This window comes from Nocardioides marmoraquaticus, from assembly GCF_054777915.1.
In genome coordinates this window covers 112,546-169,076 of sequence record NZ_BAAHAA010000002.1, presented here as the reverse complement: position 1 = coordinate 169,076, position 56,531 = coordinate 112,546, and the positions used below count along the sequence as shown (strand labels likewise).

The 56,531-nt window shown below is 72.9% G+C and carries 52 protein-coding genes and 1 tRNA gene (2 of these 53 only partly in view); 33 read left to right on the top strand and 20 right to left on the bottom strand.

The annotated features are described in order from the left end of the window. From ACYU8I_RS02400 to ACYU8I_RS02330, 15 genes are all read left to right on the top strand, one after another. Positions 1 to 932, top strand: partial view of an NADH-quinone oxidoreductase subunit D gene (locus ACYU8I_RS02400; RefSeq protein WP_460837033.1) — the 3' portion only. 409 nt of this gene lie to the left of the window's left edge; 932 of the gene's 1,341 nt are visible here — the last part of the coding sequence; its start codon lies off the left edge, out of view; the stop codon is at positions 930 to 932. A 20-nt stretch (positions 933 to 952) separates the two neighbouring features. After that, positions 953 to 1,822 (top strand): NADH-quinone oxidoreductase subunit NuoE, encoded by an 870-nt coding sequence (gene nuoE / locus ACYU8I_RS02395; RefSeq protein WP_460837229.1) that lies wholly within the window; start codon positions 953 to 955, stop codon positions 1,820 to 1,822. Positions 1,823 to 1,874: 52 nt separating this feature from the next. Beyond that, on the top strand, positions 1,875 to 3,194 hold the full coding sequence (nuoF, locus tag ACYU8I_RS02390; RefSeq protein ID WP_460837031.1) for an NADH-quinone oxidoreductase subunit NuoF: 1,320 nt from the start codon (positions 1,875 to 1,877) through the stop codon (positions 3,192 to 3,194). Next, positions 3,191 to 5,686 carry an NADH-quinone oxidoreductase subunit G gene (locus tag ACYU8I_RS02385; protein WP_460837029.1) on the top strand — a complete coding sequence of 832 codons (2,496 nt, stop codon included), beginning with the start codon at positions 3,191 to 3,193 and terminating at the stop codon, positions 5,684 to 5,686. Before nuoF ends, ACYU8I_RS02385 begins: the two co-directional genes overlap by 4 nt. Beyond that, complete coding sequence (gene nuoH, locus ACYU8I_RS02380; RefSeq protein WP_460837027.1) at positions 5,686 to 6,972, top strand: NADH-quinone oxidoreductase subunit NuoH; 1,287 nt, start codon at positions 5,686 to 5,688, stop codon at positions 6,970 to 6,972. The genes ACYU8I_RS02385 and nuoH overlap by 1 nt, the downstream gene beginning before the upstream one ends. Next, positions 6,972 to 7,544: an NADH-quinone oxidoreductase subunit NuoI gene (gene nuoI / locus ACYU8I_RS02375; RefSeq protein ID WP_460837025.1), complete on the top strand. Its 573-nt coding sequence runs from the start codon at positions 6,972 to 6,974 to the stop codon at positions 7,542 to 7,544. Before nuoH ends, nuoI begins: the two co-directional genes overlap by 1 nt. Continuing rightward, positions 7,541 to 8,338: an NADH-quinone oxidoreductase subunit J gene (locus tag ACYU8I_RS02370; protein WP_460837023.1), complete on the top strand. Its 798-nt coding sequence runs from the start codon at positions 7,541 to 7,543 to the stop codon at positions 8,336 to 8,338. Before nuoI ends, ACYU8I_RS02370 begins: the two co-directional genes overlap by 4 nt. After that, entirely contained in the window at positions 8,338 to 8,637 is a 300-nt protein-coding gene (gene nuoK / locus ACYU8I_RS02365; RefSeq protein ID WP_460837226.1) for an NADH-quinone oxidoreductase subunit NuoK, read from the top strand. Before ACYU8I_RS02370 ends, nuoK begins: the two co-directional genes overlap by 1 nt. Positions 8,638 to 8,748: 111 nt before the next feature. After that, positions 8,749 to 10,605: an NADH-quinone oxidoreductase subunit L gene (nuoL, locus tag ACYU8I_RS02360; protein ID WP_460837223.1), complete on the top strand. Its 1,857-nt coding sequence runs from the start codon at positions 8,749 to 8,751 to the stop codon at positions 10,603 to 10,605. Next, positions 10,602 to 12,131, top strand: coding sequence for an NADH-quinone oxidoreductase subunit M (locus tag ACYU8I_RS02355; protein ID WP_460837021.1), 1,530 nt, complete (start codon positions 10,602 to 10,604; stop codon positions 12,129 to 12,131). Before nuoL ends, ACYU8I_RS02355 begins: the two co-directional genes overlap by 4 nt. Beyond that, positions 12,128 to 13,720 carry an NADH-quinone oxidoreductase subunit NuoN gene (gene nuoN, locus ACYU8I_RS02350; RefSeq protein WP_460837019.1) on the top strand — a complete coding sequence of 531 codons (1,593 nt, stop codon included), beginning with the start codon at positions 12,128 to 12,130 and terminating at the stop codon, positions 13,718 to 13,720. Before ACYU8I_RS02355 ends, nuoN begins: the two co-directional genes overlap by 4 nt. Then, positions 13,717 to 14,715 (top strand): polyprenyl synthetase family protein, encoded by a 999-nt coding sequence (locus ACYU8I_RS02345; RefSeq protein WP_460837017.1) that lies wholly within the window; start codon positions 13,717 to 13,719, stop codon positions 14,713 to 14,715. The genes nuoN and ACYU8I_RS02345 overlap by 4 nt, the downstream gene beginning before the upstream one ends. A gap of 72 nt (positions 14,716 to 14,787) precedes the next feature. Then, the gene (locus ACYU8I_RS02340) at positions 14,788 to 15,339 is read left to right on the top strand and encodes a CD225/dispanin family protein (RefSeq protein ID WP_460837015.1); all 552 of its coding nucleotides are present in this window, start codon (positions 14,788 to 14,790) and stop codon (positions 15,337 to 15,339) included. 1 nt (position 15,340) lies between these two features. Beyond that, on the top strand, positions 15,341 to 15,781 hold the full coding sequence (locus ACYU8I_RS02335) for a DUF2752 domain-containing protein (RefSeq protein WP_460837013.1): 441 nt from the start codon (positions 15,341 to 15,343) through the stop codon (positions 15,779 to 15,781). A gap of 73 nt (positions 15,782 to 15,854) precedes the next feature. Beyond that, on the top strand, positions 15,855 to 16,223 hold the full coding sequence (locus ACYU8I_RS02330; protein ID WP_460837011.1) for a CD225/dispanin family protein: 369 nt from the start codon (positions 15,855 to 15,857) through the stop codon (positions 16,221 to 16,223). Between the two features lie 155 nt (positions 16,224 to 16,378). Here ACYU8I_RS02330 and ACYU8I_RS02325 read toward each other — a convergent pair whose 3' ends face one another. The 5 genes from ACYU8I_RS02325 to rarD form a co-directional block, all read right to left on the bottom strand. Continuing rightward, complete coding sequence (locus ACYU8I_RS02325; RefSeq protein WP_460837010.1) at positions 16,379 to 17,332, bottom strand: hypothetical protein; 954 nt, start codon at positions 17,330 to 17,332, stop codon at positions 16,379 to 16,381. Between the two features lie 228 nt (positions 17,333 to 17,560). After that, entirely contained in the window at positions 17,561 to 17,857 is a 297-nt protein-coding gene (locus ACYU8I_RS02320; protein WP_460837008.1) for a hypothetical protein, read from the bottom strand. Positions 17,858 to 17,955: 98 nt separating this feature from the next. Next, entirely contained in the window at positions 17,956 to 20,028 is a 2,073-nt protein-coding gene (locus ACYU8I_RS02315) for a PhoX family protein (protein ID WP_460837005.1), read from the bottom strand. A 111-nt stretch (positions 20,029 to 20,139) separates the two neighbouring features. Next, the gene (locus ACYU8I_RS02310; RefSeq protein ID WP_460837003.1) at positions 20,140 to 22,473 is read right to left on the bottom strand and encodes an arylsulfatase; all 2,334 of its coding nucleotides are present in this window, start codon (positions 22,471 to 22,473) and stop codon (positions 20,140 to 20,142) included. A gap of 48 nt (positions 22,474 to 22,521) precedes the next feature. Then, positions 22,522 to 23,442, bottom strand: coding sequence for an EamA family transporter RarD (gene rarD / locus ACYU8I_RS02305; protein ID WP_460837001.1), 921 nt, complete (start codon positions 23,440 to 23,442; stop codon positions 22,522 to 22,524). 177 nt (positions 23,443 to 23,619) lie between these two features. Between rarD and ACYU8I_RS02300 the strand changes: the two genes are divergently transcribed. Further along, complete coding sequence (locus ACYU8I_RS02300) at positions 23,620 to 24,081, top strand: SRPBCC family protein (RefSeq protein WP_460837000.1); 462 nt, start codon at positions 23,620 to 23,622, stop codon at positions 24,079 to 24,081. An 84-nt stretch (positions 24,082 to 24,165) separates the two neighbouring features. Here the strand turns inward: ACYU8I_RS02300 and ACYU8I_RS02295 are convergent, their stop codons facing one another. The 3 genes from ACYU8I_RS02295 to ACYU8I_RS02285 are packed head-to-tail and all read right to left on the bottom strand — an operon-like array spanning position 24,166 to position 27,755. After that, entirely contained in the window at positions 24,166 to 24,705 is a 540-nt protein-coding gene (locus ACYU8I_RS02295) for a DUF4334 domain-containing protein (protein ID WP_460836999.1), read from the bottom strand. 18 nt (positions 24,706 to 24,723) lie between these two features. Further along, a complete protein-coding gene (locus tag ACYU8I_RS02290; RefSeq protein WP_460836995.1) occupies positions 24,724 to 25,794 on the bottom strand; it encodes a 2-oxoacid:ferredoxin oxidoreductase subunit beta in 1,071 nt (356 codons plus the stop codon). After that, positions 25,791 to 27,755 carry a 2-oxoacid:acceptor oxidoreductase subunit alpha gene (locus tag ACYU8I_RS02285; RefSeq protein ID WP_460836993.1) on the bottom strand — a complete coding sequence of 655 codons (1,965 nt, stop codon included), beginning with the start codon at positions 27,753 to 27,755 and terminating at the stop codon, positions 25,791 to 25,793. Before ACYU8I_RS02285 ends, ACYU8I_RS02290 begins: the two co-directional genes overlap by 4 nt. A 300-nt stretch (positions 27,756 to 28,055) precedes the next feature. On the opposite strand from ACYU8I_RS02285, the gene ACYU8I_RS02280 reads away from it, so the two are divergent. Together ACYU8I_RS02280 and ACYU8I_RS02275 are read left to right on the top strand one after the other, a co-directional pair. After that, positions 28,056 to 28,973: a sulfite exporter TauE/SafE family protein gene (locus ACYU8I_RS02280; RefSeq protein ID WP_460836988.1), complete on the top strand. Its 918-nt coding sequence runs from the start codon at positions 28,056 to 28,058 to the stop codon at positions 28,971 to 28,973. A gap of 203 nt (positions 28,974 to 29,176) precedes the next feature. Further along, positions 29,177 to 29,977, top strand: a complete 801-nt coding sequence (locus tag ACYU8I_RS02275) for an isocitrate lyase/PEP mutase family protein (protein ID WP_460836985.1) — start codon at positions 29,177 to 29,179, stop codon at positions 29,975 to 29,977. A gap of 6 nt (positions 29,978 to 29,983) precedes the next feature. On the opposite strand, the gene ACYU8I_RS02270 is transcribed toward ACYU8I_RS02275, so the two are convergent. The 3 genes from ACYU8I_RS02270 to ACYU8I_RS02260 all read right to left on the bottom strand — a co-directional run bounded on the left by ACYU8I_RS02270 (position 29,984) and on the right by ACYU8I_RS02260 (position 33,858). Next, complete coding sequence (locus ACYU8I_RS02270) at positions 29,984 to 32,794, bottom strand: DEAD/DEAH box helicase family protein (protein ID WP_460836982.1); 2,811 nt, start codon at positions 32,792 to 32,794, stop codon at positions 29,984 to 29,986. 67 nt (positions 32,795 to 32,861) lie between these two features. Continuing rightward, the gene (locus tag ACYU8I_RS02265; RefSeq protein WP_460836977.1) at positions 32,862 to 33,323 is read right to left on the bottom strand and encodes an SRPBCC family protein; all 462 of its coding nucleotides are present in this window, start codon (positions 33,321 to 33,323) and stop codon (positions 32,862 to 32,864) included. A gap of 43 nt (positions 33,324 to 33,366) precedes the next feature. Beyond that, positions 33,367 to 33,858, bottom strand: a complete 492-nt coding sequence (locus ACYU8I_RS02260; RefSeq protein WP_460836974.1) for a YajQ family cyclic di-GMP-binding protein — start codon at positions 33,856 to 33,858, stop codon at positions 33,367 to 33,369. Between the two features lie 112 nt (positions 33,859 to 33,970). On the opposite strand from ACYU8I_RS02260, the gene ACYU8I_RS02255 reads away from it, so the two are divergent. After that, a tRNA-Tyr gene (locus ACYU8I_RS02255) sits at positions 33,971 to 34,053 on the top strand. Between the two features lie 153 nt (positions 34,054 to 34,206). Next, positions 34,207 to 34,662 carry a hypothetical protein gene (locus tag ACYU8I_RS02250; protein WP_460836970.1) on the top strand — a complete coding sequence of 152 codons (456 nt, stop codon included), beginning with the start codon at positions 34,207 to 34,209 and terminating at the stop codon, positions 34,660 to 34,662. 4 nt (positions 34,663 to 34,666) lie between these two features. On the opposite strand, the gene ACYU8I_RS02245 is transcribed toward ACYU8I_RS02250, so the two are convergent. Further along, positions 34,667 to 36,079: a serine/threonine-protein kinase gene (locus tag ACYU8I_RS02245; RefSeq protein ID WP_460836967.1), complete on the bottom strand. Its 1,413-nt coding sequence runs from the start codon at positions 36,077 to 36,079 to the stop codon at positions 34,667 to 34,669. An 18-nt stretch (positions 36,080 to 36,097) separates the two neighbouring features. Then, positions 36,098 to 36,964, bottom strand: a complete 867-nt coding sequence (locus ACYU8I_RS02240) for an SGNH/GDSL hydrolase family protein (protein ID WP_460836964.1) — start codon at positions 36,962 to 36,964, stop codon at positions 36,098 to 36,100. A gap of 133 nt (positions 36,965 to 37,097) precedes the next feature. On the opposite strand from ACYU8I_RS02240, the gene ACYU8I_RS02235 reads away from it, so the two are divergent. The 4 genes from ACYU8I_RS02235 (at position 37,098) to ACYU8I_RS02220 (ending at position 40,818) form a co-directional block, all read left to right on the top strand. Then, positions 37,098 to 38,147 carry an NAD(P)-dependent alcohol dehydrogenase gene (locus ACYU8I_RS02235; RefSeq protein WP_460836961.1) on the top strand — a complete coding sequence of 350 codons (1,050 nt, stop codon included), beginning with the start codon at positions 37,098 to 37,100 and terminating at the stop codon, positions 38,145 to 38,147. Between the two features lie 42 nt (positions 38,148 to 38,189). Continuing rightward, a complete protein-coding gene (locus ACYU8I_RS02230) occupies positions 38,190 to 38,990 on the top strand; it encodes a hypothetical protein (RefSeq protein ID WP_460836957.1) in 801 nt (266 codons plus the stop codon). A 215-nt stretch (positions 38,991 to 39,205) separates the two neighbouring features. Next, complete coding sequence (locus ACYU8I_RS02225; RefSeq protein WP_460836954.1) at positions 39,206 to 40,315, top strand: glycosyltransferase; 1,110 nt, start codon at positions 39,206 to 39,208, stop codon at positions 40,313 to 40,315. A gap of 197 nt (positions 40,316 to 40,512) precedes the next feature. Beyond that, a complete protein-coding gene (locus ACYU8I_RS02220) occupies positions 40,513 to 40,818 on the top strand; it encodes a hypothetical protein (protein ID WP_460836952.1) in 306 nt (101 codons plus the stop codon). Here ACYU8I_RS02220 and ACYU8I_RS02215 read toward each other — a convergent pair. Then, complete coding sequence (locus ACYU8I_RS02215) at positions 40,815 to 40,964, bottom strand: hypothetical protein (RefSeq protein WP_460836951.1); 150 nt, start codon at positions 40,962 to 40,964, stop codon at positions 40,815 to 40,817. The two genes, ACYU8I_RS02220 and ACYU8I_RS02215, sit on opposite strands and share 4 nt — an antisense overlap. A gap of 159 nt (positions 40,965 to 41,123) precedes the next feature. Here ACYU8I_RS02215 and ACYU8I_RS02210 point away from each other — a divergent pair, with 159 nt between their 5' ends. Together ACYU8I_RS02210 and ACYU8I_RS02205 are read left to right on the top strand one after the other, a co-directional pair. After that, on the top strand, positions 41,124 to 41,501 hold the full coding sequence (locus ACYU8I_RS02210; protein ID WP_460837221.1) for an ArsR/SmtB family transcription factor: 378 nt from the start codon (positions 41,124 to 41,126) through the stop codon (positions 41,499 to 41,501). Then, positions 41,501 to 42,181 (top strand): cation diffusion facilitator family transporter, encoded by a 681-nt coding sequence (locus ACYU8I_RS02205; protein WP_460836949.1) that lies wholly within the window; start codon positions 41,501 to 41,503, stop codon positions 42,179 to 42,181. The genes ACYU8I_RS02210 and ACYU8I_RS02205 overlap by 1 nt, the downstream gene beginning before the upstream one ends. Positions 42,182 to 42,228: 47 nt before the next feature. Here ACYU8I_RS02205 and ACYU8I_RS02200 read toward each other — a convergent pair whose 3' ends face one another. From ACYU8I_RS02200 to mptB, 3 genes are all read right to left on the bottom strand, one after another. Next, positions 42,229 to 43,881, bottom strand: a complete 1,653-nt coding sequence (locus ACYU8I_RS02200) for an exonuclease domain-containing protein (RefSeq protein WP_460836946.1) — start codon at positions 43,879 to 43,881, stop codon at positions 42,229 to 42,231. Between the two features lie 25 nt (positions 43,882 to 43,906). Further along, complete coding sequence (locus ACYU8I_RS02195; RefSeq protein ID WP_460836944.1) at positions 43,907 to 45,937, bottom strand: hypothetical protein; 2,031 nt, start codon at positions 45,935 to 45,937, stop codon at positions 43,907 to 43,909. Positions 45,938 to 46,015: 78 nt separating this feature from the next. After that, positions 46,016 to 47,350: a polyprenol phosphomannose-dependent alpha 1,6 mannosyltransferase MptB gene (gene mptB / locus ACYU8I_RS02190; RefSeq protein WP_460836940.1), complete on the bottom strand. Its 1,335-nt coding sequence runs from the start codon at positions 47,348 to 47,350 to the stop codon at positions 46,016 to 46,018. A gap of 108 nt (positions 47,351 to 47,458) precedes the next feature. Here mptB and ACYU8I_RS02185 point away from each other — a divergent pair, with 108 nt between their 5' ends. Beyond that, positions 47,459 to 47,830, top strand: a complete 372-nt coding sequence (locus ACYU8I_RS02185; RefSeq protein WP_460836937.1) for a TfoX/Sxy family protein — start codon at positions 47,459 to 47,461, stop codon at positions 47,828 to 47,830. A 9-nt stretch (positions 47,831 to 47,839) separates the two neighbouring features. Here ACYU8I_RS02185 and ACYU8I_RS02180 read toward each other — a convergent pair whose 3' ends face one another. Continuing rightward, a complete protein-coding gene (locus ACYU8I_RS02180) occupies positions 47,840 to 48,742 on the bottom strand; it encodes a LysR family transcriptional regulator (protein ID WP_460836935.1) in 903 nt (300 codons plus the stop codon). Positions 48,743 to 48,886: 144 nt separating this feature from the next. On the opposite strand from ACYU8I_RS02180, the gene sfnG reads away from it, so the two are divergent. From sfnG to ACYU8I_RS02155, 5 genes are all read left to right on the top strand, one after another. Further along, positions 48,887 to 50,011 (top strand): dimethylsulfone monooxygenase SfnG, encoded by a 1,125-nt coding sequence (sfnG, locus tag ACYU8I_RS02175; RefSeq protein ID WP_460836933.1) that lies wholly within the window; start codon positions 48,887 to 48,889, stop codon positions 50,009 to 50,011. After that, the gene (locus tag ACYU8I_RS02170) at positions 50,011 to 51,219 is read left to right on the top strand and encodes an LLM class flavin-dependent oxidoreductase (RefSeq protein ID WP_460836931.1); all 1,209 of its coding nucleotides are present in this window, start codon (positions 50,011 to 50,013) and stop codon (positions 51,217 to 51,219) included. Before sfnG ends, ACYU8I_RS02170 begins: the two co-directional genes overlap by 1 nt. Next, complete coding sequence (locus tag ACYU8I_RS02165; RefSeq protein WP_460836930.1) at positions 51,216 to 51,722, top strand: NADPH-dependent FMN reductase; 507 nt, start codon at positions 51,216 to 51,218, stop codon at positions 51,720 to 51,722. Before ACYU8I_RS02170 ends, ACYU8I_RS02165 begins: the two co-directional genes overlap by 4 nt. Beyond that, positions 51,719 to 52,237, top strand: a complete 519-nt coding sequence (locus ACYU8I_RS02160) for a flavin reductase family protein (protein WP_460836928.1) — start codon at positions 51,719 to 51,721, stop codon at positions 52,235 to 52,237. Before ACYU8I_RS02165 ends, ACYU8I_RS02160 begins: the two co-directional genes overlap by 4 nt. 130 nt (positions 52,238 to 52,367) lie before the next feature. After that, positions 52,368 to 54,272 (top strand): Xaa-Pro dipeptidyl-peptidase, encoded by a 1,905-nt coding sequence (locus ACYU8I_RS02155; RefSeq protein ID WP_460836926.1) that lies wholly within the window; start codon positions 52,368 to 52,370, stop codon positions 54,270 to 54,272. A gap of 649 nt (positions 54,273 to 54,921) precedes the next feature. Here the strand turns inward: ACYU8I_RS02155 and ACYU8I_RS02150 are convergent. Together ACYU8I_RS02150 and ACYU8I_RS02145 are read right to left on the bottom strand one after the other, a co-directional pair. Next, complete coding sequence (locus tag ACYU8I_RS02150; protein WP_460836924.1) at positions 54,922 to 55,680, bottom strand: sulfite exporter TauE/SafE family protein; 759 nt, start codon at positions 55,678 to 55,680, stop codon at positions 54,922 to 54,924. Next, complete coding sequence (locus ACYU8I_RS02145) at positions 55,677 to 56,387, bottom strand: FadR/GntR family transcriptional regulator (protein ID WP_460836922.1); 711 nt, start codon at positions 56,385 to 56,387, stop codon at positions 55,677 to 55,679. Before ACYU8I_RS02145 ends, ACYU8I_RS02150 begins: the two co-directional genes overlap by 4 nt. Positions 56,388 to 56,488: 101 nt before the next feature. On the opposite strand from ACYU8I_RS02145, the gene ACYU8I_RS02140 reads away from it, so the two are divergent. After that, a protein-coding gene (locus ACYU8I_RS02140) for an SLC13 family permease (RefSeq protein ID WP_460836919.1) crosses the window boundary here: on the top strand, positions 56,489 to 56,531 show its 5' end (the start). 1,277 nt of this gene lie beyond the right edge of the window; 43 of the gene's 1,320 nt are visible here — the first part of the coding sequence; it begins with the start codon at positions 56,489 to 56,491; its stop codon lies beyond the right edge, outside the window.

Here is a 56,531-nt window from a genome sequence, read left to right as displayed (position 1 = left end):
TCCTGATGGAGCTCAACCGGATGTCGTCGCACCTCGTGGCGATCGCCACCGGCGGCATGGAGATCGGCGCGCTGACCGTGATGACGGTCGGCTTCCGCGAGCGCGAGCTGGTGCTCGACCTGTTCGAGCTCATCACCGGCCTGCGCATGAACCACGCGTTCGTCCGACCCGGCGGCGTCGCTCAGGACCTCCCGGCCGGCGCCATCGACTCCATCCGTGACTTCGTCGCCCTGATGAAGAAGCGGCTGCCCGAGTACGCCGCCCTGTGCAACGCCAACCCGATCTTCAAGGCCCGCCTGACCGGCGTCGGCCACCTCGACCTCGCCGGCTGCCTGGCGCTGGGCATCACCGGCCCGGTGCTGCGCTCGACGGGCTACCCGTGGGACCTGCGCAAGACGCAGCCCTACTCCGGCTACGAGGACTACGAGTTCGACGTGCCGACCCGCGACACCATGGACGCCTACGGACGCTTCCGGATCCGGCTCGACGAGATGTGGGAGTCGCTGCGCATCGTCGAGCAGGCCACCGACCGCCTCGCCGGTCTCGAGGGCGCCCCCGTCATGGTCGCCGACAAGAAGATCGCCTGGCCCAGCCAGCTCTCCATCGGCAGCGACGGCATGGGCAACAGCACCGACCACATCAAGCACATCATGGGTGAGTCGATGGAGGCCCTGATCCACCACTTCAAGCTGGTGACCGAGGGCTTCCGGGTGCCCGCCGGCCAGGCCTACGTGCCGGTCGAGTCGCCCCGGGGCGAGCTGGGCGCCCACGTCGTCTCCGACGGCGGCACCCGCCCCTTCCGGGCGCACTTCCGCGACCCGTCCTTCGTCAACCTGCAGGGCACCTCGGTGATGAGCGAGGGCGGCCAGGTCGCCGACGTCATCGTCGCCATCGCCTCGATCGACCCCGTGATGGGAGGCGTCGACCGATGACGGAGTCCAGGATCCCGGGGATGGACGACGGCACCAACGCCGCCGCCGTGTCGACGACCGCCGTCGACGGTGCCGACCGGCTCCCGGAGAGCGTCGTCGCCGAGCTGCGCGAGATCGGCGCCCGCTACCCGCAGGCCCGCTCCGGCCTGCTGCCGATGCTGCACCTCGTGCAGAGCGTCGAGGGGCAGGTGACGCCACGCGGCATCGAGGCGTGCGCCGAGGTCCTCGGGATCTCCGCGGCCGAGGTCAGCGGCGTGGCGACCTTCTACACGATGTACAAGCGCCGGCCCGTCGGCGACTTCCACGTCGGCGTCTGCACCAACACCCTGTGCGCGGTGATGGGCGGCGACCTCATCTTCGAGCGGCTCAAGGAGCACCTCGACGTCGGCAACGACGAGACCACCGACGACGGCAAGATCACCCTCGAGCACGTCGAGTGCAACGCAGCGTGCGACTACGCCCCGGTGATGACCGTCAACTGGGAGTTCATGGACAACATGACCCCGCAGTCGGCCTGCGCGCTCGTCGACAGCCTGCGCGCCGGCGAGACCGTGAGCAGCACCCGCGGCCCGCGCCTGGTGACCTGGCGCGAGGCCGAGCGGGTGCTGGCCGGCTTCCCCGACGACCTGGCCGACGAGGGCCCCGCGGCGGGCCCGGCGTCGCTGCTGGGCCTCGGCATCGCCCGCGAGCAGGGCTGGCGGGCGCCGTCGACCGACGAGGCCGAGCAGGGCGAGCGCGAGGCGAGCGTCGCCGAGGGCTCGACCACCACCGACAAGGCGGGCGGCAGCCCGGAGTCCGCGGAGGTGGCCGACGACGCGGCCGTCGCCGAGTCCGGCGCCGACGTCAAGCACGAGGACAACCCCGACAAGCCCGGGGGCGACGAGAAGTGATCCTTCGAGACGGTCGCTGCGCGACCTCCTCAGGAACCGGAAAGGCCACCCCGTGACTGGACCCATCAGCACCCTGACCCCGGTCCTCACCGACAACTGGGACGCCGAGCGCTCGTGGACCCTCGCGTCCTACGAGGAGCACGACGGCTACGGCGCGCTGCGCACCGCGCTGGGCATGACGCCGTCCGAGGTCGTCGAGGCCGTCAAGGCCTCCAACCTGCGCGGCCGCGGCGGCGCGGGCTTCCCCACCGGCATGAAGTGGGGCTTCATCCCGCAGGACAACCCCAAGCCCAAGTACCTCGTGGTCAACGCCGACGAGTCCGAGCCGGGCACCTGCAAGGACACGCCGCTGATGATGGCCAGCCCGCACACGCTGGTCGAGGGCGTGATCATCGCGGCGTACGCCATCCGCGCCAACCACGCCTTCATCTACGTGCGTGGCGAGATCCTCCACGTCGTACGACGCCTCCAGCGCGCGGTGCAGGAGGCCTACCTCGCCGGCCACCTCGGCACCGACATCCACGGCTCCGGCTACGACCTCGAGCTCGTGGTGCACGCCGGGGCGGGGGCCTACATCTGCGGTGAGGAGACCGCGCTGCTCGACTCGCTCGAGGGCCGCCGCGGCCAGCCTCGGCTGCGGCCGCCGTTCCCCGCGGTCGCCGGCCTCTACGCCAGCCCCACCGTCATCAACAACGTCGAGTCGATCGCCTCGGTGCCGAGCATCATCCGCCACGGCGCCGAGTGGTTCGCCTCGATGGGCACCGAGAAGTCCAACGGCTACGGCATCTTCAGCGTCTCGGGCCACGTCACCAACCCCGGCCAGTTCGAGGCCCCGCTCGGCATCACGCTGCGCCAGCTGATCGACCTCGCCGGCGGCATCCGCGAGGGCCACGAGCTGAAGTTCTGGACCCCCGGCGGGTCCAGCACGCCGCTGCTCACCGCCGAGCACCTCGACGTGCCGCTCGACTTCGAGGGCGTGGCGGGGGTCGGCTCGATGCTCGGCACCCGCGCCCTGCAGCTCTTCGACGAGACCACGTGCGTGGTGCGCGCGGTGCTGCGGTGGACGGAGTTCTACAAGCACGAGTCGTGCGGCAAGTGCACGCCCTGCCGCGAGGGCACCTGGTGGCTGGTGCAGACCCTGGCCAACCTCGAGCAGGGCAAGGGCTCCGAGAGCGACCTCGACATGCTCGACGACGTCTGCGACAACATCCTGGGCCGATCCTTCTGCGCCCTCGGCGACGGCGCGACCAGCCCGATCACCTCGTCGGTGAAGTACTTCCGCGACGAGTACCTCGCCCACCTCGAGCACGGCGGCTGCCCCTTCGACCGCGAGGCCAGCACCACCTTCGCCCGCGAGGAGGCACTGGCATGACGACGGCTCCGGAGAAGGCCACCACCGGACAGGTGGAGAGGGTCGACGAGGTCACCGTCACCATCGACGGCGTCGAGGTGTCGGTGCCCAAGGACACCCTGGTGATCCGGGCCGCCGAGCAGGTCGGCGTGCAGATCCCGCGGTTCTGCGACCACCCGCTGCTCGCGCCCGTCGGCGCCTGCCGGCAGTGCCTGGTCGAGGTGCCCGACGCCGGCAACGGCCGCGGCATGCCCAAGCCGCAGGCCTCCTGCACCCTCACCGTCGCCGACGGCATGGTCGTCAACACCCAGGCCACCAGCCCGGTCGCCGACAAGGCGCAGCAGGGCGTGATGGAGCTGCTGCTGATCAACCACCCGCTCGACTGCCCCGTCTGCGACAAGGGCGGCGAGTGCCCGCTGCAGAACCAGGCGATGAGCAACGGGCGGGGGGAGACCCGGTTCGTCGAGCACAAGCGGCTCTACCCCAAGCCCATCAACATCTCCGCCTCGGTGCTGCTCGACCGTGAGCGTTGCGTGCTCTGCGCCCGCTGCACCCGCTTCTCCGAGCAGATCGCCGGCGACCCGTTCATCGCCCTGGTCGAGCGCGGGGCGCTGCAGCAGGTCGGCATCTACGAGAAGGAGCCCTTCGAGAGCTACTTCTCCGGCAACACCATCCAGATCTGCCCGGTCGGTGCGCTGACCTCGTCGTCGTACCGGTTCCGCTCGCGGCCCTTCGACCTCGTCTCGACGCCGTCGATCGGCGAGCACGACGCCTGCGGCTCGGCGATCCGCGTCGACCACCGTCGCGGCACCGTGATGCGTCGCCTGTCCGGCGAGGACGCCGACGTCAACGAGGAGTGGATCACCGACAAGGACCGCTTCGCCTTCCGCTGGAGCCGCCAGCCCGACCGCCTGACCCACCCCCGGGTGCGCGACGAGGCGACCGGCGAGCTGCGGCCCGCGAGCTGGCCGGAGGCCTTCGCGGTCGCCGCCCGCGGCCTGGCCGCGGCGCGCGAGGCCGGCGGGGTCGGCGTGCTGCCCGGCGGTCGGCTGACGGTCGAGGAGGCCTACGCCTACGCCAAGCTCGCCCGGGTGGCGCTCGGCACCAACGACGTCGACTTCCGCGCCCGCGCCCACTCGGCCGAGGAGGCCGACTTCCTCGCGGCCCACGTCGTCGGCACCTCGCCCGAGACCGGGGCCGTCACCTTCGGCGACCTCGAGTCGGCACGCGCCGTCGTGCTCGTCGGGCTCGAGCCCGAAGACGAGGCCGGCACGCTCTTCCTGCGGCTGCGCAAGGCCTCGCGGGGGTCCGTGCCCGGCTCGTCGTCGGTCCTCGGCGTCTGGTCGGTCGCCCCGTTCACCTCCCGTGGGCTGCACAAGATGGGCGGCACGCTCGTCCCTGCGCGCCCGGGCGAGGAGGCCGAGGTCGTCGCCGGCCTGGCCCACGACGGCGACGTCGCCCTCGACAGCGGCGGCATCATCCTCGTCGGTGAGCGCATGGCCGGCGTGCCCGGCGTGCTGAGCGCCGTCGCGCGCCTGGCCGCCACCACCGGTGCCCGCCTCGCCTGGGTGCCCCGCCGCGCCGGCGACCGCGGTGCCCTCGAGGTCGGCTGCCTGCCCACGCTGCTGCCCGGCGGCCGTCCGGTCACCGACGCGGCCGCCCGGGTCGACCTCGCGGCCGCCTGGGGCCTCGACGACCTGCCCGCCACCCCCGGTCGCGACGCCGACGCCATCGTGGCGGCGGCCGCCGCCGGCGAGCTCGGCGGCCTCGTGGTCGGCGGCGTCGACCCCGGCGACCTGCCCGACCCGGCGCTCGCGGCCGAGGCTCTCGCGAACGTCGGCTTCCTGGTCTCGCTCGAGGTCCGCGAGTCCGCCGTCACCCGCGTCGCCGACGTCGTGCTCCCGGTGGCCCCGCCGAGCGAGAAGTCCGGCACCTTCGTCAGCTGGGAGGGCCGCGTACGCCGCTTCGGCACCGCGCTGCACCACCCCGGCTCGCTGCCCGACGTCCGGGCGCTGGCCGGGATCGCCGAGGAGCTCGGCGTCTCGCTCGGCTTCCGCACCCCTGAGCAGGCCTGGGACGAGCTGGTCCAGCTCGGCGGTTGGGACGAGCTCCCGGCGATGGAGCACGTCGAGCCCGCGGCCGCGGGGGAGCACGCCGAGCTCGTGCTCGCCTCCTGGAAGCAGCTGGTCGACGACGGCCGGCTGCAGGACGGCGACGACGACTACCGCGCCACCGCCCGCAAGCCGCAGCTGCTCGTCGGCGCCTCCACCCTGGCGGCGCTCGGTGCCGCCCCGGGCGAGGCCGTGCAGCTCACCGGCCCGCTGGGCTCGGTGGTGCTCCCCGTGGGCGTGGCCGACCTGGCCGACGGCACGGTGTGGGCACCCGCGAGCGCGCCGGGCCTGTCCGTGCGCCACCTCGTGGGCCCGGCCGGCAGCCCGGTCTCGGTGACCTACCCGGTGCCCAGCGCACCCCCGGCCACGACCGGCACGACGAGCGCGGAGGAGGCGGGCTGATGGGCCCGACGCTGGAGAGCTTCGGCAGCGACCCCTGGTGGGTCATCATCCTCAAGGCCGTCGCCATCTTCGTGGTGCTGGTGCTGCTCACCCTGTTCAACATCTGGTGGGAGCGCCGGGTCGTCGCGCGGATGCAGCACCGCATCGGCCCCAACCGCCACGGTCCCTTCGGCCTGCTGCAGAGCCTCGCGGACGGCGTGAAGCTCGCGCTCAAGGAGGACATCGTCCCGAAGGCGGCCGACAAGGTCGTCTTCATCCTCGCGCCGGTCGTCGTCGTGGTGCCGGCCTTCGTCACCTTCTCGGTCATCCCGTTCGGGCCCGAGGTGCGGGTCCCGTTCAGCGACGTCACCACGCCGCTGCAGCTGACCGACATGCCGGTCGCCGTCATCTTCGTGATGGCGATCGCCTCGATCGGCATCTACGGCATCGTGCTCGGCGGCTGGTCCAGCGGGTCGACGTACTCGCTGCTCGGTGGGCTGCGCTCCAGCGCCCAGATGATCTCCTACGAGGTCGCGATGGGCCTCGCGCTCGTCGCGGTCTTCCTGCAGGCCGGCACGATGTCGACCTCCGAGATCGTCAACGCCCAGGCCGACGTGTGGTTCGTCTTCCCGCTGTTCCCGGCCTTCGTGATCTACGTGATCGCCATGGTCGGCGAGGTCAACCGTGCGCCGTTCGACCTCCCGGAGGCCGAGGGCGAGCTGGTGGGCGGCTTCCACACCGAGTACTCCTCGCTGAAGTTCGCCCTGTTCTTCCTGGCCGAGTACATCAACATGGCCACGGTCTCGGCCGTCGCCACCACGCTGTTCCTCGGCGGCTGGCGCGCGCCGTTCGGCATCGCCCAGGTCTGGGAGGGCGCCAACTCCGGCTACATGCCGGTCGTGTGGTTCTTCGGCAAGGTGCTGTTCTTCATCTTCGTGTTCATCTGGCTGCGGGGCTCGCTGCCGCGGCTGCGCTACGACCAGTTCATGGACTTCGGCTGGAAGATCCTGATCCCGGTCGCGCTGGTCTGGGTCGTGGCGGTGGCCGGCATCCGGCTCGTCCGCAACGAGTACCCCGACTTCTTCGACAGCCGGACGCTGCTGATCGTCGGCGTCGTGCTCGGCCTGCTCGTGCTCGCGCTGGTGTTCGTGCCCGAGAAGTCCGCCGGCGACGACGACGTCGAGGCCGAGCCGTTCGACGCCTTCGCCGGCGGCTACCCGGTGCCGCCGATGCCCGGGCAGGAGCTGCCGAGCAGCGAGATGGTCTCGACCACCACCACCCGTACCGACGAGGGAGGCCACGTCTGATGGCGTCGCTGAAGGAGCAGCTCTGGGACCCGGTCGCCGGGTTCGGGGTGACCTTCCGGACCATGTTCCGCAAGGTCGTCACCGAGCAGTACCCCGAGCAGAAGGAGCCGACGGCCCCGCGCTTCCACGGTCGCCACCAGCTCAACCGCTGGTCCGACGGCCTCGAGAAGTGCGTCGGCTGCGAGCTGTGCGCGTGGGCGTGCCCGGCTGACGCCATCTACGTCGAGGGTGCCTCCAACACCGACGACGAGCGCTTCAGCCCCGGCGAGCGCTACGGCCGCGTCTACCAGATCAACTACCTGCGCTGCATCCTGTGCGGGCTGTGCATCGAGGCGTGCCCCACGCGCGCGCTGACGATGACCAACGAGTACGAGCTGGCCGACAACAACCGCGAGGACCTCATCTACGAGAAGAGCGACCTCCTCGCGCCGCTGCTGCCCGACATGGTCGCCCCGCCCCACCCGATGCAGCCGGGCAAGGACGAGACCGACTACTACCGCGGCAACCTCCGCGCGACGGCCGACAGCGACCCCGTGCACGACGGCGCCCACCCGGGGGGTGCCCGCTCGTGATCGCCTTCTGGGTCCTCGCGCCCGTCATGGTCGTCGCCGCGCTCGGCATGGTCTTCACCCGCAAGGCCGTGCACTGCGCGCTGCTCCTGGCCGTCGTCATGATCAGCCTGGCGGTGCTGTACGCCGTGCAGGACGCGACGTTCTTGTTCGCGGTGCAGATCATCGTCTACACCGGCGCCATCTTGATGCTGTTCCTCTTCGTGCTGATGCTCGTGGGCGTCGACGCCTCCGACTCGCTCGTCGAGACCATCCGCGGCCAGCGGGCGCTGGCCGCCATCGTCGGGCTCGCCTTCGGCCTGCTGCTGGTCCTGGGCGTCGCCCAGGTCACCGTCGGCAGCGTGGTCGGCCTCGAGGCGGCCAACGACGGCGGCAACATCCAGGGCATCGCCGAGCTGCTGTTCTCGCGCTACCTGCTCGCCTTCGAGGTGACCGCGGCGCTGCTCATCACCGCGGCCCTGGGCGCGATGGTGCTGGCGCACCGCGAGCGCCTCACCCCCAAGCTCACCCAGGCCGACCTGGCCGCGCAGCGGATGCGCGACTACGCCGACCACGGCAAGCACCCCGGTCCGCTGCCGTCGCCCGGCGTGTTCGCCCGCCACAACGCGGTCGACACCCCCGCGCTGCTGCCCGACGGCTCGCCCGCCGCGAGCTCGATCTCGCGCGTGCTCACCGCCCGTGGGTCGAGCCTGACCCCGCCCGGCAGCGCGACCCAGGTCGAGCGCATCGGCGGCAGCGACGCCGACGTGGCCGTCCGGGACGACTCCGCTGGTGACGCGGGAGGTGCGGGCCGGTGATCGACGCGACCCCGTTCCTGGTCCTCTCCGCGATCCTGTTCACCATCGGCGCGGTCGGCGTGCTCGTGCGCCGCAACGCCATCGTGGTGTTCATGTGCGTCGAGCTGATGCTCAACGCGAGCAACCTCGCGCTGGTGACCTTCGCGCGCACCACCGGCACCCTCGACGGCCAGGTGGCGGCGTTCTTCGTCATGGTCGTCGCGGCCGCCGAGGTGGTCGTCGGCCTGGCCATCATCATGACCATCTTCCGCACCCGCCGCTCGGCCTCGGTCGACGACGCCAGCCTGCTGAAGTACTAGGAGTCCCAACTCGTGATCACGACTGCGATCGACGCCGTCGCGGCGGAGGCAGGCGGCGGGGCAGTCCCGCTCGTCGAGCCCGGCGCGGCCGGCTCCCTCGCGCTGCCCCTCGTGCTGGTCATCGCCCTGCCGGCGATCGGTGCCGCCGTGCTGCTGCTGGGCGGCCGCCTGACCGACGCCTGGGGGCACCTGCTCGGCACGGCGACCGTCGTGGGCTCCTTCGTGTGCTCGGTGGTGCTCTTCGCCGGGCTGCTCGGGCGTCCGGAGGAGGAGCGGCAGCTCGGCCTGACGCTCTGGACCTGGTTCAGCTCCGGTGACTGGAGCGTCGACCTCGGCCTGCTCTACGACCCGCTCTCGGCGCTGTTCCTGCTGCTGATCACCGGCGTGGGTGCGCTGATCCACGTCTACTCCATCGGATACATGGAGCACGACGAGCGGCGCCGACGCTTCTTCGCCTACCTCAACCTGTTCGTCGCCGCGATGCTGCTGCTCGTGCTCTCCGCCGACTACGTCGGGGTCTTCCTGGGCTGGGAGGGCGTCGGCCTCGCGTCGTACCTGCTGATCGGCTTCTGGCAGTACAAGCCGTCGGCCGCGGCGGCCGCCAAGAAGGCGTTCGTGGTCAACCGCGTCGGCGACATCGGGCTCTCGCTCGGCGTCGCGCTGATCTTCGCGACGTTCCACACCACCTCCTTCGAGGGCGTCAGCGCCCTCGCGGGCGAGGCCTCGGGCGCGACCATGACGGCGATCGGCCTGCTGCTGCTCCTGGCCGCGGCCGGCAAGTCGGCGCAGTTCCCGCTGCAGACCTGGCTGCTCGACGCCATGGAGGGCCCGACCCCCGTGTCGGCGCTGATCCACGCGGCGACGATGGTGACGGCCGGCGTCTACCTCATCGTCCGGTCGCAGTTCGTCTTCGAGTACACCGACGCCGCCCGCACGGCGGTGGCGGTCATCGGCACCATCACGCTGCTGATGGGCGCCTGGATCGGCTGCGCCAAGGACGACATCAAGAAGACCCTGGCCGGCTCCACCATGAGCCAGATCGGCTACATGGTGCTGGCGGCGGGGCTCGGGGTCTACGGCTACGCCTACGCGATCTTCCACCTGATCACCCACGGCTTCTTCAAGGCCAACATGTTCCTCGGGGCCGGGTCGGTGATGCACGGCACCGACGACGACGTCGACATGCGTCACTACGGCGCGCTGCGCGCGGCCATGCCGATCACGTTCGTCACCTTCGCGATGGGCTACCTCGCCATCATCGGCTTCCCGCTGTTCTCGGGCTTCTTCTCCAAGGACAAGATCATCGAGACGGCCCTGGTCGAGAACCCCGTGCTCGGTGTCTGCGCCCTCGTCGGCGCCGGCGTCACCGGCTTCTACATGACCCGGCTCATGCTCATGACGTTCCTCGGCGAGAAGCGCTGGGAGCCGGGCGTGGAGCCGCACGAGTCGCCGCGGACGATGACCTTCCCGCTCGTCGTGCTGGCCGCGCTGTCGGTCTTCGGCGGCGCGATGTACGCCGGCGGCTGGATCAAGCACTTCCTCGAGCCGGTCACCGGCGTCGCGGAGGAGCACGAGCTGCCGGTGCCCGCGATCCTGATCTCGGCGCTGGTCGTGCTCGTGGTGGCCGTCGGCGTCGCGCTCGCCTTCTGGCTCTTCGGTCGGCAGTCGATCCCGCGGGAGGCGCCGACGAAGGTCTCGCCCATCACCCGCGCCGGACGCGCCGAGCTCTACGGCAACGAGGCCAACGAGGTGCTGGTGATCGGCCCCGGGCGCGCCCTGACCCGCGGCCTGGCCGTGGTCGACCGCCAGGTCGTCGACGGTGGTGCGATGGGCACCGCCGGGGCGATCGGCGGGCTGTCGGGGGCCGCGCGCCGCCTGCAGAACGGCTTCGTGCGCTCCTACGCCCTGTCCCTCCTCGGTGGGGCCGCGCTGGTCCTGCTCGCTCTCGTGGTGGTGAACTTCGCATGAGCTCGCTCCCGCTGCTGACCATCCTGCTGCTGGTCCCGATCGTCGGCGCCGCCGTCGTCGCGCTGCTGCCCGCCCGGGCCGCCGCCGGCGCCCCGAAGGTCGTCGCCCTCGGCTTCTCGCTCGTCACCCTCGCCCTCGGCATCGGGCTCGCGGTCGCCTACGACCCGGGCGCCGGAGACCAGTTCGGCGAGGAGGTGGAGTGGATCGGCCTGTTCGGCGCCCACTACGCCCTCGCGCTCGACGGCGTCGGCCTGGCGCTCGTGCTGCTGACCCTGATCCTGACCCCGGTCGTCATGGCCGCGTCGTGGCACGACGGCGACGGGGGCCGCTGGGGCGCCAAGGGCATGTTCGCCTGGATCCTCGCGCTCGAGGGCCTCTCGCTCGGTGTCTTCCTCGCCGTCGACGTGTTCCTCTTCTACGTCTTCTTCGAGGCCACGCTGATCCCGGTCTACTTCCTCGTCGCCGGGTACGGCGGCCCCGACCGGGTCCGTGCCGCGGTGAAGTTCCTGCTCTACTCGCTGGCCGGCGGCCTCGTCATGCTGGCCTCGGTGGTCGGGCTGTACGCCGTCTCCTCCCGCGCGGGCGAGCCGACGTACCTCGTCGCCGAGCTCGCGCAGCTCGACATCGGCACCTGGGCCGGCCGCTGGATGTTCCTGGGGTTCTTCATCGCCTTCGCGATCAAGGCGCCGATGTTCCCGGTGCACACCTGGCTGCCCGACACCACCCAGAACGCCACCCCCGGCACCTCGGTGCTGCTGGTCAGCGTGCTCGACAAGGTCGGCACCTTCGGCATGATCCGGTTCTGCCTCGAGATCTTCCCGGAGGCCTCGCGGTGGGCGACGCCCGTCGTGGTCGGCCTGGCGATCTTCAGCATCCTCTACGGCGCGCTGATGGCGATCGGCTCCGACGACATCATGCGGCTGATCGCCTACACGAGCGTGTCGCACTTCGGCTTCATCGTGCTGGGCATCTTCGTGATGAACAGCCAGGGCCTGTCGGGCGCGAACCTCTACATGTTCAACCACGGCCTCTCGACGGCGATGCTCTTCCTCGTCGGCGGGTTCCTGGTCTCGCGCCGGGGCTCGCAGCGCATTGCCGACTTCGGCGGCGTCGAGAAGGTCGCGCCGGTGCTGGCCGGGTTGTTCCTCGTGGCCGGGCTGTCGTCGTTGGCGCTGCCGGGCCTCTCGCCCTTCGTCTCCGAGCTGCTCGTCATCGTCGGCGCCTTCGTGTGGTCGCCGTGGGCGGGCGCCCTGGCCGTGCTCGGCATCGTGCTGGCCGCGATCTACGTGCTCTGGCTCTACCAGCGCACCATGACCGGTCCGGTGCGCGAGGGGGTCACCGGCATGCGTGACCTCCGCCCGCGCGAGATCGCGGCCGTCGCCCCGCTCGTGGTGCTCATCCTCGTGCTCGGGTTCTACCCGCAGCCGCTGCTCGACGTCATCAACCCGGCGGTCGACGCCACCATGTCGCAGGTCGGCACCTCCGACCCGCAGCCCGCCGTGACCGAAGGGGAGGCCGGTCAGTGACCACCTTCGACGCCCCCACGATCCCGTGGCTGACGCTCTCGCCGCTGCTCCTCGTCTTCGGCGCGGCCGTCGTCGGCGTGCTGCTCGAGGCCTTCGTGCCCCGGGCCTGGCGCTACGCCATGCAGGCGACCCTGGCCGCCGCCGCGATGGTGGCCTCGCTGGTCGCCTCCGTGGTCGTGCTGTCGCGGCTGAGCCCGACCAGCGACGACGTCGAGGTCGGTCGCGTCGTGCTCGACGGCGCCCTGGCCGCCGACGGCCCGGCCGTCTTCAGCTGGGTGCTGCTCAGCGTGCTCGGCCTGCTCAGCGTGATGCTCTTCGCCGAGCGCAAGGTCGAGGCCGGCGTGCTGACCTTCGCCGGCCAGGCCGCAGCGCTGCCCGGCACCGAGGCCGAGCGCGAGGCGTCGACGCGGGGCCTGGCCCACACCGAGGTCTTCCCCCTGGCGCTGTTCGCCATCGGCGGCATGATGCTCTTCCCCGCCGCCAACGACCTGCTGACGATGTTCGTCGCGCTCGAGGTGCTCTCGCTCCCGCTCTACCTGCTGTGCGGGCTGGCGCGCCGTCGCCGCCTGCTCTCGCAGGAGGCCGCGATGAAGTACTTCCTGCTCGGCGCCTTCAGCTCCGGCTTCTTCGTCTACGGCCTGGCCCTCGTCTACGGCTACGCCGGGTCGATGAACTTCGCCCAGATCGCCGCCGCGGTCTCGGCCGACACCAGCAGCCGGCTGCTGCTGCTGGGCGGCATCGCGCTGATGGCGGTCGGGCTGCTGTTCAAGGTCGGCGCCGCCCCGTTCCACGCCTGGACCCCCGACGTCTACCAGGGCGCCCCGACCGCGGTCACCGCGTTCATGGCCGCCGCCACCAAGGTGGCCGCCTTCGGGGCGCTGCTGCGGCTGTTCTACGTCGCCTTTGGCGGCAACCGCACCGACTGGCTGCCCATGGTCTGGGCGGTCGCCATCCTCACCATGGTGGTCGGCTCGGTGCTGGCGGTCAGCCAGAACGACGTCAAGCGGATGCTGGCCTACAGCTCGATCGCCCACGCGGGCTTCATCCTCACCGGCTTCATCGGCATCCGCTCGCTCGGCGAGGTCGCCCCGGGCGGCCTGACCGGCGTCAGCGCGACGCTGTTCTACCTCACCACCTACGGCTTCACGACGATGGCGGCGTTCGCGATCGTCAGCATCGTGCGCGACTCGGGCGGCGAGACCACCCACCTCGCCCGCTGGCAGGGGCTCGGCAAGGAGTCGCCGCTGGTCGCCGGCACCTTCGCCTTCCTGCTGCTCGCCATGGCGGGGATCCCGCTCACCAGCGGCTTCACCGGCAAGTGGGCGGTCTTCGCGGCCGCCATGTCGGCGGGCGCCTGGCCGGTCGTGGTCGTGGCCGTGCTGATGTCGGCCGTGGCGGCGTACTTCTACGTGCGGGTGATCGTGCTGATGTTCTTCTCCGACCCCGTGGCGGAGGGCCCGAGCGTGACCACGCCCAGCCCGCTGACGGCCGGGGTGATCGCCGTCGGCACGATCGTGACGCTGCTGCTCGGCATCGTCCCGGGCGCGCTGATCGACCTGCTGGGCAACGTGGGAGTATTCATCAGGTGAAGCCATCGGCCCTCGCCCTCCCGGTGCTCGACGCCGACCTCGAGGGCCGGTTGCGTCAGCGGTTGGTCCGCGTCGAGGAGGCGCTGCACCACCACGTCGTCTCCGAGGCCGACTTCGTCACGCGCGCGGCCCGACACCTGCTCGAGGCCGGCGGCAAGCGGTTCCGGCCGCTGCTCGTGCTGCTGGCCGCGGAGGCCGGCAAGCACCCCGACGCCGACGAGGTGGTGCTGTCGGCCTGCGTGGTCGAGCTGACCCACCTGGCCTCGCTCTACCACGACGACGTCATGGACGAGGCCGACCTGCGCCGCGGCGCCGAGTCGGCCAACGCCCGCTGGGACAACCACGTCGCGATCCTCACCGGCGACTTCCTGTTCTCCAAGTCCTCCGAGCTGACCGCCGAGCTCGGCGCCGACGCCGTGCGGATCCAGGCTCAGACCTTCACTCGGCTCGTCGAGGGCCAGATCCTCGAGACGCTCGGCCCGGTCGACGGCGCCGACCCCCTCGAGCACCACCTCCGCACGGTCGCGGGCAAGACCGGCTCGCTGATCGCGACCTCCGCCCGCTACGGCGCCCGCTTCGGCGGCGCCACGGTCGAGGTGGAGGGGGCGCTGGCGGCGTACGGCGAGAAGGTCGGGCTGGCCTTCCAGCTCTCCGACGACATCCTCGACATCGCCTCCGAGTCCGAGGAGTCCGGCAAGACCCCCGGCACCGACCTGCGCGAGGGCGTGCCGACGCTGCCGGTGCTGCTCGCCCAGCGCTCCACGGACCCCGACGACGCCCGGCTCCAGGAGCTGCTCGACGGCGACCTCACCGACAGCGGCCCGCACGCCGAGGCGCTCTCGCTGCTGCGCGACCACGCGGCGCTGCGCGAGGCGCGTGACTACGTCGCCGGGCTCGCGGCCGAGGCCAAGCAGCTGCTCGAGGCGCTCGACGAGGGGCCCGTCCGCGAGGCGCTCGAGGCCTTCGCCGACGTGGTCGCCCACCGCACCGCCTGAGACGCCGGACCGCCCGGCCGATCCAGGCTAGGGTCGCTCCCGACCTGCCGCACCCGTCCCGAGAGGCCCGTGATGTCGTCGCAGAACCCGCCGCCGGGCGAGCAGCCGGAGGAGCCCACCTCCGGCTCGTCGGGCGAGCAGCCCTCCCCGCCGCCGCAGGACCCCTACGGTCAGCAGCCGCCGTCGTACGGCCAGGACCCCTACGGCCAGCAGCCGCCGGCGTACGGCCAGGACCCGTACGGCCAGCAGGGGTACGGCCAGCAGCAGGGCTACGGCTACGCGCAGCAGGGCTACGGCCAGCCGGGATACGGCCAGCAGGGGTACGGGCAGCCGGCGTACGGCGCCCCGGGCTACGGCCCGCCGATGGGCGCGCCGCCGGAGAACTACCTGGTCTGGGCGATCCTGTCGACGGTGCTGTGCTGCCTGCCGCTCGGCATCGTCTCGATCGTCTACTCCTCGCAGGTCAACTCGAAGTGGGCGATGGGTGACGTGGCCGGCGCGCACGAGTCCGCCCGCAAGGCCAAGCTGTGGGCGATCTGGTCGGCCGCGGTGCTCGGCGTCCTCGTCGTCCTCTACATCGTGTTCGTGGTCGTGGCGATCGGCATCGGCGCGAGCTCGGCCTGACGTGACGACCCTGCAGCACAGCAGCGCCGGCGCCGGGACGACGGGGCCCCGCCGCTGGGCGCTGCCCGCTGCCGTGCTGGGCGCGGTGGGGTCCGCCGCGACGGTGCTCCACACGGTCGATCCCTACGAGGCCGGGCACTACCCGACCTGCCCCTTGCTGATGCTGACCGGCTGGTGGTGCCCCGGTTGCGGCGCGCTGCGCGGCACCCACGACCTGCTGCACGGCGACGTCGCCGGCACCGCCGCCCGCAACCCGCTGCTGCTGCTCGCCGTGCCCTACCTGGTGCTCGCCCTCGGCGCCTGGCTGCTGCGACGTACCGGCCGTCGCGTGCCGAGCACCACCAGCGCCCCGCCCTGGGTGATCTGGGGGGTGCTCGCGGTCGTCGTCGTCTTCGGGGTGCTGCGCAACGTGCCGGGGTTCACCTGGTTGTCCCCCGCCTGAGGCCCTCTTCCCGCTAGCCTGCGACTTCCGCGCGACCCGTCCGGGTGGAGCGCGTCGAAGAAGGGGGATCACCATGTCCGACACCAACCCGCCGCAGCCTCCGGGCGGCGGCTACGGTTCCGCCCCGCCTCCCGGCGGCGGCTACGGCGGCTACGGCGGTCCGCCGGCCGGCGGCCAGCCCCCGCCCAACCACCTCGTCTGGGCGATCCTGTCCACGATCTTCTGCTGCCTGCCGCTCGGCGTGGCCTCGATCGTCTTCGCCGCCCAGGTCAACGGCAAGTACGCCAGCGGTGACGTCGCCGGCGCCCAGCAGTCCTCGGAGAAGGCCCGCAAGTTCGCCCTCTGGTCGACCATCGCCGGCGTCGTCGTCCTGGTCATCTACATCATCCTGATCGCGGTCGGTGCCGCGTCGTTCCAGGTCAACACCTCCACGTCGCCCTGACCCCGCACCCGCCTCACCGAACGCCTCCCCGGCCCCGCCGGGGAGGCGTTCGTGCGTCTGGGGCAGGGGGGGCAAAGTCACTGGTGAACCAGTGACTTTGTCGCTGAGCCAGGATTGCTTGCCGCGTTCAGCGTCAGACTTCGTGGCTCAGCAGCTCAGGATGCGCGGGGCGCGTGGATCTGTAGCATCCGTTGGGTGCGGGCGCCGATCTTCCCCGGAACGTAGAGCTCGCCGTAGTCGTAGCGGATCATCCCGTAGCCCGTGGCCTCGCGCAGCATGTCCTCGCGCAGCTTTTCCGACACCATGGCGGCGCTGACCTGCTCGGGTGTGGGGTTGGGCCCGAGGAGGCGGCCGTACTTCCATCGCCCGTCGGCCTCGCCGAGCAGGCGGTGCTCGGGCCAGGCGAAGTCGACGATCGCGACGAGCTCACCGTCGATCCACACCTCCCACTGCAGCTCCGGCTCGGGGAGGTGCGAGCGCCACATGGCGTAGCGGCACCGCGTCTCGAAGACCGTGGTCCCACCCGCACGCGCCAGCCGTACGACGAGCTGCAGCCGGCGGGCGAACGGGTTGCCCGCCACTGCGCGGTAGCCGTCCCACAGCCGACCGACGGCGTCGGGGTTCCTGGACAGGAAGGAGTCGGCGACCACGAGGCCGCCCTCCACGCCGAACTGCGTCGCCGCGCCCAGCGTGGCCGTCAGCTCGTCGGCCACCAGGAACTCGCCTCTGCGCTCGACCTGGGACGGTCCCCATGCGGGCACGTGGTGCTGCACCCCCGCCTCGATGCGTCCGGTCCTGCCGTCGAGCCTGGTCACGTGCACGGTCGAGTAGTCAGGATCCAGGACGGACAACCCGGCGGCCACGGCTGCTGAGGTGTGACTGAGCATCACGCGATCGCCGTGCTGGAGCATCACGACGGCACAGACCATGAGGTAGCGCTCGCGGGCGTCGGCCGCCTCCCACGCCTCCCGCGACACGTAGCCGCCGTACCGCGGTCGGACGATGGACCCGGCCCGCAAGGCACGCAGGTCGCGGTCGGCGTACCCCGCTGCGATCGCCTCGCGGCGCAGGAAGACGGTGTCGCGGTGGAGGTGGAAGAGGTCGTCCATGGCCCGATCGTCGGCCGGCGTACGGCTCCTTGGCGTCGCCGCGCGAGATCTGTGGACGAAGGCGCTCCGGGAGCAGCCTGTGGACGCTCATGGGGCTGCCCAGCGCGTCACTGAGCCACGAAGTCTGACGCTGAGCCACGGTTGTTTGCCGCGTCCAGTGGCAAAGTCACTGGTGAGCCAGTGACTTTGCCCGTGCTGAGCCCAAGCCACCAGCGCCCGACAGCGGCGTCAGGCGCGGAAGTGGTGGGTGCGGCCGGCGAGGGTGAGGAAGCTGCGGGTGCCGCCGCGGGTGGGGGCGTGCCAGAAGCAGCGGGGGGAGTCGCGGCGGGGACACGGGCGCAGCGAGCGCTCGAACCCGTCGGGGCACTCCAACCGCGCGCGGACGGCGGCGTCGGACTTGCTGACGTGGCACCGGCCGTGGTCGTGCACGCGCACGGTGGCGGTGAAGGAGTCGTGGGTGTCGGCCGCGAGCGCCGGGGCGGGGAGCAGCAGCAGGACGAGCAGGAGCAGCAGGCGGGAGGTCATGGGGACGACCGTGGCCGCTCGCCCCGTCGTACGACGGGACGAGCGGCCAGGCTGTGGAGAACGTGTTCCCGGACCGCCCTGTGGACGGCCGCGGTGCGTCAGGCGCGGTAGGTGACCACGACCGAGGGGCGTGGGAAGCCGCCGGTGGGCCAGGTGGAGGCCGGCGTCTCGAAGGTGGCGCCGTCCTTCTCGCCGGGGTGCTGCACGGCGACCCACACCGAGCGCTGGTCGTCGGAGATCAGCGGCCCGCAGGTCTCGGCGCCCACGGGCACCGTGAGGAACTGCTCGACGTGGCCGCGCTGCGAGCCCCGCGTCGGCACCCGGAAGAGGCCGTCGTTGGAGCCGAGCTGGTTGCCGTCGGTCGAGACCCAGACGTTGCCCCGCTTGTCGAAGGCCAGGTTGTCGGGGCAGCTGATCGGGCTGACGAGCTGCTTGGGGTAGCCCGAGAAGTAGGTCTCCGGCGCGTTCGGGTCGCCGCAGACGAGCAGCAGCGTCCAGGTGAAGGTCTCCGAGGCGTGGTCGCCTCGGGTGGGCGTCCACTCCAGGACGTAGCCGTTGCGGTTGCCCGCCTTGGGTGCCAGGCCGGCGTCGAGGCTGGCGCGGGTGCGGCTGCTGCCGACCGGGTTGGCCTCGTCGACCGGGTACTTCACGCCACGGTCGGAGTTGTTGGTCAGCGCGGCGTACACCTTGCCCGTGACCGGGTTGGGCTCGACGTCCTCGGGCCGGTCCATCTTGGTCGGGCCCATCGTGTCGGCCGCGAGCCGGGTGTCGATCAGCACGTCGGCGAGGCTCATGCCGGGCACGAACGACCGCTTGTCGGTGGCGAGCTTGATCCACCGGCCGGTGCCGTCGTACGGCGCCGCGTCCGGGCTGTCGCCGGTGAACTTCGCGACGTACAGCGTGCCGGTCTGGAGCAGCGTCAGGTTGTGGCGGCGGGCCGCGCGCGAGCTGCCGCGCTTCATCTTCTTGGCCGAGACGAACTTGTAGATGTAGTCGCCGCGCTCGTCGTCACCCATGTACGCCACCGCGCGGCCGTCCCGGGTGAGGGCGACGTTGGCGCCCTCGTGCTTGAAGCGGCCCAGCATCGTGTGCTTCTGCGGGGTCGAGCCCGGGTCGTAGGGGTCGACCTCGACGATCCAGCCGAAGCGGAACGGCTCGTGCGGCTCCTTCGACAGGTCGAAGCGCTCGTCGACGGTGCCCCAGCCGCGGGTGCCCGTGCCGGTGATGCCGTAGCGCGCGTACGACGCGGCGTAGCGGCTGTCGAGCCCGCTGCCCACGTCGAAGTACTGGTTGAAGTTCTCCTCGCCCGACAGCACCGTGCCCCACGGGGTGGTACCGCCGGCGCAGTTGTTGAGGGTGCCGTAGACGGTGCGGCCCTTCGGGTCGGCCGAGGTGGTGACCCGCTCGGTGCCGGCGACCGGGCCGGTGAGGCGGAAGGCGGTGCGGGTGGTCAGCCGGCGGTTGCGGGTCGTGCGCCGCACCGGCACCTGCACCCAGGAGCCCGCGCGACGACCGCGCTGGACCTCGACGACCGACATGCCGTGCGAGACCATCGCGACCTGCTTGACGGTCTCGGCGTCGTACTTCCCGGTGGGGAACATGATGTTCTCGTTGGTGTACTCGTGGTTGCACACCAGCAGCGCGCGGTTGCGGCTGAGCGGCAGCACGCCGACGTAGTCGTTGTTGTAGCCGAACTGCTCGGCCGCGGTGTCGGCCGTCTGGGCGTTCACGTCGAACGCCTTGGCCCTGCGCGTCACCGGGTCGCCCCAGCTGATGACGACGTCGCTGCGGTAGCCGCGCGGCGAGGTGACGGCGTCGATGTTGTTGGGCGGTACGACGGCGAACGAGTCACGGCCGACGTCGGAGCTGCGGCCGCGGCCCGGCTTCGGCCTGCGGGCCTCGACGGGGGCCACGGGCGCCGCGGCCGCCGGGGCGCCGGACGCGAGACCGGTGACGGCGAGCGCACCGAGGCCGACGCCGCCGGCCTTGAGCAGCGAGCGGCGCTGCAGCGCGTGCTCGACCACCTCGTGGAAGTCCTGGTTGCCGGACTCGTTCGGCATCGGCTGGAAGCAGGCGTCGGCGCAGCGGAATTTGCAGGTCATCGCGCTGCGCGAGCCGTGGGGGCCCTGGGCGTGCGCGGGGAGGAGCGGGAGCAGGGTGGGCTGGGTCATCACGTCTCCGGGTCGGGCGGCTGGTCGACAGGAGCCAACCCAGTCCGGCCTACGACGTGGTGGAGCCTGCGTGAACGGCAGGCGAACGCGCGCGGAGCGCCCGACCCCGCCTCAGTCGGCCTGCCTGGCGCGCACGTGGGCGGCGTCGCCGGGGGACAGCGGCGTACCCGGGGCGAGGTCGACGGTGACGCGGAGGATCTCGGCGGTGAAGGCGTTGCGCAGCGGGAGGTAGTCGTCGACGACGGGGCTGCCGCGGTCGATGCCGACGTTGAAGGTCTCGTCGAAGGCGAAGTAGTAGGCCGTGGTGGCCTCGACGCGGCCGGAGGCGACCTGGGTGCCGTCGAGCAGGATCCGGGCGAGCCCACCGCTGCCGGGCGGCCCGCCGTCGTAGGTGAAGTCGAGCACCACCTCGTGCTCGCCGGGCCACATCACCGGCTCGGCGTTGATGACGGTGAGGTCCTTGCCGTAGCGGTTGTAGGCGTAGCGGAGGTGCCCGTCGACGGCGTACAGCGACCACCCACCGAAGCGCCCGCCCTGGGCCACGAGCACGCCGTTGAGCGACTGCGGCGGGACGCTGGACGGCTGGTCGACGTCGACGGTGAGCCGGAAGGAGCGGTTCTTGACGTTGGGCGCGGCCTCTTCGCTGAGCCGCGCGGTGTGGGGGCCGAGCACCATCCGGGTGCGGCCGTGGTGCAGGTCGTAGCGGCCGGCGAGCTCGGGGTTCTCGCGCTCGGTGACGCGGTCGTCGAGCGGGAAGACGTGGTACCTCGTCGCCTCGACCTGGAACAGCGAGCGCAGCACCTCGAGACGCGACGGGTCGTCGGCGCTGAGGTCGCGCGACTGCGCCCAGTCGTGCCGGGTGTCGTAGAGCTCCCAGGTGTCGTCGTCGAAGGGCCGCGGCTCCTCGGTCATCTTCCAGGGCACGCCGTGACGGGTCGAGGCGGTCCAGCCGTCGTGGTAGATGCCGCGGTTGCCGACCATCTCGAAGTACTGCGTGCGGCGCCGCTCATCGGCCTCGGGGTCGTCGAAGCTGTACTGCATCGAGGTGCCCTCGAACGGCTGCTGGCGCCAGCCGTCGACGGTGACCGGCAGCGGGACCCCCACGGCCTCGCAGATGGTGGGCAGCACGTCGATGACGTGGTGGAACTGGTGGCGCACCTCGCCACGCGCCTCGATCCCGCGCGGCCAGTGCACGACCAGCCCGTCGCGGGTGCCGCCGAAGTGCGAGGCGACCTGCTTGGTCCACTGGTACGGCGTGTTCATCGCCACCGCCCAGCCCACGGGATACATGGCGTACGTCGTCGGGCCGCCGATCTCGTCGAGCCGGGCGGCCATGTCGTCCACGTCGTCGGCGATGCCGTGACCGACGAGGTGCTCCCGCAGGGTGCCCTCCGTGCCGCCCTCGCCGGAGGCGCCGTTGTCGCCGAGGAGGTAGTAGACGATCGTGTCGTCGAGCACGCCGAGCTCGTCGAGGGTGTCGACGAGGCGACCGACCTGACGGTCGGCGTGCTCGGCGAAGCCGGCGTACGTCTCCATCAGGCGGATCGCGACCCGGCGCCCGGCGTCGTCGAGCTCGTCCCAGTGCGGCACGCCGTCGGCCCACGGGCCGAGCACGGTCTCCGGGGGTACGACGCCCAGCTCCTTCTGGCGGGTCAGGATCTCCTCGCGCATGGCGTCCCAGCCGGCGTCGAAGCGGCCCTCGTAGCGCTCGATCCACTCGGGCGCGACGTGGAAGGGCGCGTGGGTCGCGCCGAGCGCGAGGTAGGTGAAGAACGGCCGGTCGGGGGTCAGCGACTGCTGGCTGCGCACCCAGGCGACGGCGTGGTCGACGAGGTCCTCGGTGAGGTGGTAGCCCTCCTCGGGCGTGCGGGTGGGCTCGACCGGCGTCGTGCCGGAGTAGAGCTGGGGGTACCAGTGGTTCATCTCGGCACCCATGAAGCCGTAGAAGGTGTCGAAGCCCTCGCCGGTCGGCCAGCGGGTGAAGGGTCCCGCCGAGGTCACCTCGACCGGGGGCGTCTGGTGCCACTTGCCGAAGGCGGCCGTGCTCCAGCCGTTGCCCTTGAGCACCTGCGCCAGCGTCGCGGCGGTGAGCGGCCGGAAGCCGTGGTAGCCGGGGTGGCTGGTGGCCATCTCGGACGTCACGCCCATGCCGACGGAGTGGTGGTTGCGCCCGGTCATCAGCGCCTGGCGCGTCGGCGAGCAGAGCGCGGTCACGTGGAAGCGGCTGTAGCGCAGGCCGTCGGCGGCGAGCCGCTCGGCGGTCGGCATCTGGCACGGGCCGCCGTAGACGCTGGAGGCGCCGAAGCCCATGTCGTCGACCACGACCACCACGACGTTGGGTGCGCCCTCGGGGGGCTGCACGGGCAGCACGGGGAGGCCGGCCGCGTCGAGGGGCAGGTGGCGGCGGTCGGGGGCCCCCTCGGTGCGGGTCATGCGCTCGGTCACCGCTGCATGGTGGACCCCACCGGCCTCACGACCCAAGCAGGCACGCGGCTAGCGGGGGGTCGCGTCGGCCATCAGCCGCAGCTGTCGGCGACGGTGGCGCAGCGCCTCGCCGGTGAAGACGGCCAGTGCCACCCACACCATGACGAAGCCGACCCACTTGACGGCCGTCATCTCCTCGTCGAAGACCACGAGGCCGAGGACGAACTGGATCGTCGGGGCGAGGTACTGCAGCAGCCCGATCGCGACCAGCGAGATCCGGATGGCGGCTGCGCCGAAGCAGATCAGCGGCACCGCGGTCACCAGCCCGGTGCCGGCGAGCAGCACGGCGTGGCCGGCGCCCTCGGTGGCGAAGGTGCCGTCGCCGACCGCGGCGAGGTGGACGAGGTATCCGACGGCGATCGGCGCCAGCACCGCGGTCTCGTAGGTCAGGCTCTCGACCGCCCCCACCCCGGCCTGCTTCTTCAGCAGGCCGTACGTCGCGAACGAGCCGGCCAGCAGCAGCGCCACCCACGGCGGGTGGCCGTAGTCGACGGTCAGCACGAGCACGGCCGCGACGGCCAGCCCCAGCGCCGCCCACTGCGGGGCGCGCAGCCGCTCCTTGAGCACCACGACGCCGAGCAGCACGGTGACGAGCGGGTTGATGAAGTAGCCGAGCGACACCTCCACCACCCGGCCGGCGTTGACGCCGTAGATGAAGCCGCCCCAGTTGAAGGAGATGACGACTGCTGCGACCCCCAGCAGCAGGGCCGTGCGCGAGGTCGTGACGATCGCCCGCAGCTGCCGGGTGCGACGCAGCACGACGACGAGCACCGCCATGGTCACCACGGACCAGGCGACGCGGTGGGCGAGGATCTCGACCGCCCTCGAGGGCTCGAGCAGCGGCCAGTAGAGCGGGAAGAGGCCCCACATCGCGTACGCCGCCGCGCCGTACGCGAGTCCCTTGCTGCTCTCGCTCCGCGGCTCCGTCACGTCAGGAGCGTACGCCGCTGACGCTCCTGACTGCTCGTAGGGTCCGGCGCGGTCGCTCGTCGGGCGACTGGCAGCTCGACGAGCTCGCGAGGCGCGGTCCAGCAGCCACGCGGGGGCGGTCGGCTCGTCGGGGCGAACTGCCAGTCATCCGACGGCGCGCCGCTCTAGAGTGCCGCCATGAGCAGCTACGAGGTCGAGCGCAGCGCGGTGGTCGGAGCGAGCCCGGAGCGGGTGCACGCCCTCGTGGCCGACCTACGGGCGTGGGAGCAGTGGTCGCCGTGGGCCGACCTCGACCCCGCGATGCAGCAGGAGTACTCCGGCCCGCCCTCCGGCGTCGGCGCCCGGCACTCCTGGTCGGGCAACCGCAAGGCCGGCCAGGGCCGCATGGAGGTCACCGGCGACCGCCCCGACCAGGTCGACCTCGACCTGCAGTTCGACAAGCCGTTCCGCAGCCGCAGCGCGGTCAGCTTCCTGCTGCGCCCGGTCGACGACGGCACCCACGTCACCTGGCGCATGACCGGCGAGCAGCACGGCGTCGCCGCCCTCGTCGGCAAGGTCCTGCCGATGGACAAGCTCCTCGGCAAGGACTTCGAGAAGGGCCTCGCCCGCCTCCGCGCCGCCGCCGAGTCCCCCGCCTGAGCCCGCTCGGGGACCTCGTCGCAGGACGGGGCGTCGACCCTCCTCGACCACCGAGCCCGGGCGGGGCTCAGGGCTCGCGCGGGCTCAGGGCTCGCGACGCAGGACGAAGCAGAACGGCCGGGACATGGCGCGTAGGTCCATGACGCCGAGCAGGGTGTCGTCGTCGACGAGGCGGAAGTGGTCGTTGATGGGCAGGGCGTCGTAGGACATCGTGGCGGAGACGACGCCGCGGTGCTCCATCATCCGGAGCCGGGCCCTGGGCTTGCGGGTGGTGGCGGCTCGCAGCGAGCGTCGCGCGACGGCGGCGACCCGGGGCCCGCGCAGCCGCGGGCCGTGCTGGTCGACGAGTCCCATCGGGACCAGCGCCGGGTTGACCGCGAACCGGCCACGGTCGTCGGCGAAGACGAGCGGGTGCGCCTCGTCAGGAGCGTCGAAGCGCTTGCCGTGCCAGCCGTAGGCCTCGAGCAGGCCGTCCATCGGGTGGCCCGTCTCGAGCCCGCTGCCGACCCACGCGCCCAGCGCCTGCTCGACGGTGACGGGCGGGAGGGCGTCGTACAGCGCGAGCGCCTCGTCGAGCAGGGTGCCGGTGCGCTGCAGCGCGGCGAGGTGCTCGGTAGCGGTCACGTGGCGGTCACGAGGCGCTCAGGCCACGGTCCAGGTGTCGGCGCCGTTGAGCAGCTGCGACAGCGCGGCCCTGCGGTCGACCTGCTCGCCGCCGGTGGCGGTGCGGAGCTGGTCGCGCGCCTGGTCGTCGTACGTCGCTCGCGGCACGGCCCGGAAGACGCCGATCGGCGACTGGTGCAGGACGCCCGCGTCGGTGAGCCTGCTGATGGCGAAGGCCTGCGTGGGGTCGTCGAGGGTGGCGTCGTGGACGACGAGCTGCGACTCGTTGTCGGGGGTCACGTCGACCACCTCGACGCCGCCGCCGGCGGTGCGCACCAGGCCCTTGGAGCCGCCGGCGCCGAAGCGGATCGGCTCTCCCTGGACGAGCGGGATGATCGCGTCGGCCTTGGTGTCGGGCGACTTGATGGCGTCGAAGGCGCCGTCGTTGAAGATCGGGCAGTTCTGGTAGATCTCGACCAGGGAGGTGCCGCGGTGGGCGGCGGCGGCCTCGAGCACCGAGGTGAGGTGCTTGCGGTCGGAGTCGATGGTGCGGGCCACGAAGGTCGCCTCGGCGCCGAGCGCCAGCGAGACCGGGTTGAACGGGTGGTCGACCGAGCCGGACGGGGTCGACTTGGTGACCTTGCCGGGCTCGGAGGTGGGGGAGTACTGACCCTTGGTCAGGCCGTAGATGCGGTTGTTGAACAGCAGGATCGTCATGTTGACGTTGCGCCGCATCGCGTGGACGAGATGGTTGCCGCCGATCGAGAGCGCGTCGCCGTCACCGGTCACGACCCAGACCGAGAGGTCCTCGCGCGCCGTCGCGAGCCCGGTGGCGATCGCCGGGGCGCGACCGTGGATGGAGTGCATCCCGTAGGTCTCGAGGTAGTAGGGGAACCGCGAGGAGCATCCGATGCCCGAGACGAACACGATGTTCTCCCGGCGCAGGCCGAGGTCGGGCAGGAAGGACTGCACGGCCTTGAGCACGGCGTAGTCGCCGCAGCCGGGGCACCAGCGCACCTCCTGGTCGGAGGTGAAGTCCTTGCCGGTCTGCTTCTCGTCGGTGGTGGGCACGCCCTGCGTGCCGAGGAAGGGGAGCTCGACGGCGGTCATCGCACGGACTCCTTCGTCTCGATGGGGGCGGTCGGGGTGTCGGAGGCGGAGGCCTCGGCGACGTCGTCGAGGGTCGCGGCCTCCGGGTCGGTGCTGCGCACCAGGTCACCGATTGCCTCGGCGAGCTCGGCGGCCTTCAGCGGCAGCCCGCGGACCTGGTTGTAGCCCACGGCGTCGACGAGGTACTTGGCCCGGACGAGCATCGAGAGCTGGCCGAGGTTCATCTCGGGCACCAGCACGGCGTCGTAGCCCTTGACGATCTCGCCGAGGTCGTTCGGGAAGGGGTTGAGGTGGCGCAGGTGCACCTGGGCGACGTCCATGCCGGCCCGGCGGACCCGGCGGCAGGCCGCGCCGATGGGGCCGTACGTCGACCCCCAGCCGAGCACCAGGACCTTCGCACGGCCCGACGGGTCGTCGACCTCGAGCGGGGGCAGCGAGTCGGCGATCCGGTCGATCTTCGCCTGGCGGATCCGGACCATGTAGTCGTGGTTGCCGGGGTCGTAGGCGATGTTGCCGTGGCCGTCGCCCTTCTCGAGACCGCCGATGCGGTGCTCGAGGCCCTTCGTGCCGGGAACCGCCCAGGGTCGGGCCAGGGTGTCGTCGTCGCGCAGGTAGGGCCAGAAGTCGGCGGTCTCGCTGCCGTCCTTGCCGACCGTCACGTGGTTGGTCTCGGTGGCGAAGGCCGGGTCGATGGCCGGCAGGTCGTCGACGTCGGGGATGTGCCACGGCTCGGAGCCGTTGGCGAGCATGCCGTCGGAGAGCAGGAAGACCGGGGTGCGGTAGGTGACCGCGATCCGCACGGCCTCGACCGCGGCGTCGAAGCAGTCGCCCGGCGACTGCGGCGCGACGACCGGCACGGGCGACTCGCCGTTGCGACCGAACATCGCCTGCAGCAGGTCGGCCTGCTCGGTCTTGGTCGGCAGGCCGGTCGACGGACCGCCGCGCTGCACGTCGATCACCACGAGCGGCAGCTCGGTCATCACGGCCAGGCCGATGGTCTCGGACTTCAGCGCGACGCCGGGGCCCGAGGTGCTGGTGACGCCGAGCGCACCGCCGAACGATGCGCCCAGCGCGGCACCCACGCCGGCGATCTCGTCCTCGGCCTGGAAGGTCGTGACGCCGAAGCGCTTGTGCTTGCTCAGCTCGTGGAGGATGTCGGACGCCGGGGTGATCGGGTAGGTGCCGAGGAAGACCTCGAGGCCCGACGCGACGCCGCCGGCCACCACGCCGTACGCCAGCGCGAGGTTGCCGGTGATGTTGCGGTAGGTGCCGGTCGGCATGGGCGCCGGCTTGATCTCGTAGCGCACGGCGAACGACTCGGTCGTCTCGCCGAAGTTCCAGCCGGCGCGGAAGGCGGTGACGTTGGCGTCGCGCACCGCCGGCAGCTTGGCGAAGCGCTTCTCGAGGAACTCGATGGTGGTCTCGGTCGGCCGGCCGTACATCCACGACAGCAGACCGAGGGCGAACATGTTCTTGGCCCGGCTGGCGTCCTTGCGCGACAGGCCGAACTCCTTGACCGCCTCGACGGTCATGCCGGTCAGGTCGACGACGCTCAGCGCGTAGTCGTCGAGCGAGCCGTCCTCGAGCGGGTTCTCGGCGTAACCGGCCTTGGTGAGGTTGCGGCCGGTGAAGTCGTGGCCGTCGACGATGACCGTGGTGCCCGCCTTCATGTCGGGCAGGTTGGCCTTGAGCGCCGCGGGGTTCATCGCCACCAGCACGTCGGGGGCGTCGCCCGGCGTGAGGATGTCGTGGTCGGCGAAGTGCACCTGGAACGACGAGACGCCCGGCAGCGTGCCCTGGGGCGCGCGGATCTCGGCGGGGAAGTTGGGCAGCGTCGACAGGTCGTTGCCGAACGCGGCCGACTCCTGCGTGAACCGGTCACCGGTCAGCTGCATGCCGTCGCCGGAGTCGCCGGCGAAGCGGATGATGACGCGGTCGAGCTGCTTGATCTCGGCGCTCATGCGTGTGGATCCCTCATTCTGGTCGACTGCGGCGCGGGCGTCGGGTCCGTCCGGCGAGGACGGTCCGGGGGCTGCAACGCACCGACCGTCCACGATAGTCCGCGCCTCGGACGCAGCGGACCCGTCGCCGCAGCGCGAGACCGTCGTACGGCGTGAGGTCGGTCACCCGTCGCGGCCCGGGCGCGGCGCAGTGGTCTAGGAACGGCGTGTCCACCGCTCGGATCGTGTTGCGCGAGTCCATAGTTCTCATTAACTTCACCGTCTTAGCCCACTTAAACGACTCCTGATCGGTGCTCCCGCATGCGCACTCTCGTCCTCCTGGCCCTGGTCGGCCTCGGAGCCCAGCTCGTCGACGGCAGCCTCGGCATGGCCTACGGCGTGACCTCGACGACCCTGCTCCTGGCCATCGGCACGAACCCCGCTGCCGCGTCGGCCACCGTCCACCTCGCCGAGATCGGCACCACGCTCGTCTCGGGCATCTCGCACTGGCGCTTCGGCAACGTCGACTGGGGCGTCGTGCTCAAGATCGGCGTCCCCGGTGCCGTCGGCGCCTTCGCCGGTGCGACCTTCCTGTCGTCGCTGTCGACCGAGACCGCCGCCCCCGTCATGGCGCTGATCCTCTTGGCGCTCGGCGTCTACGTCTTCACCCGCTTCACCGCCTTCGGCCTGCCCAAGACCAACCTCGGCAAGCCGCTGGGCAAGCGCTTCCTGGCGCCTCTCGGCCTCGTCGCCGGGTTCGTCGACTCCACGGGTGGCGGTGGCTGGGGCCCCGTGGGCACCCCCGCCATCCTGGCCAGCGGCCGCCTCGAGCCTCGCAAGACCATCGGCTCGATCGACACCAGCGAGTTCCTCATCGCCGTCGCCGCCAGCCTCGGCTTCCTGGTCGGCCTCGGCTCGCAGGGCGTCAACTACACCTGGGCGCTCGCGCTGCTCATCGGTGGCGTCATCGCCGCGCCGATCGCCGCCTGGCTGGTGCGTCACATCCCGCCGCGCGTCCTCGGCTCGGCCGTCGGTGGTCTGATCATCCTCACCAACAGCCGCACCCTCATGAAGAGCGACTGGATCGCCGCCGGCGACGGCACCCGCTACGCCGTCTACGCCGTGATCTTCGCCGTCTGGGCCGCCGCCGTCGTCTACTCGGTCGGCCAGTACCGCAAGAACCGCGACGAGGAGAAGCAGATCGTCGCCGAGGCCGAGGCGCTCGCCGAGACCCACTGACCTCACCCGTTCGTCCCCACGGGGCGCCGACCCTTCCCGGTCGGCGCCCCGTGGTGCGTCTCGAGGCGGGCGCGAAATCCCCGGTCGACCGGGGAATTCGTCACCTGTGGCCCGAGATCACGGCCCACAACTGAGGAAACAGGTGCACCAGTCCGCCGTACGCCGCCCGCGTCCGCACCCGCCGTACGGGGAACTGGCGGCCCATGAGCGCCACCGCCGACGACAACCACGCCACCGCCGACGCCGCGGCCGAGCTGCTGCGGCTGCACACCGACCCGACGCTGCTGACCGTCGTCAACGTCTGGGACTGCATCAGCGCCACGGTCGTCGCCGACACCCCGGGCACCGCGGCCCTGGCGACGGCGAGCCACTCCATCGCGGCGTCGCTGGGCTACGAGGACGGCGAGAACATCCCGGTCGACCTCATGGTCGAGGCGGTCGGCCGGATCGTGGCGAGCACCACGCTGCCCGTGACCGCCGACCTGGAGGGCGGGTACGGCGACCCGGCCGAGACCGTCCGCAAGGCCATCGGGGTCGGCGTCGTCGGCTGCAACCTCGAGGACCAGCTGCGTCCGCTCGACGAGGCGGTGCGCCACGTCGAGGCCGTGCTCGACGCCGCGGCGTCGGAGGGCGTGCCCGACTTCGTGCTCAACGCCCGCACCGACGCCCTCGTCAGGGCGGGCGACCGCGCCCGCGACGACGTCCTGGCCGACGCGGTCGAGCGCGGCCGGGCCTACCTCGACGCCGGGGCGCCGTGCGTCTTCGTGCCCGGCAAGGTCGACGAGGGCGAGGTCGAGCGGCTCGTCGAGGCGTTCGGGCCGCAGCGCCTGACGCTGATCGGCGTGCCCGGCGTCCCACCGCTCGCGCGGCTCGAGGAGCTGGGCGTCGCGCGGGTGTCGTACGGCCCCTACTCCCAGCGGGTCGCCCTGACCGCGCTGCAGCGCCTCGTCGAGGACGTCCACGCCGGCGGCGGGCTGCCCGACGAGGTGCGACCGCTCAACTGAGCGGCCTCAACCCCACTCCCGCCGCACCACGCAGGTGACCGCGAAGGGGTCCTGGCCGCGGTGGGTGGCGAGGACACCCGCGCCGACGGGGGTGTGGGCGTACGTCGCCGGCCCCCCGCCGACCCAGTGCCCCCAGGCGGTGGCGAAGGCGTCGGCGCTGGAGCGGTGGGTGGCGAGCAGCGACGGGACGGTGTGCCAGACCTCGCCGTCGGGCTGCTGCCGACCGCGGTCGCGCCACCCCCGCTCCAGCCCGTCGAGGCCGGCGGGCGGTGCCGTCACCCAGCGGGCGACGACGTAGCGCGGGGAGGCCATCGGCGAGACGACCTCGGCCAGGGCCTCGGCGAAGCGGGCCGAGACGTCCTCGGGGACGCCGTCGAGGCGGTAGGTCTCGCGGCCGTCGGGGGCCACCTCGGCCCGGACGCCGTCGGCGCCGACGGGCGAGAGGCCTGCCGCACGCAGGCCGTCGGCGACGGCGCACGCGACGAGCTGGAGCGTGACCTGGTGCTCGGCCGCGCCCCGCAGCGCCGCGCGTCCCCACAGCGCGAGCCCTGCCGCCGCTGCGAGCGCGAGCAGCACGACGGCGGCGGCGACGACGAGACCGAGCGGGGCGCCGAGGAGGGCGAGCGCGCCGACCAGCACGAGCGCCACCACCGGCGGTACGGCAACAAGTCGCGCGCCGGGCCGTCGGCGGCGCTGCTCGCTCCACGGCACCGACGTCGGCTGCGGGCCGGCCGGGGCCGGGGCGCCCGGCGCGGGGGCGGAGCGGCGTACCCGCAGGACGTGGGTGACCTGGTCGGTGTAGGCGGGGCTGGCGAGCCAGGCCTCGCGGACCGCGTCGCGCTGCGAGGCGCGACGGAGCATGCGGGCGGCCACGGCGTCGAGCTCGTCGGCGGGCGGCGGGTGGTGCTCGGAGAACGCGGAGTCGACCCCGGCGACGCCGTCGACGACGGTGCCGTGCTCGTCGACCGCGAGGTAGCCGGCGTGCTTGCGGGTGAAGCGGCGCCAGTCGTTGGCGCCGGCCGCGTGGCCGTGGTGGACGCACACCACCGACCAGACCTGCGCGACCTTCTCGGGGTGGGCGGGGTCGAGACGCAGCGCCCGCCCGCGGGTCTGCACCACGGCGGTCGGCGTGGTGACGGTGGTGAGGTCGATCAGCGTGGTGACGGCCGGGGCGTCCCAGCCCTCGCCGAGCAGCCCCCGGGTGCCGACCAGGCACTGGGTGCCGCCCTCGGTGAACCACCGCGTCAGGTGGCCGACCCACTGGCCGCTGGTCCACGACCCCTCGAGCCGGGGCACCTCGCCGTCGGTCTCGAGCCGCATCGTGCCGGCGAGCATCGGGTGCGTCTCGCCGAGCCACTCCAGGAAGCGCTCGAGCGTCGCTCGCCCGCCGGCCACGGTGCGGCCGGTGACGAGCACGGGGTCGAGGCCGGCGGCGACGGGGTCGGCGAGCAGGGTCACGAGGACCCCCGTGGCCGACCCGGCGGGCTCGGGCGCGACGCCGTCGTCGTCGGCCACCCGTGCGGACGAGGTGGCGGTGGCGCGCTCGTGGTCGCACAGCACCAGCACCCGGGCCCGGTCGCCCAGGTCGGCGAGCTCGGCGTCGACGATGCTGGTGACGGCCTGCTCCTTGGCGCGCGACCGGGCCGTCACCCGGTCGACGACCCCGCGCCCGGTGCGCACGCCGCGGGACGTCCACGCGTAGCCGATGGCGGGCAGCGCCCGCGCGACCGCCCGCAGCACGCGACGGTCGACCTCCGTCTCCTCGGCGGGCCGCGACTCGTCCTCCGCGCGCGGCTGCACGCACCCGCGCAGCCAGTCGTCGACGAGCAGGCGCCAGTCCTCGGCGGTGGGCTGCTCGCGGTGCCGCTCCTGCGGCACGGCGCCCGGCGGCAGGTCGACCAGACCGGCGTGCGCGAGGCGCAGCAGCGCGTCGGTCAGCGCGGGCTCGCGCGCGGCGAGCGCCTGCCAGGTGGTGGTCTCGCCGATCGGGTCGACGAACCGCTCGCGCAGCCACTGCGGCAGCGGCACCGAGCCGAAGTCGGGGCGGAACAGGTCGGCGACCAGCTCGGCGAAGCGCGTCGACTGCTCGTCGAGCCAGGCGGTCTCCTCGGCGGTGGGTGGCACCACCCACGCGAGCTCGGCGTACGGCGCGAGCACGCCGTCCTTGACCAGGGCCGGGATCCGGGCCTCGTGCAGCACCGGCCCGAACAGGTCGTCGACCAGCTCGGCCTGGGCGCGGCTCAGCGACGCGGGCGGCGTCGCGGTGAGCCCGAGCACGACGGCGTCGGGCAGCTCGCCCAGCACCTCGCGCACCAGCTCGCCCCACACCTCGAGCAGGTGGTGGCACTCGTCGAGGACCAGCAGCAGCGGCCCCGCCTCGCGCATGGTGTCGACCAGCGCGCGGCCGTGGGGGTGGAGCCGCTCGAGCTGGGAGCCAGGGCCGGCGCCCTCGGGCTCGCCGTCACCGGCCTCGGCGTCGGCCTCGTCGAAGACGGCCAGCGCCTGGTACGTCAGCGACGTGAGGCCCTCGCGCAGGTCGCGGCGCTGCCCGGCGGGCGGGCCGTCGTACGCGTCCCAGGTGCGGGCCCACTGCTGCTGGATCGCGGTGTTGGGCGAGAGCACGACGGTGCGCCGACCCAGGAGGCGCGCGACCTCGGTGCCGACGAGGGTCTTGCCGGCCCCGGGCGGCAGCGTGACCCACCAGCGGGTGCTGCCCGCCTCGCGGGCGGCGAGCACGGCGTCGAGGGCCTGCTGCTGGTGGCGACGCAGCGGGTGCGGGCAACGCGCGTCGGCGTACGACGGGACGGGCGGCAGCACCGGCTCATCCTAGGAGCCGGTGCCGCCGAGCCCCGCATGGCGCAGGTCAGGCGGGACGGGAACCGACTCAGCCCGAGACGGCGGACGCAAGCGCGCCGAGGGAGTCCTCGAGCTGGGGCTCGGTGACCAGCGGGAAGGTGATCTTCTCGAGCAGCGCCTGGTCGGTCACGGCCGACCAGTCGTAGGTCAGGGTCACCAGCGTCGAGCCGCTGCCCTGGTCCTCGAGGCGCCAGACCCACTCCCAGCCCGGGGGCTCCTGGCCGGCGGGCGCGGTGCGCCACGCGATGAGGTGGTTCATGTCGAAGCCGGTCACCAGGTTGTCGGTCTGGTACTCGCCGCCCATGTGGTCGCCGGACATGTTCATCCGGAACTGCTGGCCGCTCTTCTCGATCCGGTCGCCGCGCTCGAGGCTGCGCACGAAGCCCGAGCCGTCGAGCTCGGGGTGTCGGTGCGGGTTGGAGAGCACGTCGAAGACCTCGGTGGTGGAGGCGTCGATGGTGCGCTGGACGGTCACGCTCGTGTCGGTCATGTCCTCTCCGGTGCCCAACGCCCGTCGGCGCACCCGGAGCGTCTCAGCGGTAGTTGGTGAACTGCACCGCGAAGTCGTAGTCCTGCGCCTTGACCAGCTGCTGCACGGCCTGGAGGTCGTCGCGCTTCTTGCTGCTGACGCGCAGCTCGTCGCCCTGGACCTGGACCTTGACGCCCTTGGGGCCCTCGTCGCGGATCAGCTTGCCGATCTTCTTGGCGTCCTCGGAGCTGATGCCCTCCTTGAGCGCGATGCCGATCTTGGACTGCTGGCCCGACTGGCGCGGCTCGGAGGCGTCGAGGATCTTCAGCGACTGCTGGCGCTTGACGAGCTTGTCCTTGAACACGTCGAGCACGGCGGAGGCGCGGTCGTCGGAGCTCGCGGAGATCTCGACGGCGTTCTCGCCGGCCCACCTGATCTCGGCTCCGGTGCCCTTGAAGTCGAAGCGCTGGGTGATCTCGCGGGCGGCCTGCGAGAGGGCGTTGTCGACCTCCTGGCGGTCGATCTTGGACACGATGTCGAAGGACGAGTCGGCCATGGCCGGGGGACCTCCTGGGGTCGGGGAGACAGGTCGGGGCGAATTCGGCGGGCGGAGCGCGCTGCGCTATTCTCGTCCCCGCTGCGGCCACCCTACGGGGTGCCGAGCGTCCGGCAGGTTGTCCGAGCGGCCAATGGAAACGGACTGTAAATCCGTCGGCTTATGCCTACGCAGGTTCGAATCCTGCACCTGCCACCGCACCGAGGCCGGCCCCGTCACCACGGGGCCGGCCTTCGTCGTCCGGTGGGTCGCCAGCTGAGTACGAACCCGGATGCGGCCGGCTCCGGGCGGAGGCACCGTGGGTGACGACCGCACCTGCCGGGTGCGGCGTGAGACCTGGAGGCCCCCGTGCCCGCTGTCACCGCCCGACCGTCGTCTCCCGTCCGCTCGCGCACCGGGACCGCCGTGATGGTCCTCTCCAACCTGGTCGCCGGACCGCCCGTGTACTTCGTGGCCTTCCTGTTCTCCTACGGCTTCCGCGACGTCCTCGGTCCGCAGAACCACCTGGCCTTCGTGGCGGCGGTCGGCGTGCTCGCCGTCGTGACGGGCCTCCTCGGCGCGGCGGCGGACGCCGCGGCGACGTCGCGTCCCTTCCGCCGTTCGGCGACGATCGTGGTGCCGGGCTCGTTGTCGTTGAACGCCCTCGTCCTCGCCGCCGGCAGCGTGGTGAGCGCGATGCACAAGCACGACGGGTCCGTCTCGCAGGACTTCTCCACCTCGACCGACGTGCTCGTCGCGGGCGGGCTGCTCGTCCTCGCCGTTGCCTTCGCGCTGACGGCGGCGCGTGCGAGGAGGAGGGGGTGAGCCGTCAGCCGGCGGGGACGAAACCGGCGGAGGTCTCGCCGTCGATCTTGTAGGTGTCGGTCTCGGGGTCGAAGGCGAGCTGCAGCCTCGTCGGGCCGGGGCCGTTGTCCCAGGTGTCGAAGCGCACCTGGTAGGCGATGCGCAGCGTGTCGGGGTCGGCCGAGACGACGTCGGTGACGCGGCCGTTGCTGGCGGGGCCCCAGAACTCGGCGTACGTCTCGAAGCCGCCGCTCTCGCGCTGGAACTTGTCGGTGAGCATCTCCCACGAGCGCGCCGGGTCGTCGCCGGTGGCGGCGACGTAGTCGCTGACGAACCGCTCCATGCCCTCGGCGGTCGGCTCGGCGGCCGGGCCGGCCGAGGCCGAGGGGCTGCCGGCTGCCGGGGCGGAGGTGTCGCCGGCGTCGAGGCGCAGCACCAGCCACACGGCGCCGGCGACGAGCACGAGCGCGGCGACCACCAGCGCGGCGAGGCGCCGACGGTCGTCCCGCCTGGGGGAGGGCTCGGGCGCGGCCACCGGGACCGCCACGTCGGCGGCCGGACCGGTCACGGTCAGCGGGGTCGTCGCCGGCTCGGGCGGCACCACGGGCACCGCGCGGGTGGCGTCGGGGTCGTCCGGCAGGTCGGCCGGCACCGTGCCGTCGCGCAGGAAGTCGCGGACCTGCACCATGCTCCAGCGCCGGTCGGGGTCCTTGGTCATCGCACCGGCGAGCACGGGTGCCAGGGGCCCGGCCTCGGTCAGGCGCGGGGCGGGCTCGTTGACGAGGCGGTAGAGCGTGCCCATCGTCTCGCCGCCCTGGTACGGCGCCTGGCCGCTGAGCACGTGGAACAGCGTCGCGCCCCACGACCACGCGTCGACCCGCTCGTCGCCCCGCGAGCCGCGCGCGACCTCGGGGGCGAGGTACGCCGGGGAGCCGACGACCAGGCCGGTCTGCGTCAGCGAGGGGTCGTCGACCAGCCGGGCGATGCCGAAGTCGGTGAGCTTGGCCTCGCCGCTCGCGTCGACGAGCACGTTGGACGGCTTGACGTCGCGGTGCACCATGCCGACCTCGTGGGCGGCGACCAGGGCGTCGGCGACCTGGCCGAGCAGCCGGGCGGCCTCCTCGGGCGCCAGCGGGCCGTCGTCTCGGACGACGGCGCCGAGGTCGCGCCCCTCGACGTGCTCCATGACCAGCCAGCGGGTGTCGGTCTCCTCGTCGGTGACCACGTCGAGCACCGTCACCACGTGGGGGTGGTGCAGCCGCGCGGCGAGCTGCGCCTCCCGCTCGGCGCGGGCGAGGTCGGTCTCCTCGCCGCCCGGCAGCACCCCGATGCGCTTGAGCGCGACGTCGCGCCCGAGCGCCTCGTCGCGGCCGAGCCAGACGCTGCCGGTGCCGCCGCGGCCGATCGGTCGCACACGGGTGTACCTGCCGGAGATCACCCGACCGACACTAGAGGCTCAGCCGAGCCCGAGGACCGCCTCGGTCTGCTCGGCCATCCCGCTCTCGCCGCGGGCGTTGGGGTGCACGACGACCGCGTTGGTGGTGCCGACGACCGGCTCCACCCAGCGGGTGAGCACCGACTGGCAGGCGTCCTTGCCCTCGCTGACCGCGGCCATGTCGACGTACGTCGACCCGGTGGCCTCGGCGGCGCGTCGGACGGCGTCGTTGAGGGTGGTCTGCAGGGAGCGGAGGTAGGGCACGTCGCCTCGGGCGACCGGGAGCTGCGGGTAGCAGCTGCCGCTGGCCGGCACGATCCAGGGGTAGCCGAGGATCGCCACCCGGGCGTTCGGCGCCGCCTCGCGCGTGGCCTGCAGCGCGCGCACGAGCGAGGGGTACGTCACGTTGCGCACGGTGTCCTCGAACGACGAGCCGTAGCGGCGTTGGCACGGGTTGCCGCGGCCGAGGGTGGTCAGGCCGGCGGTGCCGCACTTGGTGATGGCGCCGATGAAGACGCCGCTGTCGTTGCCGCCGATGGTCATCGTCACGAGATCGGTGTCGGCCGACAGCGCCTTCAGCTGGGCGGGCACGCCGGGGTACTGCGGCGCGAAGTAGTCGCCGGTCTCCGCCGCCCCGCAGGTGACGTCACGCAGCGCGGCGCCCGTGGTGGCGGCCAGGACGTGGGGGTAGTTGCGCGTCGAGCGCAGGCACAGGGGCGAGGCCGCCGGGTCGAGCGGCAGCACGCCGGACGCGGCGCTGTAGGAGTCGCCCAGGGCGACGTACTGCAGCGGGTCCTCCCGGTCGGTGGCCGACGCGGTGCTGGGCGGTACGGCGAAGCCCGCCGCGGCGACGAGGCTGACGACGGTGGCGGCGAGACGACGGCGCACGGGACCTCCAGGTGCTGGTGACGACGGTCACCCTGCCCCTCCCGGACCGCGGCGAAACGTCGCATGTGGCCCGTCGACCGGGGTACGCGAAATCGACGTGCACAACCGAACCGCGAACCCAGGAAGAGGTCACGTGACCACCACCGTCTCCGCCCTGTCCACCCCCAAGGCCGGCGCCGGCTTCGAGACCACCCAGATCGAGCGCCGCGACCTGCGGGACAACGACGTCCGGATCGAGATCGAGTACGCCGGCATCTGCCACTCCGACATCCACCAGGCCCGCGGCGAGTGGGGCGGCGAGAAGTTCCCCATGGTCCCCGGCCACGAGATCCTCGGGAAGGTCGTCGAGGTCGGTGACGAGGTCACCACCCACCAGGTCGGCGACACCGTGGGCGTGGGTTGCTTCGTCGACTCCTGCCTCGAGTGCGAGGCCTGCAAGGACGGCGAGGAGCAGTTCTGCAGCAAGGGGGTCGTGCAGACCTACAACGCCAAGGGCTACGACGGCGAGCCGATGAACGGCGGCTACAGTCAGCAGGTCGTCGTGCGCGACCACTTCGTGGTGCGCATCCCCGACGGCGTCGACCACGCCGCCACCACGCCGCTGCTGTGCGCCGGCATCACGACCTACAACCCGCTCAAGCGCCACGGTGCCGGCCCGGGCAAGAAGGTGGGCGTCATCGGCATGGGCGGCCTCGGCCACGTCGCGGTCAAGATCGCCGCGGCCATGGGTGCCGAGGTCGACGTGCTCTCGCGCTCGGACGCCAAGAAGGAGGACGGCCTGTCCTTCGGCGCCTCCGGCTACTACGCCACCGAGGACGAGTCGGTCTTCGACCAGCTGGCCGGCCAGTACGACCTGCTCGTCAACACCGTCGGCGACGGCATCCCGCTCGACTCCTTCATGGGTCTGCTCGGCCGCGGCGGCGTCATGGTCAACCTCGGTGCGCCGAGCGACAACCTCGAGGTCGGCGCCTTCTCGCTGCTGCCCTTCCGTCGTGCCATCGAGGGCTCGATGGTCGGCGGCCTGCCCGAGACCCAGGAGATGCTCGACTTCTGCGCCGAGCACGGCATTACCGCGACCGTCGAGGTGATCACGGCCGACCAGGTCGACGACTACTACGACAAGGTCGTCCACGGCGACGTGCGCTACCGCGCCGTCATCGACGTCGCCAGCCTGGCCTCCTGAGTCGCTGCGGCGGCGGGAGCACGAGGTCTACCCTCCTTCGTGATGAGCACCTCGACCGCTCCCGCCGCCGTGACCACGCCCCGCGGCCCGCTGACCCAGCAGGTGGCCCACGTCGCCGTCGGTCTGGCCGCGCTGCCCGTGCACCTCGGCGTCGCGGCCGTCCGGATCACCATCGGTGCCGGTGAGCTGCTCGCGCCCGAGGGCGCCGTACGCCGCCGCGGGGGGTGGGCCGACCAGCTCGGCGCACTGCTGGGCGAGGACGGCATGATCGGCAAGCTCGACGCGATGTCGCGCGACCCCGAGAGCCCGCTGGGCCGCGTCGCCGCCCTGTCGAGGGCCGCCGCCCCCGACCGTCCGCTCGGACGGGCGCTCGCGCCGGGCGGCATCCTCGACCGCGTGCTCGGCGAGGACGGCCCGCTGACCCGGCTGCTCAGCGACGGCGGTGCCATCGAGCGGCTGCTCGCCCAGGGCGGGGCCCTCGACCGGCTGCTCGTGGAGGACGGCCCGCTGGAGCGCCTGGTCGCCACCGACGGCCCGCTCGACCGGCTCACCCGCGAGGGCGGGGTGCTCGAGACGGTGCTCGCCGAGGGCGGCCTGGTCGAGCGCCTGCTCGAGGACCGCGGCTTCGTCGAGAAGCTCGTCGCCGACGGCGGCACCCTCGACCAGCTCGTGGCGCTCGGCCCGATCCTCGCCGAGGTGCACCCCCGGCTCGAGGAGCTCGTCGACGTGCTCCCGCAGCTGCACGAGGCGATCGAGTCGATCGGCGTCACCGTCGGCCCGCTCAGCGACCTCGCCAACCGCATCCCCGGCGGCCGTCGTCGCGTCGCCGCCGTCGACTCCTGACCTCGATGTCAGGAACGGGTCGTCGGACCCGGTGCTGGACGACCCGATCCTGACAGCCACGCGCGGATTACCCGCCTGGGCGGGTAATCCGCAGCCCGTCGTCAGGAACGGGTCCCGCGCAGCCACCCGCGACGACCGAGACCTGACAGCGAGGCTGCACCCGCAGGACGCGGGGGCGCCACCGGGCGTCCACCCGCCCCGGGCACCGTGACCGGGTGAGGATCGCCCAGGTCGCCAACTTCGTGGGGCCCACCTCCGGTGGCATGCGCACGGCCGTCGAGGCCCTCGGGCGGGGGTACGCCGCCTCGGGTGCGCGCCGGCTGCTGGTGGTGCCGGGCGCCACCGACGAGGTGCGCGACGGTCCCGACGGCACGGTCGTGCGGCTGCGCGCGCCGCGGGTGGGCGGGGGCTACCGGCTGATCGTCGACCCGTGGCGGGTGACGGCGGTGCTCGACGACTTCGCGCCCGACTCGGTGGAGGTGTGCGACAAGCTGAGCCTGCTGCCGGTCTCACGGTGGGCTCGGCGTACCGGCACCCGGTGCGTGCTGTTCTCCCACGAGCGCCTCGACGCGATGCTGCGGCTGCGGACGGGGTTGACGGCCGGGGTCGACGGCTCGGTCGCGGCCCTCAACCAGGTGCTCCTGCGACGGGCGGACGTGGTGGTGGTGACGTCGCGCTTCGCCCACGGCGAGTTCGCCGCGCCCGCGGCGGCGCAGGGCACGCCGGTGACGACGGTGCCGCTGGGCGTCGACCTCGGGACCTTCGCGCCGCGGCCGCCGCGGCCCCACGACGGGCTGCTCCGGCTGGTGCACCTCGGGCGGCTGTCGCGCGAGAAGAGCCCGCAGCTGGCCGCCGCCACCGCCGCGGCGCTGCACCGACGCGGCGTGCCCGTGCACCTCGACGTGGTGGGCGACGGCCCGCACCGCGCACTGGTCGAGGAGGCCGTCGGCGAGGCGTCGGCGACCTTCCACGGCCACGTCGGCGACCGCTCCCGCGTGGCGGCCCTGGTCTCGGCGGCCGACGTCGCGCTGTCGGTGTGCCCGGGCGAGACCTTCGGGCTGGCCGTGCTGGAGGCGCTGGCGTGCGGCACGCCCGTGGTGACCGCCGACGTCGGCGGCGCCCGTGAGCTCGTCGACGCCGGCTCCGGTGCGTGGGGCGCTGCTGACCCCGAGGCGCTGGCCGACGCCGTGCTCGACCTCGGGGCGTGTCCACGTGAGGTGCGCGAGCGCGGTGCCCGGCTGCGCGCCGAGCAGTTCGGCTGGCAGCGCTCGGTCGACGCCATGCTCGCGGTGCACGCGGGCGGTGCGCTCGCGCTCAGCGGCTGATGAGTTCGGCAGCAAGGTGTGACAGATGAGTAAAACCCGCCTCGGCTGATCGTCGCACCTGCTGACCTACGAGCTGCGCTCAGCGTGAACGCAGCGGTAGGTGGGCGCCCGCACCCCGGAGTCAGCGGCGTGTCGTGGGCGGGCCCGGCGGCTACGTTCGGTGGGTGACACCTTCTGCTGCAGCTGCGGTCCTGGACGTGGAGCTGCTTCTCGTGCCGGACTGCCCCCACGCGGGCACGGCCAGCGAGATGGTCCAGGCCGTCCTCGACGAGCTCGGCGTGCAGGGCCGCGTCATCACCACCGTGGTGAGCAGCGACGCCCAGGCCGAGGCGCGCGGGTTCGTCGGCTCACCGACGTTCCTGCTCGACGGTCAAGATCCGTTCGCCGAGCCGGGCTCCTCGGTCGGGCTCACCTGTCGCATGTACCGCACGCCCGCGGGCTTGGGTGGAGTGCCGACGCTGTCGGCACTGCGCGAAGCGGTGCGCGGCGCAGCCACGCCCTAGCTGTCGTCCTGGTCGTCGCCCCTACGCCGCAGCGCCACCCACAGCCCGCACCGCCGGCAGATGTAGACGCCCTCTCCCAGGGCGTGGAGCGCCTTGCGCGGCTTGGTGCGGCCGCAGCAAGCGCAGCGCTCGCTGGTGGGTTCCATGGCCCGATGCTGTCACGAACTGCCGATGCCGAACCGGCGGTCGCGAACTCGACGCGGTCGGTCGGGTGGTGACGCCAAGACACCGAGCGCTTCGGTCCAGCCCGGTAGCGACACGGGTGGACTGGCGGGCACCGTGCCAGTTAGCATCGGTCGGTGACGATGACACCTGTGATCGACGATGCCCCGACTGCGGACCTTGTGGGTCTCGACGCTGCGAGCTGCTTGTTCCGCGGGTTCAGCGACCGGTCCCGGCTCGCCATCGTGCAGCACCTGCTGACAGGTGAGCACCGGGTCGTGGACCTGACCCGGCACCTGGGCCTGGCCCAGTCAACGATCAGCGGCCATCTCGCGTGTTTGGTCGAGTGCCGCGTCGTTCAGGTGCGGCCTCAGGGGCGGTCCTCGCTGTACTCGCTGACCCACCCCGACCAGACGCTCGCGCTGCTGCGGGCCGCCGAGGGGCTGCTTGCGGCCACCGGTGACGCCGTCACCCTGTGCCACACCTACGGAACCGCCGCGAACTCCTCGAAGGACAACTGATGACCCACCCTGGACCCGAAGCGCCCACTCACACCTCCGCGGCGCTGACCGACGCTGAGACGGAGCGGTTGACGCGCCGCGGGCTGCGGCTCGCGCAGCTGACGGTGGCCTACAACGTCGTCGAGGGCGTGGTCGCGGTCACGGTCGGGCTCCTGGCCGGCCTCGTGTCGGTCGTCGGGTTCGGCATCGACTCCGGCATCGAGTCCATCGCTGCGGTCCTGGTCGGGCTGCGCCTGGCTGCGCGGCTGCGTCACGGTGAGGCAGACGAGGCCAAGGAGCGGCGGACGCTGAAGCTGGTGGCGGTGACGTTCTTCATCCTGGCCGCCTACGTCACCTTCGAGGGTGTCCGCAGCCTCCTCGACGACGAGGAACCCGACCGGTCGGTGATCGCGATGGTCCTGCTGGCCGCCTCGGTGGTCGTGATGCCGATCCTGGCCGCGGCGAAGAAGCGGGTCGGGGTAGCCCTGGGCGGCGACCCGCTCATCCTTGCCGACGCTGCCGAGACCCGGATCTGCGTCCTGCTCAGCATCTCGACGCTGGCCGGCATCGGACTGTTCGAGCTCACCGGCGCCGGCTGGCTCGACCCGGTCGCCGGGTTCGTCATCGCCGCGTTCGCGATCCACGAGGGCCGCGAGGCGTGGGAGGGCGAACTCGTCGAAGACGACGATGACGACGACTAGCCGGGACGCCTACCGCGGTGACCGCCACCTGGGCCGGCCGGCCCGGGCTAGTCGTCGAGGCTGAACCGGCGGCCGCGGACTCGACGCGGCTGCTCGGGGTGGTGGCGTCGGACCGGGACGGGGTTGCCGTCTTCGTCGAGCTCGGTGGCCAGGCGACCCTGCAGCCGGGTGAGGCGTCCGGCGAGCTGGCCGCGCTTGGCGCGTAGCTCGGCCCATCCGTCGGCCGTGTTCCCCGAGCGCAGGGAGGTCGCCTCGTCGCAGACCGTGATCGCGCGCACGAGTGCGTCCTCCCCGCCTGGGGCTGCGAGCAGGGTGGCGTAGGCGGCGACGAGGCGTGGCTGCCGGCCGCCGGCGAGGTGGGCGTAGCGGGCGAACATCTGCGCTGAGCCGTCCTGTCCGGCGGCGCGGTGCTCCTGGTAGACCAGCCACGCGGTCGCCTCCGCCAGGCGCATCCGGCCGTCGGCGGCCCAGGTGGTAAACACCCCGGCACCCAGGTTCTCGCCGTTGAGGCGGAGGAACGTCAGCCGGTTGCCTCGCGCCACGGGTCCGCGAGCGGCGGCCGCGAGGTGGTCGAACCACGAGTCGAGCGGGCACGGACGCCAGGCCCGGCAGTCCGGGCACGCGACCTCCCCGAGCGCCCGCGAGCAGCGGCCCAGCGGGTCGAGGTGACCGCGCCAGTCGTCGTGCCACCGCAGCGCCGCCACACGGCCCGGGAGCTGCTCCAGGAACGGCAGCAGGGACCCGAGGAGCGTGGCAGCGGCGGGTGCGTCGCCGGCGGTGCAGGCGTCGAGCAGGAGCGGTTCGACCGCGGCACGGACCTGGTGGGCTTCGAGCTCCGCGGCAAGGACCCGGTCGGGGGTGTACGGGCACCGGAGCCGTGCGCACCACTCGAGGCCGATCTGCCACGCGCGGATCTCGGCCGGGTCCGTGCTGGCCAGGACGACGGCGTGGCCGGCGGTGTGCTCCTCGGGCAGGTCCACCTCGGCCTCGAGGACCTCCTCGGGGCGCTTCTTGCGGGCCGTGGACCGCAGCGTGGCTGTGCGGGCCGACTTCGCGGCCGCGAGCAGCGTGTCGAGGTCGGTCAGGCCCGCCGCGGCGGCGCGCTCGAGCATGACGATGACCGCGTCCGCGGTCGCTTCGGCGTCCCCACGGGCGGTGTGCGGTGCGACGTTGTGCACACCGAGCGCTGCGATGACGTCCTCGAGCTTGCCGCCCGCAGCGCGGACGTTCAGGTCTCGGACGCGCGCGAGGCGGGCGGTGTCGAGGACTGGAAGGTCGGGCAGTTCGCGGCCGATGAGGCGCAGCTCGTGACGCAGGACGCCGACGTCGTAGCCGGCGTTGTGTGCGACCACGATCACCGTCTCGCCGTCGGTGCCGCGCAGCCGTCGGAGTACGGCTTCGGCGACGGTCTCGAACGGTCCCTCGTCGGCGAGGTCGTCGTCGGTGATGCCGTGGATGCGGAACGAGAAGTCGTCTACGGGGACGCCGGGGTTGACCCGGTGGTCCCACGAGGACGTCCGGCGTCCGCCGCGGCAGGTGACCATCGCGATCTCGATGGCGCGGGTGCTGTCGGCCGATGTCACGGTCTCCAGGTCGACCACGACCAGACGCAGCCGGCCCCACAGCGCGTCGATGGCCGCTGCCAGCGTCGCCGGGGGCTCCACCTGATGCTCGGGCGCGAGCCCTTCCTGGTCGCTCACCGTGCCACCGCGGCTCGGCCGTGCCTCATGCGAGGCCTCGCGACTCGGCGATCTCGGTGATGAGCAGGTTGTCGCGCAGCGAGGAGTAGCGCCCGCCCATCGGGCGCGGGTCGGAGACGTCGCGCAGCGGGACCGTCCAGCCCCCGGCCGTGCTCGCGTCCGCGCGGAGCAGGTTCACGACGTCGGTCAGCTCGTCGAACGCGCCGTGCTCGCGGGCCACGACCAGGTCGAAGAGGCGGTTGGTGCGCTCGAGGTTCCCGAACCCGGTCCGCCGCAGCGCCAGCAGCGGCTGGACCTGGCGGGCCATCACCGTCTCGAGGCCGCCGGTGGACACGGGCACGTGCGGGTAGCCGGCCAGCGCCGAGATCGCAGTCGCGAACTTCGGTTCGTAGTTCCGCCGCCGGCGACGTATCCGGTCCAGCGGGAGGTTCTTTGCGCGGCAGATGTCCTCGAGCTGGTCCCACCACGACGACCAGGCGTCCACCGTGGCGATGGTCTCGCGCGACAGCAGCCCCAGGTGGGTCCGCAGCTCTGGCAGCGGCTCCTTGCCGCCACCGGGCAGCTTCACCAGCGCGCCCCGGGTGTCGGCCAGGCCGGCGCGGACCGCGGCCGCGACATGCCACAGCGACGGCACGAACACCGTCCGGGTGGGGTCGTAGTGGGACTCGATGGCGCGCGCGATGCCGGTGCCGGCATCGGCGACGACGAAGTCGGGGTCGTAGCCGAGCTCGTCGAGGACCAGCCGCCACCCGGCGGCGTTCGACTTCGGCATCGCGCGCACCAGCCGCAGCCGCAGCTTGCGGTCGGCGAACTCGAACGGGGTCGCAGGCTCCGGACCCCACTCGACCTCGGCGGCGACCAGGAGGAAGAACCCCTCGTCGCGGCGCGACTTGCCGCCACCGGCCCGGCCGTAGACGGGGATGTCGTCCAGGAGCAGCACTTGGGGGTTCACGCGGCTCGCACCAGCCGCAGCGAGCTCGTCGAGCCGGGCCCGGTCGGCCACGGCCGCCTCGCGGAGCCGGGTCGCGACGGGCTCGTAGATCACCGGCGAGAACGCCTCGCACCAGTCCGCGGCGATGTGCCACACGTTGTGGCTCTCCGCGCTCCGAGGGTTCTTCGCCCGCCGCGGCCGGGCGGCCTTCCCCGCCGGGCCATCCGGGTCTCCTGGGCCACCTGGCTCGTCGTCGACGACGGCTGCGGGCTCAACCTCGGGCGCGTCGGGGGCCACGACCACGGCCTCCGGGTCGGGCGCCTCGTCCGGCGGCGGCTCCCCGGCAGCCTCCGCTGCCGCCTTGGCGGCGTCGTCGGCGATCTGTTTCTTGGTCCGTCGGCGCCGGCGGTAGCGGGCCCGGTCCTCGAGCACGGCCGTCTCGGTCGCGGTGTCGGTGTCGTCGTCGTCCCATCCCGGCGGCGGGACCGGTGGCGGCGGCTCACCGCGGTCCGCAGCGGCCTCCTCTGCCTCAACGACCGCGTCGGCCTGCCGCGCCGTCAGGCCGGAGCTGACCAGCTCGTCGTGGCGCTCCGCGGTGCGCTCGGCCGTGCGGAGCGCCTGGCGGGACGTATCGGCGTACGACCCACCTCGGGCGAGCTGGGTCAGCGCCCGGGCGACGATCCGTGTCGGCCACGAGTGCCTGCGGGCGACCGCGGTCTCCCCGTGGTGGAACCCGCGGAGCTCCTCACACTCCGGGCACCCACCCTCGGAGGCGTGCACGTGGTCACGCGGGAGCGGCGGGGTGAACGCGTGCGGCTTCGACCCGTCCGCCGGCGTGCAGCGGTAGCGCTGGCGTGGCCGCGGAGTGCGGACCCCGTAGGTGCCGTTGCGGACGACCCTGCTGCCGACGTGCCTGGGGCACGGCGGAGGAGGTGACCACACCCGCGCGCCGATGCCCTCGACGACCGAGAAGCTGTGGATGTCGCCGCCCTTGGGCACGCACCGGTAGCGGCGCCGGGTGCCGCTCTCGGTCTCGTACGTGCCGATGGACCCAACCCGGGACCCGGGGTGGTGGTTGCAGCGCATCTCCGGCGCCTGCTTCGGCCGCCCGCCCTTGCCCGCCACCGGCCTCGCACCCTCTCGATCACCTCGAAGGGTCAGCCTAGCCAGTTTTACTCAGCGCATCACACCTTGCTGCCGAACTCAGCGGCTGACGAGCTCGCGCACGCGGGTGCGGTGGGGGTCGAGCACGAGCAGCAGGGTCGCCACGGCCACCGCGAGCGCGGTGCCGACCACCACCACGAGGTAGAGGCCGTGCAGCGAGGAGTCGAGGGGCGCCGCGACGCCGCCGACGAGCCCGACCGCGACGAGCAGCCAGGTGGGCCGCGGGCCGAGCCGCAGCACGGCGAGGAGCGGCAGCAGCCACAGCAGGTACCACAGGTGCACCACCGGTCCGAGGAGCAGCACGGCACCGATCGCCAGCGCGGTCGCCCGCACCGCGGGGGCCGGTCGGCCGGTCGGGGCGCGGAGCGCGACGGCCAGCACCACCCCGGTGGCGACGACGAGCCCCAGCGTGCGCAGCGCCGGCTGCACGCCGAGCCCGGCCCCGAGCACGCTGGTGAGCGACAGCGGGGTGGTGAAGGTGCCCGGCACGCCGAGCGCGTGCACCCACCCCACGCCCAGGCCCGACGGCACCCCCACGGCCACGGTCACGCCGACCGCCACCCCCGCCACGGCGGCGCCGCGCGCGAGCCGGGTGAGCAGGGGTGCCGCCACCGGCAGGGTCAGCAGCACGACACCGACGCCCCCGAGCAGCCCCGGCGCCTTCACCGCCGTCGCCGCCCCGACCAGCACGGCGCCCGCCACCCAGCCCCGGTCGCGGGCCACGACGAGGGCGGCGGCCACCAGACCGACCACCAGCACGTCGTTGTGCAGGCCCCCGACGCCGTGCGCCAGCAGGATCGGGCTCGGCAGCACCAGCGCGCTGGCCCGGGTGCCGTCGACGCCGCTCCACACCGCGAGCCGCGGCAGCGCCCACGCGAGCAGGGCGACCCCGACCAGGGCGACGGCGCGGTGGGCGAGCACCAGCAGGTACGGGTCCTGCGTCACGCCGGCGGCCAGGCCGCCCAGCTGCAGCGTCAGCGGTCCGTACGGCGCGGGCGTCGTCTGCCAGACCGGGTCGACCGCGTCGCCCAGCGGGCTGCCCGAGAGCAGCGACGGCGTCCAGACGTACGGCGAGACCCCCAGCGACGTCAGCGCCCCCTGCGCCGCGTAGCTCCAGCCGTCGTTGCTGAACAGCGGCGGCGCCGGCAGCAAGGGCAGCGTCCACAGCGCCGTCGCCGCGTGCACCCGCCGCAGCGACACCTCGCCGAGCGAGGCGCCCGCGCACAGCTCGAGCCACGCCGAGCCGACGAGCCCCAGGCCGGCCAGCACCACGACGAGCGCCGCCATCCGACCCGCGGTGGTGCCGTCGAGGACCGCGAGCGGCAGCGACCCGAGCAGCACGAGCACCGATCCGGTGAGACCACGGGACAGCACCCGCGCAGTGCACCGGACGGGGGTCGCCGGTGCGTGTACGCCGACCGCCCCCGCCACGACGGCACGGTGAACGTCTCGCCGGCTGGACACGTGGGTCACACTGGCCCCATGCCGTACGACGCCGAGCTGGCCGAGCGGGTCAGGGACGTGCTCGAGACCACTCCCGGGCTCGACCGTGACGTGGTGAGCGAGAAGCGCATGTTCGGCGGGCTCGCCTTCCTGGTCGACGACCTGATGGCGCTCGCCGTCACCCGCGACGGCCTGATGATGCGCGTCGACCCCGAGGCCGAGGAGCAGCTGCTCGCCCGGCCCGAGGTGGAGCCGATGGTCATGCGCGACCGGCCCGTGCACGGCTGGGTGCTGGTGGGTCCGTCGGGGTGCGAGGGCACCGACGACCTCCGCTCGTGGGTCGACCTCGGCGTCGGGCGCGCGCAGGGGCTGGCCGCCGACGTGCTCCTCGAGCAGCAGCGCCACGCCTGAGCCGGCCGGTCAGGCCGGGGCGAGCGTGCCCGCCCGGGCGACGAGCGCCGCGGCGAGGTCGCGCACCGCACCCCGTGGCGGCCGCGGCCGGTGCAGCAGCGTCAGGGTGACCACGGTGTCGTCGCCCGCGACAGGCCGGGTGGTGATCAGTCCCGCCCGCAGCAGCGGGTCGTCGGCGACGCTGTAGTCGGGCAGCAGCGTGACGCCGAGTCTCTCCGCGACGGTCGCCTTGCCGCGCGCCGCGCCGTCGGCGGTGTACGCCGGCGCGGGTGGCCGGTCGCCGAAGAGCCGCGCGGCGTACCGGCTCATCGCGTAGCCGTCGCGCATCGCCACGAAGCGCTGGGTGCGCAGGTCGTCGGGGTCGACCTCGCCGGCGTCGGCGAGCGGGTGACCGCTCGGGAGCACCACCACGGGCCGCCCGCGCAGCAGGGGAGTGGCGTGCAGGCCGGAGGGCAGCACCTCTCCGGGCAGGGTGTTGACCAGGCCGAGGTGCAGGGTGCCCTCCGCGAGGCCGTCGGCGATGGCGTGCTGCTGCAGGTCGTGCACCTCGACGCGGGCCGACGGGTCGCGCTCGCCGAAGGCCCTCACGGCGGGCACGAGCAGGCTGGAGGTGGCGGCGTCGACGCTGCCGACCCGCACCACCCGATCGACGAGCCCGGTGCCGCCCGCGGCGGCGCGGAGCCGCGCCACGGCCTCGAGCACCTCGCTCACCGGGCCGAGCAGCTCGCGACCGGCCGCGCTGACGACCGTGCCGGAGCGCCGCCGCTCGAGCAACGTGGTGCCGAGCTCGACCTCGAGCTTGCTGAGCGCCTCGCTCAGGGCCGGCTGCGACAGGTGCACCTGAGCCGCGGCGCGCCGCAGCGACCCGTGCTCGACCACCGCGACCAGGCACTCCAGCTGCTCGACCCGCACGTGCTGCTCCTCCCGGCCTGCCGGGGTGCAGGCGAAACCTGCCGTCCCCCGGACGGTGCCGACACCCGGCACGCGATAAAGTCATGTAACCGAGTCAAGTTTACTCGGTTTCGTCCGCGCCCGTCGCCCGACCCGGAGGTCACCGTGCCGCAGTCCGCCAGTCCCACCCCCCACGAGCCGCTGAAGTTCGCCTACTGGGTGCCCAACGTCTCGGGCGGCCTGGTCGTCAGCACGATCGAGCAGCGCACCGACTGGAGCCTCGACTACAACCTCGAGCTGGCCCGCCTGGCCGAGGCCAACGGCTTCGACTACGCCCTCTCGCAGGTGCGCTACATGGCCGGGTACGGCGCGGCGTACCAGCACGAGTCGACCTCGATCAGCCTCGCGATCGCGCTGGCGACCGAGCGGCTCAAGGTCATCGCCGCGGTGCACCCCGGCCTCTGGCAGCCCGGCGTGCTGGCCAAGCTGGTGGCCAGCTCCGACCAGTACACCAAGGGCCGCTTCTGCGTGAACGTCGTCAGCGGCTGGTTCAAGGACGAGTTCACCAAGCTCGGCGAGCCCTGGCTCGAGCACGGCGAGCGCTACCGCCGCTCCGAGGAGTTCATCCGCTACCTCCGCGAGATCTGGACGAGCGACCACGCCGAGCTGAGCGGCGACTTCTACCGGCTGCACGACTTCGACCTCAAGCCCAAGCCGTACGACGTGCCGGGTCGCCCGCACCCCGAGATCTTCATGGGCGGCAACTCGACCGACGCCCGGGGGATGGGCGGTCGCGTCACCGACTGGTACTTCATGAACGGCAACACGCCCGAGGGCGTCGAGGAGCAGGTGCGCGACGTCAGTGACGTCGCCTCCGTCCACGGCCGCGCCGGCCACGTGCGCTTCGGCGTCAACGGCTTCGTCGTCGGCCGGGAGACCGAGGCCGAGGCGCACGCCGTGCTCGACGAGATCGTCGAGAAGGCCGACGTGGAGGCCGTCGAGGGCTTCGGCTCCGCGGTCACGCAGGCCGGCCAGTCCACCGGAGACAAGAAGGGGATGTGGCAGGACTCCGACTCCAAGGACCTGGTGCAGTACAACGACGGCTTCCGCACCGGCCTGATCGGCACGCCTGAGCAGATCGCGCACCGGATGCTCGAGCACAAGCGCCGCGGGGTCGACCTCTTCTTGCTGGGCTTCCTGCACTTCCAGGAGGACGTGCAGCACTTCGGTCGCGAGATCCTGCCGATCGTGCGCGAGCTCGAGGCCGCCGAGCTGGAGCGGGTCGGCTGATGGGCGACCTCACCTTCCACTGGTTCCTGCCGACCAACGGCGGCGACGGCCGACAGGTCGTCGGCGGCGGGCACGGTGTCTCCGCCGGTCCCTCGGGCCGGCCCGCGTCGGTCTCCTACCTCGGTCAGGTCGCGCGCGCCGCCGAGGACCTCGGCTTCGTCGGGGCGCTGACCCCGGCAGGCGCCTGGTGCGAGGACGCCTGGCTGACCACCGCCATGCTGAGCCAGGTCTCGGAGCGGCTGAAGTTCCTGGTCGCGCTCCGGCCCGGCCTGATCTCGCCGTACCTCGCCGCCCAGATGGCCGGCACCTTCCAGCAGCTCACGGGCGGGCGGCTGCTGCTCAACGTCGTCACCGGCGGCGAGAGCCACGAGCAGCGGATGTTCGGCGACTTCCTCGACAAGGACGAGCGCTACGCCCGGTGCGGGGAGTTCCTCGACGTCGTCACGCGGCTGTGGGACGGCGAGACCGTCACCCACCGCGGTGAGCACCTGCAGGTCGAGGAGGCGGTGCTGCAGCACGGCCCCGACCCGCACCCCGACGTCTACTTCGGCGGCTCCTCGCCCGCTGCAGGCGCGGTCGCCGCGGCGTACAGCGACGTCTACCTCACCTGGGGCGAGCCCCCGGCCGCGGTGAAGGAGAAGGTCGACTGGATCCGCGGGCTCGCCGCCCAGCAGGGCCGCGAGGTGCGCTTCGGCATCCGCTTGCACACCATCACCCGCGACACGTCCGAGGAGGCGTGGGCCGAGGCCGCCCGGCTGCTCCGCGGCATCGACCCGGCCGACGTCGCCCGCGTGCAGGCGGGGCTGCGGCGCAGCGAGTCGGAGGGGCAGAAGCGGATGCTTGCCCTCCGCGGCGGCTCCACGGGCTCTGCCGGTGGTGGGGACCCCCACGACCTCGAGGTGCACCCCGGCGTGTGGGCCGGCGTCGGGCTGGTGCGCGGCGGGGCCGGCACCGCCCTGGTCGGCAGCCACAGCGAGGTCGCCGACGTCGTCGAGGAGTACGCCGCCGTCGGCATCGAGGAGTTCGTGCTGTCCGGCTACCCGCACCTGGAGTCGGCGTACTGGTTCGGCGAGGGCGTGCTGCCCGAGCTGGCCCGCCGCGGTCGCTGGAGCCACCCCGCCCAGCAGGTCGTCGACGCCCGCCACCGCGCGGCAGCGGTGCCGTTCGGGGCGCCCGCTCGCGACGGCGCGCGGGTGAGCGCGTCGTGAGCCGGGTCGCCGTCGTCGTCGGCAACCCCAAGCCGGCCTCGCGCACCCTCGCCGCCGCGTCGTACGTCGCCCGCGAGCTGTCGGGCGGCGAGCCCGACCTCGTCGTCGACGTCGGGACGCTCGGGCCGGAGCTGCTCGACTGGAGCTCGCTCCGCGTCGGTGACCTCGTCGAGCTGGTGGGCGCGGCCGACCTGGTCGTCGTCGCGAGCCCGACCTACAAGGCGACCTACACCGGGCTGCTCAAGGTCTTCCTCGACCGCTTCGCGGGCGGCACCGGTCTCCGGGGGATCGCCGTGCCACTCATGCTCGGCGCCGGCCCGGCCCACGCCCTCGCGCCCGAGCTGCACCTGCGACCGCTGCTCGTCGAGCTCGGCGCCGTCGTCCCCGTCCCGGCGCTCTACGTGCTCGACGAGCACCACGACGACCCGGCGGCGTACGCCACCTGGCTGGGGCGTGCGCGACCGGCGGTCGGGGCACTGCTGCCGCAAGGAGCCCACCCGTGACCATCGCCGCCTTCCGCACCAACCAGGACCTCGACGCCTCCCGGCTGCGCGAGGCGTTCGGCCACTTCCCGAGCGGGGTGGTCGCCGTCGCCGCGGTCGTCGACGGCGATCCCGTCGGCCTCGCGGCGAGCTCGTTCACCTCGGTGAGCCTCGACCCGCCGCTGGTCTCGGTCTCGGTCGCCAACACCTCGCGGACCTGGCCCGACCTGCGCGCCGCCGACCGCCTGGGCGTGACCGTGCTCGCCGCCCACCACGGCGACGCCTGCCGTCAGCTCGCCGGCCCCGTCGAGCACCGCTTCGACGACCTCGCGTGGAGCGTGCGGCCCCAGGGCGCCGTGGTGCTCGACGACGGGCTCGCGCAGTTCGACTGCTCGATCCACCGCGAGGTCGAGGCCGGCGACCACACCATCGTGCTCCTCGCGCTGCACGCCGTCGCCGAGCACGCCCCCGACCACGCCGAGCCCGACGCCCCCCTGCTCTTCCACCGCTCCCGGCTCGGCCCGATCGCGGGGTGACGGGCTCTCCCCGGACATCCGAGCCGGCGCCACGTCACGATCGGGTCGCGGTCGGTCGTCGGGGGGTGACCGAGCGGTCGGGGCCGGGCTAGCGTGCGCGCCACGGCTCGGTCGATCTCGGGAGGCTCGGATGCGCCGCAGGTACACGTACGCCCTCACACCCCTGCTCGCACTGGCGCTGGCCGCCACGCTGCAGCCGGGGTCGTACGACGAGGCGGCCGCCGCGCCGCGCCCGGCGGCGGGGGACCGGCCCGTCCCGCCCGACTGGCTGCAGGTCGAGGGCGGCATGGCCAAGCCGCAGTTCGACCTCGACGACGCGGTCGTCGAGACCCTCTGGGTGCAGACCCCGGTCGACTCCGACCTCGACGGCAAGCGCGACCGCGTGCGGGTGCAGGTCGCGCGACCGGCCGAGACCGAGGCGAAGGGGATCGAGGTCCCCGTCGTCTTCGAGCACAGCCCCTACCGCTACAACACCGGCGGCGGGGTCAACCACGGCGTCGACTTCACCGTGATGCCGCAGGAGGGCCAGCAGCCCCGCGGTCGGTCGTCGATCGCGGCGGCCGAGCCCGTGTCGAAGCCGCAGCTGCCCGGGTCGCTCGACGACTACTGGGTGCCCCGCGGCTACGCCGTCGTGCTCGGCGAGAGCATCGGCACCGGCTTCTCCGACGGCTGCCCCACCGTGGGCGACGCGAAGGAGACGCTCGGCACCAAGGCGGTCATCGACTGGCTCGGCGGGCGTGCAGCGGCGTACGACGAGAGCGGCGCGCCCGTGCGTGCCGACTGGAGCACCGGCGACGTCGGCATGACCGGCGTCTCCTACAACGGCACGCTGCCCAACCAGGTCGCCACGACCGGCGTCGAGGGGCTGCGCACGATCGTGCCGGTCTCGGCGATCGCCAGCTGGTACGACTACTACCGCGCCAACGGCCTCGTCCGCGCGCCGCACTCCGCCCGGTCGGGCGTGGGAGACAACGCCTACCTCGGCGAGGACCTCGACGTGCTGGCGGAGTACGTCCAGGGCCCGACGCGGGCGGAGAAGTGCCGCGTGGTCGTCGACGAGATGCGGCAGCGCCAGGACCGCGTCACCGGCGACTACAACGCCTACTGGAAGGCGCGCGACTACCTGCGTCAGGCCCGCGGGGTGGAGGCCAGCGTCTTCGTGGTGCACGGGCTCGAGGACTACAACGTCATGCCGCGCGCCTTCGCCAGCTGGTACGACGCCCTCGGCAAGGCCGGCGTCACCCGCAAGATCTGGCTCCACAACGGCGGCCACGGCGGGCCCTCGCGCACCTCGGGCTACACCGACGAGCTCAACAAGTGGATGACCCACGAGCTCTTCGGCGTCGACAACGGCATCCTCGACGAGCCGCGCGCCGACGTGCAGCGCCCCGACGGCAGCTACGTGCAGTACGCCGACTGGCCGGCGCCCGGCTCCCGCTCCGCCACGCTGCGGCTCGGCGCGTCGAACGCCACCGAGCCGGGCACCCTGTCGACCAGGCCCGCCCCCGGCCCGCGCCCGCGGCAGTCGTTCGTCGACGCCGGCCGCGAACGCAACACCGACGCCTCGCTGATCACCGCGCCCGACACCGCCGACCCCCACCGGCTGGCGTACCTGTCGGCGCCGCTGCGCCGCGACGTGCAGCTCTCCGGGACCCCGTCGGTGTCGCTGCGCGCCTCCGTCGACAACCGGTACGCCGCCAACCTCACGGCGGTGCTCGTCGACCACGGCCCTGTCGGCAGCGACGCTGCGCCGGTGATGGTCACGCGCGGCTGGACCGACGTGCAGAACCGCACCCGCGCCGACCGCACCCAGCCGATCCAGCAGGGCAAGGAGTACACCTTCCGCTGGGAGCTCGAGCCCGACGACTACCGCTTCCCCGCCGGCCACCGCATCGGCCTCGTCGTCGTCTCGACCGACCAGCAGTTCACCGTGCGCCCCGACCCCGGCACCCGCATCACCGTCGCCCCCGCCGCCAGCACCCTCGACCTCCCCGTCGTCGGCGGCGCCAAGGCCCTGTCCTTCTCCACTCCCTGAGAAGTGGCGTCACCCCGGTCCCTGAGGAGTCCCGTGAGAGACGAGCGGCGTCACCCCGCTCCCTGAGGAGTCCCGCGAGGGACGAGCGGGGCGTCTCGAAGGGGCGGCCCTTCGTGGCTCGCTGCGCTCGCACCTCAGGGACCGGGCATTGGTCTTTCGCTCGCAGGGCAGGTACCGGGCGCAAGGCCCCGCTCGCTGAGGAGCCCCGCGAGGGACGAGCAGCGTCACCCCGCTTCCTGAGGAGTCCCGCGAGGGACGAGCGGCGTCACCCCGGTCCCTGAGGAGCCCCGCGAGGGACGAGCGGGGCGTCTCGAAGGGGCGGCCCTTCGTGGCTCGCTGCGCTCGCACCTCAGGGACCGGGCATTGGTCTTTCGCTCGCAGGTCGGAACCGGGCGCAAGGCCCCGCTCGCTGAGTAGCCCCGCGAGGGACGAGCAGCGTCACCCCGCTCCCTGAGGAGTCCCGCGAGGGACGAGCGGCGTCACCCCGGTCCCTGAGGAGCCCCGCGAGGGACGAGCGGGGCGTCTCGAAGGGGCGGCCCTTCGTGGCTCGCTGCGCCCGCACCTCAGGAACGGGGCAGGGGTCGTACGCTCGCGCATCGTCGACCGGGCCGGGTCACGTGGTGACCGACGGGAAGGAGCCGACGAGCGATCAGAGCAGCAGGGCGAACGCGGTGACGCCGGCGACGACGATGGCGGTGCGCAGCACGCGGTCGGGGAGGTGGCGGCCGATGACGGCGCCGACGTACCCGCCCACGAGCGAGCCGGTGGCGAGCAGCGCGATGGCGGCCCAGTCGAGGTCGGCGAGCAGCAGGAAGACGAGCGAGGCGACCACGTTGCCGGCCATGAGCGAAAGCGTCTTGAGGGCGTTGACCACGCGGATCTCGAGGTCGAGCCCGAAGCCCATGACGGCCATCATCATGACGCCGGCCCCGGCGCCGAAGTAGCCGCCGTACACCCCGGTCACGGCCGCGCCCGCGAGCGTCAGCGGCGACATCCGGGTGCGCGGCTCGGCGTCGGGCCCGGCCCGCTCGCGCACGCGTCGGCTGACCCACGGCTGCACCCCCACCAGCACGGCGGTGAACAGGATGAGCCACGGCACCACGGCCTCGAAGACGCCGGGCGGCAGCGCGAGGAGCAGCAGCGCACCCGCCACGGCCGCGACCGAGCAGACGAGCAGGATCGTACGGGCCAGGGCGGGCTGCTCGCGTAGCTCGCGGCGGTAGCCGAGCGAGCCGGAGAGCCCACCGGGCACGAGGCCGACGGTGTTGGAGGCGTTGGCGGTGACCGGCGGCAGGCCCACGGCGAGCAGCACGGGGAAGCTCAGCAGCGACGCAACGCCCACCGTCGCCGACAGCACGCCCGCGCCGAGCCCGGCCCCGAGGACGGCCAGGACCTCGAGACCGCTCACCGATCGCGGAGCAGCGCGACGTCACTGACCATCGAGACGTGCGCGTGCATCGCGGCGGCTGCCGCCTCGGGGTCACCGGCGTGGATGGCGTCGGCCACGGCCCGGTGGCCGGCGAGGGAGTCGCGCGGACGGCCGGGCTGCGACAGCGACTCCAGGCGGGTCTCCACGATCAGCGCCGAGATCTCGGTCATCAACCGGGCCAGCAGGCTGGAGTGGGCCGCGGCGGTGACGGCGCTGTGGAAGAGCTCGTCGCCCTCGACCCCGCGCCCGCCGGCCCCCACGTCGTCGGCCATCGCCGTCAGGGCGGCGTCGATGGCCGCGAGGTCGTCCGTCGTACGCCGCTGCGCGGCCAGCGCCGCGATCTTGGTCTCGAGCGCGTCGCGGGTGTCGATGATGTCGGGCAGCCGGTCGGCGTGGGCGCGGATCGCCTCGGCGATGCGCGGGCCGGCACCCGTGCCGGTGACGACGGTGCCGTCGCCGTGCCGCACGGCCACGACGCCCACGACCTCGAGCGCGACGAGCGCCTGCGAGAGCGTCGCGCGGCTGACGCCGAGCCGCTGGGCGAGCTCGCGCTCGGGCGGGATGCGGTCGCCGGGACGCAGCTCGTTGTCGGTGATCCACCCGGTGATCTGCTGCGCGACCTGCTCGTAGAGCCGGCTGCGGGCCAGCGGCCCGGGCAGGCCGGGGGAGCTGGGCGACGTCGTCATGTGTCGAGTGTATTGACAGGAGGCCCGGTGGGCTATTGGCTAGGCCACTGATCCAACCCGTGACGCCGGTCACGGTCGAGTCTCGACAAGGGAGGTGGATCGTGGACCAGGAGCTGGTAGCGATCCTGGCGCTCGTCGCGCTGT

Excerpts from the sequence above, each read along its gene's own strand:
- ACYU8I_RS02315 (WP_460837005.1), bottom strand. The coding sequence starts at position 20,028 with ATGACCCAGCCCACCCTGCTCCCGCTCCTCCCCGCGCACGCCCAGGGC.
- ACYU8I_RS02280 (WP_460836988.1), top strand. The coding sequence starts at position 28,056 with ATGCGCACTCTCGTCCTCCTGGCCCTGGTCGGCCTCGGAGCCCAGCTC.
- ACYU8I_RS02275 (WP_460836985.1), top strand. The coding sequence starts at position 29,177 with ATGAGCGCCACCGCCGACGACAACCACGCCACCGCCGACGCCGCGGCC.
- ACYU8I_RS02325 (WP_460837010.1), bottom strand. The coding sequence starts at position 17,332 with ATGGACGACCTCTTCCACCTCCACCGCGACACCGTCTTCCTGCGCCGC.
- ACYU8I_RS02355 (WP_460837021.1), top strand. The coding sequence starts at position 10,602 with ATGAGCTCGCTCCCGCTGCTGACCATCCTGCTGCTGGTCCCGATCGTC.
- ACYU8I_RS02300 (WP_460837000.1), top strand. The coding sequence starts at position 23,620 with ATGAGCAGCTACGAGGTCGAGCGCAGCGCGGTGGTCGGAGCGAGCCCG.
- nuoI (WP_460837025.1), top strand. The coding sequence starts at position 6,972 with ATGGCGTCGCTGAAGGAGCAGCTCTGGGACCCGGTCGCCGGGTTCGGG.
- ACYU8I_RS02385 (WP_460837029.1), top strand. The coding sequence starts at position 3,191 with ATGACGACGGCTCCGGAGAAGGCCACCACCGGACAGGTGGAGAGGGTC.
- ACYU8I_RS02340 (WP_460837015.1), top strand. The coding sequence starts at position 14,788 with ATGTCGTCGCAGAACCCGCCGCCGGGCGAGCAGCCGGAGGAGCCCACC.
- ACYU8I_RS02215 (WP_460836951.1), bottom strand. The coding sequence starts at position 40,964 with ATGGAACCCACCAGCGAGCGCTGCGCTTGCTGCGGCCGCACCAAGCCG.
- ACYU8I_RS02290 (WP_460836995.1), bottom strand. The coding sequence starts at position 25,794 with ATGACCGCCGTCGAGCTCCCCTTCCTCGGCACGCAGGGCGTGCCCACC.
- ACYU8I_RS02185 (WP_460836937.1), top strand. The coding sequence starts at position 47,459 with ATGCCGTACGACGCCGAGCTGGCCGAGCGGGTCAGGGACGTGCTCGAG.
- ACYU8I_RS02330 (WP_460837011.1), top strand. The coding sequence starts at position 15,855 with ATGTCCGACACCAACCCGCCGCAGCCTCCGGGCGGCGGCTACGGTTCC.
- ACYU8I_RS02155 (WP_460836926.1), top strand. The coding sequence starts at position 52,368 with ATGCGCCGCAGGTACACGTACGCCCTCACACCCCTGCTCGCACTGGCG.
- ACYU8I_RS02320 (WP_460837008.1), bottom strand. The coding sequence starts at position 17,857 with ATGACCTCCCGCCTGCTGCTCCTGCTCGTCCTGCTGCTGCTCCCCGCC.
- nuoH (WP_460837027.1), top strand. The coding sequence starts at position 5,686 with ATGGGCCCGACGCTGGAGAGCTTCGGCAGCGACCCCTGGTGGGTCATC.
- ACYU8I_RS02285 (WP_460836993.1), bottom strand. The coding sequence starts at position 27,755 with ATGAGCGCCGAGATCAAGCAGCTCGACCGCGTCATCATCCGCTTCGCC.
- ACYU8I_RS02265 (WP_460836977.1), bottom strand. The coding sequence starts at position 33,323 with ATGACCGACACGAGCGTGACCGTCCAGCGCACCATCGACGCCTCCACC.
- ACYU8I_RS02230 (WP_460836957.1), top strand. The coding sequence starts at position 38,190 with ATGAGCACCTCGACCGCTCCCGCCGCCGTGACCACGCCCCGCGGCCCG.
- ACYU8I_RS02170 (WP_460836931.1), top strand. The coding sequence starts at position 50,011 with ATGGGCGACCTCACCTTCCACTGGTTCCTGCCGACCAACGGCGGCGAC.
- ACYU8I_RS02210 (WP_460837221.1), top strand. The coding sequence starts at position 41,124 with ATGACACCTGTGATCGACGATGCCCCGACTGCGGACCTTGTGGGTCTC.
- ACYU8I_RS02260 (WP_460836974.1), bottom strand. The coding sequence starts at position 33,858 with ATGGCCGACTCGTCCTTCGACATCGTGTCCAAGATCGACCGCCAGGAG.
- ACYU8I_RS02145 (WP_460836922.1), bottom strand. The coding sequence starts at position 56,387 with ATGACGACGTCGCCCAGCTCCCCCGGCCTGCCCGGGCCGCTGGCCCGC.
- ACYU8I_RS02205 (WP_460836949.1), top strand. The coding sequence starts at position 41,501 with ATGACCCACCCTGGACCCGAAGCGCCCACTCACACCTCCGCGGCGCTG.
- nuoE (WP_460837229.1), top strand. The coding sequence starts at position 953 with ATGGACGACGGCACCAACGCCGCCGCCGTGTCGACGACCGCCGTCGAC.